The sequence below is a fragment of the Mesorhizobium sp. M0293 genome (assembly GCF_040321735.1).
Taxonomy (GTDB): Bacteria; Pseudomonadota; Alphaproteobacteria; order Rhizobiales; family Rhizobiaceae; genus Mesorhizobium.
Genome location: NZ_JAMYSA010000031.1, coordinates 1 through 55,133, shown reverse-complemented (window position 1 = coordinate 55,133; position 55,133 = coordinate 1). Strand labels below are relative to the sequence as shown.

Annotated in this window: 57 protein-coding genes, 1 tRNA gene and 1 pseudogene (1 of these 59 running past the window's edge); 26 read left to right on the top strand and 33 right to left on the bottom strand. The window is 62.4% G+C overall.

The window, feature by feature from the left end; all coding sequences use genetic code 11:
• Positions 1-17, top strand: partial view of a MerR family transcriptional regulator gene (locus NKJ06_RS14270; protein WP_352629341.1) — the final stretch only. 523 nt of this gene lie to the left of the window's left edge; the window shows 17 of its 540 coding nt (coding positions 524-540); its start codon lies off the left edge, out of view; it ends in the stop codon at positions 15-17.
• 85 nt (positions 18-102) lie between these two features.
• Positions 103-402 carry a hypothetical protein gene (locus tag NKJ06_RS14265; RefSeq protein ID WP_352809998.1) on the top strand — a complete coding sequence of 100 codons (300 nt, stop codon included), beginning with the start codon at positions 103-105 and terminating at the stop codon, positions 400-402.
• A gap of 153 nt (positions 403-555) precedes the next feature.
• Here NKJ06_RS14265 and NKJ06_RS14260 read toward each other — a convergent pair whose 3' ends face one another.
• Positions 556-738 (bottom strand): hypothetical protein, encoded by a 183-nt coding sequence (locus tag NKJ06_RS14260; protein WP_352809996.1) that lies wholly within the window; start codon positions 736-738, stop codon positions 556-558.
• 187 nt (positions 739-925) lie between these two features.
• A pseudogene (locus tag NKJ06_RS14255) lies at positions 926-1,540 on the bottom strand (hypothetical protein).
• A 283-nt stretch (positions 1,541-1,823) separates the two neighbouring features.
• Between NKJ06_RS14255 and NKJ06_RS14250 the strand changes: the two are divergent.
• Positions 1,824-2,108, top strand: a complete 285-nt coding sequence (locus NKJ06_RS14250) for a helix-turn-helix domain-containing protein (protein WP_352629339.1) — start codon at positions 1,824-1,826, stop codon at positions 2,106-2,108.
• A gap of 185 nt (positions 2,109-2,293) precedes the next feature.
• Positions 2,294-2,755, top strand: a complete 462-nt coding sequence (locus NKJ06_RS14245) for a YbaK/EbsC family protein (protein ID WP_352629337.1) — start codon at positions 2,294-2,296, stop codon at positions 2,753-2,755.
• A gap of 123 nt (positions 2,756-2,878) precedes the next feature.
• Here the strand turns inward: NKJ06_RS14245 and NKJ06_RS14240 are convergent.
• The 6 genes from NKJ06_RS14240 to NKJ06_RS14215 all read right to left on the bottom strand — a co-directional run bounded on the left by NKJ06_RS14240 (position 2,879) and on the right by NKJ06_RS14215 (position 8,684).
• A tRNA-Pro gene (locus tag NKJ06_RS14240) sits at positions 2,879-2,955 on the bottom strand.
• 252 nt (positions 2,956-3,207) lie between these two features.
• A complete protein-coding gene (locus tag NKJ06_RS14235) occupies positions 3,208-3,645 on the bottom strand; it encodes a CatB-related O-acetyltransferase (protein WP_352629335.1) in 438 nt (145 codons plus the stop codon).
• Between the two features lie 447 nt (positions 3,646-4,092).
• Entirely contained in the window at positions 4,093-5,352 is a 1,260-nt protein-coding gene (locus NKJ06_RS14230; RefSeq protein ID WP_352629333.1) for an O-antigen ligase family protein, read from the bottom strand.
• Positions 5,349-6,884, bottom strand: coding sequence for an undecaprenyl-phosphate glucose phosphotransferase (locus NKJ06_RS14225; protein WP_352629331.1), 1,536 nt, complete (start codon positions 6,882-6,884; stop codon positions 5,349-5,351). The genes NKJ06_RS14230 and NKJ06_RS14225 overlap by 4 nt, the downstream gene beginning before the upstream one ends.
• Before the next feature lie 95 nt (positions 6,885-6,979).
• Positions 6,980-8,110: a glycosyltransferase family 4 protein gene (locus tag NKJ06_RS14220; protein ID WP_352629330.1), complete on the bottom strand. Its 1,131-nt coding sequence runs from the start codon at positions 8,108-8,110 to the stop codon at positions 6,980-6,982.
• Between the two features lie 10 nt (positions 8,111-8,120).
• On the bottom strand, positions 8,121-8,684 hold the full coding sequence (locus tag NKJ06_RS14215) for a polysaccharide biosynthesis/export family protein (protein WP_352629329.1): 564 nt from the start codon (positions 8,682-8,684) through the stop codon (positions 8,121-8,123).
• Between the two features lie 257 nt (positions 8,685-8,941).
• Here NKJ06_RS14215 and NKJ06_RS14210 point away from each other — a divergent pair, with 257 nt between their 5' ends.
• Positions 8,942-11,218, top strand: a complete 2,277-nt coding sequence (locus tag NKJ06_RS14210) for a GumC family protein (RefSeq protein ID WP_352629327.1) — start codon at positions 8,942-8,944, stop codon at positions 11,216-11,218.
• Between the two features lie 50 nt (positions 11,219-11,268).
• Here NKJ06_RS14210 and NKJ06_RS14205 read toward each other — a convergent pair whose 3' ends face one another.
• From NKJ06_RS14205 to NKJ06_RS14180, 6 genes are all read right to left on the bottom strand, one after another.
• Positions 11,269-12,105: a GNAT family N-acetyltransferase gene (locus NKJ06_RS14205; protein ID WP_352629324.1), complete on the bottom strand. Its 837-nt coding sequence runs from the start codon at positions 12,103-12,105 to the stop codon at positions 11,269-11,271.
• A 5-nt stretch (positions 12,106-12,110) separates the two neighbouring features.
• Positions 12,111-12,857, bottom strand: a complete 747-nt coding sequence (locus tag NKJ06_RS14200) for an aspartate/glutamate racemase family protein (protein ID WP_352629360.1) — start codon at positions 12,855-12,857, stop codon at positions 12,111-12,113.
• 2 nt (positions 12,858-12,859) lie between these two features.
• On the bottom strand, positions 12,860-13,678 hold the full coding sequence (locus NKJ06_RS14195) for an ABC transporter permease (protein WP_352629322.1): 819 nt from the start codon (positions 13,676-13,678) through the stop codon (positions 12,860-12,862).
• A 1-nt stretch (position 13,679) separates the two neighbouring features.
• A complete protein-coding gene (locus NKJ06_RS14190; protein WP_352629320.1) occupies positions 13,680-14,591 on the bottom strand; it encodes an ABC transporter permease in 912 nt (303 codons plus the stop codon).
• A gap of 85 nt (positions 14,592-14,676) precedes the next feature.
• The gene (locus NKJ06_RS14185) at positions 14,677-15,966 is read right to left on the bottom strand and encodes an ABC transporter substrate-binding protein (RefSeq protein WP_352629318.1); all 1,290 of its coding nucleotides are present in this window, start codon (positions 15,964-15,966) and stop codon (positions 14,677-14,679) included.
• 34 nt (positions 15,967-16,000) lie between these two features.
• Complete coding sequence (locus NKJ06_RS14180; RefSeq protein WP_352809995.1) at positions 16,001-17,089, bottom strand: ABC transporter ATP-binding protein; 1,089 nt, start codon at positions 17,087-17,089, stop codon at positions 16,001-16,003.
• A 263-nt stretch (positions 17,090-17,352) separates the two neighbouring features.
• Here NKJ06_RS14180 and NKJ06_RS14175 point away from each other — a divergent pair, with 263 nt between their 5' ends.
• Positions 17,353-18,072 carry a GntR family transcriptional regulator gene (locus tag NKJ06_RS14175; protein ID WP_352629316.1) on the top strand — a complete coding sequence of 240 codons (720 nt, stop codon included), beginning with the start codon at positions 17,353-17,355 and terminating at the stop codon, positions 18,070-18,072.
• Here the strand turns inward: NKJ06_RS14175 and NKJ06_RS14170 are convergent.
• Positions 18,069-19,298, bottom strand: coding sequence for a GNAT family N-acetyltransferase (locus tag NKJ06_RS14170; protein ID WP_352809994.1), 1,230 nt, complete (start codon positions 19,296-19,298; stop codon positions 18,069-18,071). The two genes, NKJ06_RS14175 and NKJ06_RS14170, sit on opposite strands and share 4 nt — an antisense overlap.
• Before the next feature lie 91 nt (positions 19,299-19,389).
• On the opposite strand from NKJ06_RS14170, the gene NKJ06_RS14165 reads away from it, so the two are divergent.
• Complete coding sequence (locus tag NKJ06_RS14165; RefSeq protein ID WP_352629313.1) at positions 19,390-20,448, top strand: polysaccharide deacetylase family protein; 1,059 nt, start codon at positions 19,390-19,392, stop codon at positions 20,446-20,448.
• Between the two features lie 22 nt (positions 20,449-20,470).
• Here the strand turns inward: NKJ06_RS14165 and NKJ06_RS14160 are convergent, their stop codons facing one another.
• Entirely contained in the window at positions 20,471-20,686 is a 216-nt protein-coding gene (locus NKJ06_RS14160) for a DUF2842 domain-containing protein (protein WP_352629311.1), read from the bottom strand.
• Positions 20,687-20,883: 197 nt separating this feature from the next.
• On the opposite strand from NKJ06_RS14160, the gene NKJ06_RS14155 reads away from it, so the two are divergent.
• Complete coding sequence (locus NKJ06_RS14155) at positions 20,884-21,975, top strand: COX15/CtaA family protein (RefSeq protein WP_352629309.1); 1,092 nt, start codon at positions 20,884-20,886, stop codon at positions 21,973-21,975.
• Between the two features lie 104 nt (positions 21,976-22,079).
• On the opposite strand, the gene NKJ06_RS14150 is transcribed toward NKJ06_RS14155, so the two are convergent.
• From NKJ06_RS14150 to speB, 4 genes are all read right to left on the bottom strand, one after another.
• Entirely contained in the window at positions 22,080-22,397 is a 318-nt protein-coding gene (locus NKJ06_RS14150; RefSeq protein WP_352629307.1) for a hypothetical protein, read from the bottom strand.
• A gap of 84 nt (positions 22,398-22,481) precedes the next feature.
• On the bottom strand, positions 22,482-23,324 hold the full coding sequence (locus NKJ06_RS14145) for an aminoglycoside phosphotransferase family protein (protein WP_352629304.1): 843 nt from the start codon (positions 23,322-23,324) through the stop codon (positions 22,482-22,484).
• The gene (gene argC / locus NKJ06_RS14140) at positions 23,321-24,247 is read right to left on the bottom strand and encodes an N-acetyl-gamma-glutamyl-phosphate reductase (protein WP_352809993.1); all 927 of its coding nucleotides are present in this window, start codon (positions 24,245-24,247) and stop codon (positions 23,321-23,323) included. The genes NKJ06_RS14145 and argC overlap by 4 nt, the downstream gene beginning before the upstream one ends.
• A gap of 30 nt (positions 24,248-24,277) precedes the next feature.
• Positions 24,278-25,288 (bottom strand): agmatinase, encoded by a 1,011-nt coding sequence (speB, locus tag NKJ06_RS14135; protein WP_352629301.1) that lies wholly within the window; start codon positions 25,286-25,288, stop codon positions 24,278-24,280.
• Positions 25,289-25,412: 124 nt separating this feature from the next.
• Here speB and NKJ06_RS14130 point away from each other — a divergent pair, with 124 nt between their 5' ends.
• Both NKJ06_RS14130 and NKJ06_RS14125 read left to right on the top strand, forming a co-directional pair.
• Positions 25,413-26,621, top strand: a complete 1,209-nt coding sequence (locus NKJ06_RS14130) for an acyltransferase family protein (protein ID WP_352629299.1) — start codon at positions 25,413-25,415, stop codon at positions 26,619-26,621.
• An 83-nt stretch (positions 26,622-26,704) separates the two neighbouring features.
• A complete protein-coding gene (locus tag NKJ06_RS14125; RefSeq protein WP_352809992.1) occupies positions 26,705-27,763 on the top strand; it encodes a glycerophosphodiester phosphodiesterase family protein in 1,059 nt (352 codons plus the stop codon).
• 183 nt (positions 27,764-27,946) lie between these two features.
• Here NKJ06_RS14125 and NKJ06_RS14120 read toward each other — a convergent pair whose 3' ends face one another.
• On the bottom strand, positions 27,947-28,819 hold the full coding sequence (locus tag NKJ06_RS14120; protein WP_352629295.1) for an aldo/keto reductase family oxidoreductase: 873 nt from the start codon (positions 28,817-28,819) through the stop codon (positions 27,947-27,949).
• A 92-nt stretch (positions 28,820-28,911) separates the two neighbouring features.
• On the opposite strand from NKJ06_RS14120, the gene NKJ06_RS14115 reads away from it, so the two are divergent.
• Entirely contained in the window at positions 28,912-29,811 is a 900-nt protein-coding gene (locus NKJ06_RS14115) for a LysR family transcriptional regulator (RefSeq protein WP_352629294.1), read from the top strand.
• 256 nt (positions 29,812-30,067) lie between these two features.
• Here NKJ06_RS14115 and rpsI read toward each other — a convergent pair whose 3' ends face one another.
• From rpsI to NKJ06_RS14090, 5 genes are all read right to left on the bottom strand, one after another.
• Positions 30,068-30,550 (bottom strand): 30S ribosomal protein S9, encoded by a 483-nt coding sequence (rpsI, locus tag NKJ06_RS14110; RefSeq protein WP_352629292.1) that lies wholly within the window; start codon positions 30,548-30,550, stop codon positions 30,068-30,070.
• Position 30,551: 1 nt separating this feature from the next.
• Positions 30,552-31,016 (bottom strand): 50S ribosomal protein L13, encoded by a 465-nt coding sequence (gene rplM / locus NKJ06_RS14105; protein WP_023759853.1) that lies wholly within the window; start codon positions 31,014-31,016, stop codon positions 30,552-30,554.
• Positions 31,017-31,275: 259 nt separating this feature from the next.
• A complete protein-coding gene (locus tag NKJ06_RS14100; RefSeq protein ID WP_352629290.1) occupies positions 31,276-31,674 on the bottom strand; it encodes a type II toxin-antitoxin system HicB family antitoxin in 399 nt (132 codons plus the stop codon).
• Between the two features lie 18 nt (positions 31,675-31,692).
• Complete coding sequence (locus NKJ06_RS14095; RefSeq protein ID WP_352629288.1) at positions 31,693-31,887, bottom strand: type II toxin-antitoxin system HicA family toxin; 195 nt, start codon at positions 31,885-31,887, stop codon at positions 31,693-31,695.
• A 47-nt stretch (positions 31,888-31,934) separates the two neighbouring features.
• Positions 31,935-32,384 (bottom strand): PaaI family thioesterase, encoded by a 450-nt coding sequence (locus tag NKJ06_RS14090; protein ID WP_352809990.1) that lies wholly within the window; start codon positions 32,382-32,384, stop codon positions 31,935-31,937.
• 151 nt (positions 32,385-32,535) lie between these two features.
• On the opposite strand from NKJ06_RS14090, the gene NKJ06_RS14085 reads away from it, so the two are divergent.
• From NKJ06_RS14085 to NKJ06_RS14055, 7 genes are all read left to right on the top strand, one after another.
• Entirely contained in the window at positions 32,536-33,357 is an 822-nt protein-coding gene (locus tag NKJ06_RS14085; protein ID WP_352629286.1) for an enoyl-CoA hydratase, read from the top strand.
• 10 nt (positions 33,358-33,367) lie between these two features.
• Positions 33,368-33,790: a VOC family protein gene (locus NKJ06_RS14080; RefSeq protein ID WP_352629284.1), complete on the top strand. Its 423-nt coding sequence runs from the start codon at positions 33,368-33,370 to the stop codon at positions 33,788-33,790.
• Positions 33,790-34,575 carry an AAA family ATPase gene (locus NKJ06_RS14075; RefSeq protein ID WP_352629282.1) on the top strand — a complete coding sequence of 262 codons (786 nt, stop codon included), beginning with the start codon at positions 33,790-33,792 and terminating at the stop codon, positions 34,573-34,575. Before NKJ06_RS14080 ends, NKJ06_RS14075 begins: the two co-directional genes overlap by 1 nt.
• Positions 34,562-35,083: a CoA-binding protein gene (locus NKJ06_RS14070; RefSeq protein ID WP_352629280.1), complete on the top strand. Its 522-nt coding sequence runs from the start codon at positions 34,562-34,564 to the stop codon at positions 35,081-35,083. The genes NKJ06_RS14075 and NKJ06_RS14070 overlap by 14 nt, the downstream gene beginning before the upstream one ends.
• Positions 35,084-35,242: 159 nt before the next feature.
• Positions 35,243-36,523 carry an O-acetylhomoserine aminocarboxypropyltransferase gene (locus tag NKJ06_RS14065; protein ID WP_352629278.1) on the top strand — a complete coding sequence of 427 codons (1,281 nt, stop codon included), beginning with the start codon at positions 35,243-35,245 and terminating at the stop codon, positions 36,521-36,523.
• Between the two features lie 351 nt (positions 36,524-36,874).
• Positions 36,875-38,080 carry an NAD-dependent formate dehydrogenase gene (locus tag NKJ06_RS14060; protein WP_352629276.1) on the top strand — a complete coding sequence of 402 codons (1,206 nt, stop codon included), beginning with the start codon at positions 36,875-36,877 and terminating at the stop codon, positions 38,078-38,080.
• 144 nt (positions 38,081-38,224) lie between these two features.
• A complete protein-coding gene (locus NKJ06_RS14055) occupies positions 38,225-38,575 on the top strand; it encodes a cupin domain-containing protein (RefSeq protein WP_352629273.1) in 351 nt (116 codons plus the stop codon).
• A 14-nt stretch (positions 38,576-38,589) separates the two neighbouring features.
• On the opposite strand, the gene NKJ06_RS14050 is transcribed toward NKJ06_RS14055, so the two are convergent.
• A complete protein-coding gene (locus tag NKJ06_RS14050; RefSeq protein WP_352629358.1) occupies positions 38,590-39,306 on the bottom strand; it encodes a transporter substrate-binding domain-containing protein in 717 nt (238 codons plus the stop codon).
• Positions 39,307-39,372: 66 nt separating this feature from the next.
• Complete coding sequence (locus tag NKJ06_RS14045) at positions 39,373-40,623, bottom strand: cytochrome P450 (RefSeq protein WP_352629271.1); 1,251 nt, start codon at positions 40,621-40,623, stop codon at positions 39,373-39,375.
• A 104-nt stretch (positions 40,624-40,727) separates the two neighbouring features.
• On the opposite strand from NKJ06_RS14045, the gene NKJ06_RS14040 reads away from it, so the two are divergent.
• Positions 40,728-41,831, top strand: a complete 1,104-nt coding sequence (locus tag NKJ06_RS14040; RefSeq protein ID WP_352629269.1) for an NAD(P)/FAD-dependent oxidoreductase — start codon at positions 40,728-40,730, stop codon at positions 41,829-41,831.
• Positions 41,832-42,008: 177 nt separating this feature from the next.
• On the opposite strand, the gene NKJ06_RS14035 is transcribed toward NKJ06_RS14040, so the two are convergent.
• Positions 42,009-42,959, bottom strand: coding sequence for a LysR family transcriptional regulator (locus NKJ06_RS14035; protein WP_352629267.1), 951 nt, complete (start codon positions 42,957-42,959; stop codon positions 42,009-42,011).
• Between the two features lie 143 nt (positions 42,960-43,102).
• Between NKJ06_RS14035 and NKJ06_RS14030 the strand changes: the two genes are divergently transcribed.
• Positions 43,103-43,750 (top strand): FMN-dependent NADH-azoreductase, encoded by a 648-nt coding sequence (locus NKJ06_RS14030; protein ID WP_352629266.1) that lies wholly within the window; start codon positions 43,103-43,105, stop codon positions 43,748-43,750.
• Positions 43,751-43,836: 86 nt separating this feature from the next.
• Here the strand turns inward: NKJ06_RS14030 and NKJ06_RS14025 are convergent, their stop codons facing one another.
• Positions 43,837-44,424 carry a hypothetical protein gene (locus tag NKJ06_RS14025; RefSeq protein ID WP_352809989.1) on the bottom strand — a complete coding sequence of 196 codons (588 nt, stop codon included), beginning with the start codon at positions 44,422-44,424 and terminating at the stop codon, positions 43,837-43,839.
• A 330-nt stretch (positions 44,425-44,754) separates the two neighbouring features.
• Here NKJ06_RS14025 and NKJ06_RS14020 point away from each other — a divergent pair, with 330 nt between their 5' ends.
• The 4 genes from NKJ06_RS14020 (at position 44,755) to NKJ06_RS14005 (ending at position 50,245) form a co-directional block, all read left to right on the top strand.
• A complete protein-coding gene (locus NKJ06_RS14020) occupies positions 44,755-45,384 on the top strand; it encodes an ATP-dependent Clp protease proteolytic subunit (RefSeq protein ID WP_352629263.1) in 630 nt (209 codons plus the stop codon).
• Between the two features lie 297 nt (positions 45,385-45,681).
• Positions 45,682-46,956: an ATP-dependent Clp protease ATP-binding subunit ClpX gene (gene clpX / locus NKJ06_RS14015; protein ID WP_013532190.1), complete on the top strand. Its 1,275-nt coding sequence runs from the start codon at positions 45,682-45,684 to the stop codon at positions 46,954-46,956.
• Positions 46,957-47,262: 306 nt separating this feature from the next.
• Entirely contained in the window at positions 47,263-49,674 is a 2,412-nt protein-coding gene (gene lon, locus NKJ06_RS14010; RefSeq protein ID WP_352629261.1) for an endopeptidase La, read from the top strand.
• 298 nt (positions 49,675-49,972) lie between these two features.
• Positions 49,973-50,245: an HU family DNA-binding protein gene (locus NKJ06_RS14005; protein ID WP_027143628.1), complete on the top strand. Its 273-nt coding sequence runs from the start codon at positions 49,973-49,975 to the stop codon at positions 50,243-50,245.
• Between the two features lie 85 nt (positions 50,246-50,330).
• On the opposite strand, the gene NKJ06_RS14000 is transcribed toward NKJ06_RS14005, so the two are convergent.
• Positions 50,331-51,353 carry an aldo/keto reductase gene (locus NKJ06_RS14000; RefSeq protein ID WP_352774762.1) on the bottom strand — a complete coding sequence of 341 codons (1,023 nt, stop codon included), beginning with the start codon at positions 51,351-51,353 and terminating at the stop codon, positions 50,331-50,333.
• Between the two features lie 176 nt (positions 51,354-51,529).
• On the opposite strand from NKJ06_RS14000, the gene NKJ06_RS13995 reads away from it, so the two are divergent.
• Together NKJ06_RS13995 and NKJ06_RS13990 are read left to right on the top strand one after the other, a co-directional pair.
• A complete protein-coding gene (locus NKJ06_RS13995; RefSeq protein ID WP_352809988.1) occupies positions 51,530-52,096 on the top strand; it encodes an SIS domain-containing protein in 567 nt (188 codons plus the stop codon).
• 3 nt (positions 52,097-52,099) lie between these two features.
• Entirely contained in the window at positions 52,100-52,843 is a 744-nt protein-coding gene (locus NKJ06_RS13990) for a creatininase family protein (protein ID WP_352809987.1), read from the top strand.
• Between the two features lie 81 nt (positions 52,844-52,924).
• On the opposite strand, the gene NKJ06_RS13985 is transcribed toward NKJ06_RS13990, so the two are convergent.
• Both NKJ06_RS13985 and NKJ06_RS13980 read right to left on the bottom strand, forming a co-directional pair.
• A complete protein-coding gene (locus NKJ06_RS13985) occupies positions 52,925-53,842 on the bottom strand; it encodes a carbohydrate ABC transporter permease (RefSeq protein ID WP_056594228.1) in 918 nt (305 codons plus the stop codon).
• A 6-nt stretch (positions 53,843-53,848) separates the two neighbouring features.
• Positions 53,849-54,970 (bottom strand): carbohydrate ABC transporter permease, encoded by a 1,122-nt coding sequence (locus NKJ06_RS13980; protein WP_352809986.1) that lies wholly within the window; start codon positions 54,968-54,970, stop codon positions 53,849-53,851.
• Positions 54,971-55,133 lie beyond the last annotated feature (163 nt).

Genomic DNA, 55,133 nt, shown 5'->3' with positions numbered 1-55,133 from the left:
TCGACCAGGTGCGCTGACCGAAGCGACATCGATATTTCGAAAACCGGAACCCGTCTTCCGGTGAGGCGTTACGCTTCCTTCTGCAAATGAAGGAAACGCATCATGGCATTTTCGACCCTCTCGGATACCGATCTCGACAGGCAGGTCGCGGCTCTTACCAAGGAATTGGCCAGCTTGAAGAGGGCCGTGGCCAGGCGAGGCGGCGCCTACTACGAAGACAGTCGCGATGCCGCGCTCGACACCTATTCCGACCTTGCCGAGCGTCTGCGCGATGCCATGCCGGCAATCCGCAGACAGGGCAGGGTGATCGAGAAGTCGGCCCGCGACCATCCGGCGGCGGCCGCCGCGGTCGGCCTCGGGGTGCTCGGTCTCGTTGTCAGTCTGCTGTTCAGCCGGCGCTGAGGAAAAAGCTTTCGTCGGTTGCGTCGAATCCTGACGCTGTCATTCGACGAACTTGGCGCACCCCGATTGTGTCGAGCCTCACCGCAGTACCAAAAGGAGACCAGCCTTGAACAAGAAGCCAAGGCCGGTCTTCTTGTTGGCAGTTCGCTATGCCTAGATATTCTTCACGTGGTGGTGATGGTGATGATGGCGGTGATGAATGGGGTGGTAATGGCGATGATGGTGACGATGATGTCTTGCCATCGGGGCCGCATCCGTGCTCGTCGCGCCGATCACCGGCACCGTGAAAGCAAGTACAACTGCAAGCCCGAGGGCCGAGAGGAGGGACTTCTTCATGGATCGTTTCCTTTTTAGCAGGTCATCGGGTCGGTGATCCGATCGCCGCGAATGGGATTACGCTCCTGAATTTTTTCGTCAGTATTTCCCGATTGTAGAATTTTGTTTCGGGACTGTTTCTGCGGAATCCGGGCAGTCGCCATCATCATCGCCAGGGCCGAAACGCCGCGCCTTTCCGGCTGTTTGCCTACATCGGCGGGACCACGCCATTGTTTCCCACCACGACGCGGCTGGTGCTCAACTTACCGTCCGCCTCGCGCTGGGCGGTCACGAAGACCGTAGCGCCCGGCTTGAGGTCGGTCGGTGTGGCGGGCGCGAAGGTCACGACAGGCGTGGTGTCGGGGATCGAAATCTTCTTCGTCTGCCCATTGTCATAGGTCAGCGTGACGGCTCGACCGCTTATGTCGGTGACGTCGGCGACGGTGCCGTTGGTCATCCGGCTGTTTGGCTGCAGGTCCTAGGGACGATCACCCTCGCCAGTGCCTTTCAAGGCGGCCGGGAAGACCACCACCTCCAAGGCGCCACTGCCGCCATCCGACTTCGAGACCGAGGCGATGCCGAGGAAATCGCCCTGCTTGATGTCCTTCACGGATGCGCTGGCGACGCCTGATATCTTCCAGTCGGCATTAAGCTTGATCGCATCGGTGTCACCCCGACGGGTTTTCACGGTGAGCAACGTGGGCTCGAAGCTGACCACGGTGCCGCGCACGCGCAGCGTGTCGGCCGCCTGAGCGCCGCCCACAGTGGCAATGGAAAGGCTGAAAATCGTGCCGAGCACGAGCATGAGTGTCTTCAAGTTCATCGCAGAGATCCTTCCGTGAACCGGCTGGCTGGAACCGGATGGTTTCACGCCAGCACATCAGAACAACGAACAGGTGGGCCGAAACCACCGGGCAAAAAGGTGCTCGGGTGTTCAAAAGAACTTGATGCGGCCGATGTGTGCGAGACGGCCGCACGCGCCTGTGGTTCACGATCCCGTGACGGTCAGATTGGCACTTGGCAAATCGCCGGCGAGCGGGCATCTTCCCGATCGTCTCAGGCAACACTCCACATTTGATCAAACTCTTTCAGTCATGGAGTTGCCAATGCCCCATAATGCAAAAAACGAAGCCCCCTCCGAACCGGCAGCCAACGGAAGCGGGCCTGATTACAGCACCCTCAGAGCGATGCGGGAGACCCGCGGCTACAGTCTGGAAAAGCTTTCGTTGACATGCGGTCTGGCGGTCGACGAGATTGAGGATATCGAGAACGGCCGGATAACGGACCCGTCGAAAGTGCGTCGTATTGTGTCCGCGCTTCGACTTCCCCAGGAGGCCCTGATCACCCCGGCTGGGCCGACGCCGGCGGCGCAAGGTCGATCCCTCGCATAAATCCGCACCAGGCATGCCCGACAACCCGCCAAGACACCCTTGGCGGGTTTGTCTTTAGTGGTGCCGCAGCCTCTCTGCCTCGGCCTGGGGCTTGCCGATTTGTGTGTCGCGCGTGTTTATACGCGCGGCGGCCAGAATCTGCTGAAATATTTGCCGTCCATCAAGTTTGAATCATGGGTTTGACGATGAGCCTGGAATCCGTTCATGCCTTCTTCGCCGCTCACGCACCCGACATCGACGTCATCGTCACGGAAGCGAGCTCGGCGACGGTGGCGCTGGCGGCTGAGGCGCATGGCGTTCTGCCGGCACAGATCGCCAAGACGATCTGCCTGCGCGTCGGCGACCGCACCATGCTGGTGGTGACCAGCGGTATCGCCCGGCTGGACAACCGCAAGTTCAAGGACCAGTTCGGCGGCAAGCCGCGAATGCTCGACGCCGCGGAGGTGGTCGAGGCGACCAGCCACCCGGTCGGCGGTGTCTGCCCGTTCGGCCTGCCGGCGCCGCTGCCGGTCTATTGCGACAAGTCGCTGCGCGATTTCGATGAGGTCGTGCCCGCGGCTGGCGCCACCAACGCCGCGGTGCGGATCGCGCCACAGCGCTTGGTTGAGATCACCGACGCTGAGTGGGTCGATGTCTGCCAAGGGTAGGCTCAGGACCCGATCCCGAGTTCAAGCAGGACGGTAGAGGACGCATTCTGAGATTTTGCCCCGATCCGAGATCTGGCCGGGTATCTGGAGAGGCGGACTTCGGGGGCAAGTCCTGCTTTGAAATGGTCGGAGTGGCCGGATTCGAACCGACGACCCCTTGACCCCCAGTCAAGTGCGCTACCGGGCTGCGCTACACTCCGGACCGCGGAAAGCCCTATATTCTCAAGGGTTCCGGCGCAAGAGCAAAAAGGCATGCTAAGAACATAACGGAACCGAAGAGCAGCGAAACGCAGGCAACGGCACATTTTTCCCCACGGAAAGTCCCAAGGGTGTTCGTGAGTCGTTCTGTGGATAACTCAGCGGAGCAAATCCGCTCCGACAATGTGCCGGACGGTAGCGTTGGGAGTTAATGCTAGTGTCTCCGCGCTGTAATGCACATAGCCTGCTGGCCGTTAGCGGAAACGGAGAACGAACTGCTCGGCGGGTAAATCGAAGGCGGCCTTTTCATGTTTGATGCGCTCGATGGGCCAGTCCCACCAACGAATTTTCAGCATGGCCGCGATAGTGTCCTCGGAGAAACGATATTTGATAACCCGCGCCGGGTTGCCGGCTACTATCGCGTAGGGTGGCACATCCTTCGTGACCACGCTGCATGCCGCAACAACGGCGCCATCGCCAATAGTGACGCCCGACATGATTGTCGCCCGCGCCCCCACCCAGACGTCGTTCCCGATGACAATCGGACCTTTAGTCCGAAGATACTCCATCGACGTCTTGGTTCCGAGGATCTGGTCCTGCAAACCGAAGTTTGACGCGGTCTCTGTTGGATGATTGGCCTGGCAGATGAATATAACTTCCCGCGCGAAGGCACAAAATGCGCCTATGGTCACCGGCGATTCGTCAGAGGGGAAGAGGAAAGACTTGCTAGGAAGGTCATGCGTGTATCGCCCCAGCTTTACACACGGAGGCACGGGTTTTGCCCAGAGGAGACCTCTCTCCCGTAGCCATTCGGTTAACTTCGACATGCATGCCCCCGTTTAGTGGTCCGTCCGGCAAGTGAATAGCGTTTGAAGAAGCACCTGGATAGACCACGTTGCCAGAGGCGAGCGGACAAGCGGCATCCGGAAGAACACCTGTGGCGAAACGACTTCGATCGGCTGATCAGGGCAGACCGCTACCTTCTGACAGAGGCAGGACTGAAGATCGCAATGCGGCGCGCCGTGCCGAAGGCCAGCGTGAAGAACTTCACTTCCGCGATACCTAGCCTACCGCCGCCACTCACGTGCTGCGTAAGAGCAACCTGAAGGTCATCCAGCAGCTCCTCGGTTGCGAGGACATCAAGACGAGGGTGCGGATGAGCGGTGCAAGGCAGGCCGCAACAGCCGCTGGTGCCTATATTCCAGCGCGATGGCGCCCCAGATCAGGCCGAGCAGCAGGTAGACGTGGCGCCAGTGGTCGATGTCGATGAAGGTGCCGAGCCCGATATTGCCGATGAAGGCGACATAGGCGCACAATAGATAGGGCTGCCACGGCCGGTCGCGCAGCAGGATGCGGAAGCCGGCTGCTATCGTCCAGGCGACGAGCGTGAGGAACGACACGAAGCCGAGCCAGCCATAGTCCATCAGCATCTTCAGCCAGATGTCGTGGGTGTCTTCGCCAAAAATCGTGCCGAAGACCAGCGGGCCGATGCCGAATGGATGCTCCATCGCCATCTGGAAGCCGATCGCATAGCGGGCGAAGCGTCCCAGGCGGGCGGTGTCGTAGCTCTGCTCGAGATGGGCGCGGTTGGAAAACATCTCCGACACGCCGGGCAGCTGCAGGATGACGATCATGGCGACGACCAGCAGCGCCAGCGCGGCGATCGTCATCACCACCACGCGCAGCCGGAACATGCCGCTGGCGCTCTGCAGGAACAGGCAGCCGGTGAGCAGGACAGCCGAGACGGCGAACATGCCCCAGGCGCCGCGCGAGAAGGAAAAGAAGATACCGGCCGTGATGATCAGCAGCGGCATCGCCAGCAGCGGCATGCGCGAGACAGGTCCGGTCAGGAGCAGGTAAAGCAGATAGATGCCGGGCAGCACCAGGAACGGGCCGAACACGTTCGGGTCCTGGAAGGCGCCGGCGGCGCGGTCGTATTTGGTGAACATCTCGGCGCCCGGAAAGGCGTGGAAATAGCCGGCTATGCCGAGCAGCGAGGTTATCACCGCCGACACAACATAGGCGACGAAGATCAGCCTGTAGAGGCTCGGTTGCACCGCGGTCACCGAGGCGAAGAACACCGCGGTGAAGGCCAGAAACAGCGAGACGGCGAGATAGAGCGGCGTGTTGGCGAGATCCGACATCTGCGTCATCGCCATCATGCCGCCGATGTTCATCGTCACCAGCAGCACCAGGAGCGGCATTGCGGCACGCGACACCCTGAGGCCGAAGAGAGCCCAGATGGCGATCAGCCCCGCCATGTAGAGTTCGTAAGGCGCCGGTTCGCTGATGACGAAGCCGGACAGGAATATGCCGAGGAAAACCGCGCATGAGGAAATCAACGCGATCAGCTTGGCGTTGACCGCCGCGCGCGGCACATCATGGCTGATCGCGCTCAATAGGCGTTTTCCGTGTTGAGCAGCCTGATCGGCGTCAGGAACAGGATCCGCAGGTCGAACAGCAGCGACCAGTTCTCGATGTAATAGAGGTCGTATTCCGTCCGCATGCGGATCTTCTCGTTGGTGTCCATCTCGCCGCGCCAGCCATTGATCTGCGCCCAGCCGGTGACGCCGGGCTTCACCTTGTGGCGCGCGAAATAGCCGTCGACCACTTCGTTGTAGAGCAGGTTGTGCGACTGCGCGGCGATGGCATGCGGGCGCGGGCCGACCAGCGACAGCGAACCCAGCAGCGAGTTGAAGAACTGCGGCAGCTCGTCGATCGAGGTCTTGCGGATGAAGCGGCCGACGCGGGTGACACGCGGGTCGTTCTTGGTCACCGTCTGCTTGGCGGTTGGGTCGGCCTTGTCCGTATACATCGAACGGAACTTGTAGACCTCGATGATTTCGTTGTTGAAACCGTGCCGCTTCTGGTGAAACAGCACCGGGCCCTTGCTGTCGAGCTTGATGGCGATGGCTGTCGCCAGCATCACCGGCGAGAACACGACGATGCCGATGAGGCTGAAGATGATATCGAAGGCGCGCTTGGCGACCGAATCCCAGTCGTTGATCGGCTTGTCGAAGATGTCGAGCATCGGCACCGAGCCGATGTAGGAATAGGCGCGCGGGCGAAATTGCAGCGCGTTGGAATGCGCCGACAGCCGGATGTCGACCGGCAGCACCCACAGCTTCTTCAGCAACTGCAACACGCGCGATTCGGCGGTCAGCGGTAGCGACACGATCAGCATGTCGATGCGGGCGATGCGGGCGAACTCGATCAGTTCCGAAATGGTGCCGAGTTTCGGATAGCCGGCGACGATGGGCGGCGAGCGCTTGTCGCCGCGATCGTCGAAGATGCCGCAGATGCGGATGTCGTTGTAAGGCTGCTTTTCGACCGAGCGGATCAGGATTTCCGCCGCCTTGCCGCCGCCGACGATGACAGCGCGCCGCTCCATGCGGCCGTCGCGCGCCCAGCGCCGGATCAGCTTCGACATCACCAGCCTGAGGCCGAAGATGAGAACGAAACCGATGACGAACCAGCTGCCGAACAGAAGGCGCGAATAGTCTTGCGACATCTTCATGACGAACGCGGTCAACGCCATCAGCGCGAAGGCACCAGCCCAGGCCAGCAGCACGCGGCCGAAATTGGCGATGGGCCGCATCAGGGCGACGATCTGGTAGCAGTCGGTGACGTCGAGCAGCACCACGGCAAGAAACGACGCGGCGGCGATCGTCAGCGGATATTGCCAGGCGAGATAGTTGAAGAACCCGACATAGTGGAAATAGACGGCGAGCCCGGACAGCAACAGCAAGCCGAATTCGACCATGCGCAGGACGCCGCTGACCATGATCGGCGACATTGTATCGCGCCGGTACTGCGTGGCGACCTGGCGGGCGACATCGTTCATGCCGCTTGGCGTGTCGCCATCGGCCGGGCCGTCGAATTTACGCACCGCCTCCGGTGAAAAGCGGCGCGCGGGGTCGATCTCGTTCATGGGGCTTTCCGCAAGCTTCCCTACGGTGAATAGCAAAAGAGAGCTAAGAAACCCTTGAAACAACTAGTGGCTTTGAAACGGCTTGGCCCTGCGCCCTATTTGTCGAGCGCGGCGAAGTAGGCCTTCTCGATGTCGGCGGCCATCACATCGGCGCCGAAGCGCGCTTTGAGGTTGGCGCCATCGGGCATCAGGTCGCTATAGGCAGCGGGGTCGGCCAGCGCCTGGCTCATCTTGTCGGCAAGCTCGACCGGGTTGGGCCGGATCAGGGCAGGGGAACCGGTGCCGAAGATCTCCGGAATGCCGCCTACGGCGGTGGCGATCATCTGCTTTCCCGCGGCTAGCGTTTCCAGGACGATATAGGGCATGGCTTCGGCGCGCGAGGGAACGATGACGAGCGCCGCCAGCGCAAACGCCTCCCTGGCCGGCATCGGCGGCAGGAAGCGAACATGGCGCTCAAGCCCGAGGCGTTTCACTTGAGCGTGGTAACGCGGCAGGTCGTCGCCGTCGCCGACCATCACCGCCGTCAGCGCGCGGCCGAACTGGGAGCCGGCCAGCGCCAGTGCATCGATAAAGATGTCCGGACCCTTCAGGTCGCGCATCATGCCGATATAGAGCAGATCGGCTGCGTCGGGCTCGGCGATCACCGGCTCGAATTCGGTGGCGCGCAGGCCGTTATAGACCAGGGTGTTGGGAATGGGCGGTTCGCCGACCTTCCTGCGATAGGTTTGCCGTTCATAGTCGGAGACAAACAGCAGATAGTCGGTGAAGCGGGCCATGAAGCGCTCGAGCGCGAAGAACAGCTTTCCGGTGGTCGTGTTCTCGTCATAGTGGAGAGAGCCACCATGCGGCGAATAAAGGCGGGCTACGCGAGACCTTGATACCCGCAACAATGAGCCGAACAGACGGGCATAGGCGCCACCCTTGGCGCCGTGCCCGTGCAACACGTCCGGCCGCAATTCCTTGATGATCCTGTAAGTGCGCTTGGCCGAGGCAAGATCGCCCGGCCCGACATGACGCTGCATCGGCGTGCGGTGGATGCCGAGCGCCAGCATGTCCTTCATCTGCTCGAACAGACGTTCCTCGAACTCGCCGCCCGTCGTCGAATCGCAAACGATACCGACGGAATGCCCGGCGGCGACCTGCGCCTCGGTCAGGTCGCGCACATGCCGGAAAATTCCTCCGACGGGTGAGCGAAAGCAGTGGACGATCCTGAGTGTGTCCGCCACGTGGTGTCTGTCAGAACAGGCGTTCGCGGACGTAGACGGTATCGCCGGGCAGCAGCGGGTCGGAGGTGACCACGCGGCCGGTCATTACCTTGCCGTTGATGTCGCGGGTGATGTCGACGCTTTCCTGGTTGGCGCGCGGCGTGAAACCGCCGGCAATGGCGATTGCCTTCTGCACCGTCAGGCCGGGGACATAGGAATATTGGCCGGCGGCACCCACTTCGCCCATGACGAAGATCGGCCGGTAGCGGTCGATCTCGACCGAAACGTCGGGATCGCGCAGATAGCCTTGCCGCAATTTGTCGGCGATTTGCTTTTCCATCTGCTGTGCGGTGTGGCCGCGTGCCGGTATGGCGCCGACAAGCGGGAAGGAGAGGTAGCCGGATTGGTCGACGCTGTAGGTGTTGGTCAGCCCGTCCTGCTCGAACACGGTGACGCGGACGCGATCGCCGGCGCCAAGACGATAGGGCTGGTCGAGCACCTCATGGAAGGCTGCCGGCGTCGGCCGATAGCTGGAACAGCCGGCGAGCATCGATACGGCAAGCAGCGCGCGAAACAGGGAAGCAGTGCTTTTCATGACCGGACAGGTACCTTCGACTGGTCGCTACAACGTCGCAGCAACTCTAGGGATCGAGGTCCGTTATCATCCTGTTAGGGTTAATGGCCGGTAAAGGGAGCGGCCGACACATGGCGCATCGGCAAGAGTTTTACGATTTTTGACGGTTTTGTTTATCGCTCGCCAGTAAACCCTAATGGAAACTTACCGCGATCTTAACGGCTGAGTTACCATAGTTGTTTACGGTGTGTCCTGACCCAGTATCGGAGTAGGGATGCATGTCCGTTCAGTCCGCGGCCGCAGATGTCGACGTCGATCTCAGGCAGCTCTTCGCCAGCCTGGCGAGGAATTGGCTGCGCATTCTCCTCGTCGCGCTGTTGGTGACCGGCACGGCTTTCGCCTTTGCCTCGCTGGCAACGCGACACTACAAGGCTGAGACGCAGGTGGAGATCGCTCCGCGTGAATCCGTTTATACGCGGCCGGCCAGCAATAACAATGATACCGACAAGCCTATTCTCGACGAACAAGGCGTCGCCACTCAGGTCCAGATAATTTCCTCCAACGAAATCCTCAAGCAGGTCGCGCAAAAGCTTGGTCTGGAAAAACTGCCGGAGTTCGACGACGCGCTCGACATGTCGCCGTTGAGCCGCGCTTTGGTCCTCGTCGGCTTGAAAAGCGATCCGATGGAGATTCCGGCGGAAGAGCGCGTGCTCAAGAAAATGCACGAGAAGCTCAACGTCTATGGTGTCGAGAAGACCCGCATCATTGCCATTGAGTTCTCATCGGAAGATCCCAAGCTCGCGGCCGCCATACCAGACGCCATTGCTGCCGCCTATATAGCGGGGCAAGGGGCGGCCAAGCTCGAATCGAACAACGCCGCCGCCGACTTTCTGGCGCCGGAGATCGCCGACCTGTCGAAGCAGGTCAAGGATGCCGAGGCCAAGGTCGCCGCCTACCGCTCACACTCCGATCTTCTGATGGGTGGCAACAATTCGGTGCTGGCCACCCAGCAGCTCTCGGAACTGTCCAGCGAACTGTCGAAGGTGCGCGCTAGCCGCGCCGCCGCGGAGGCGACAGCTGACGGTGTGCGCAGGGCGCTGCAGAATGGCGGTTCGCTGGATGCCGTGCCGGAGGTTTTGTCATCGGACCTGATCCAGCGCTTGCGCGAGCGACAAGTCGAATTGCGCTCCAACATCGCCGATCTGTCGACGACATTGCTTGGCAATCATCCGCGTATTCGAGCGCTGAAATCGCAACTGACCGATCTCGACGCGCAGATCCGCAGCGAGGCCCAGAAGATCATGAAAGGCCTGTTGATGCAGGCCGAGACGGCAAAGGCCCGCGAGAACCAGCTTGTTGCCGACGTCAACACGTTGAAGGCTGCGTCGGCGCAGGCCGGTGAGCAGCAGGTCGATCTCGACGCGCTGCAGCGCGACGCCACTGCCAAACGGCAGCAGCTCGAACTCTATCTGACCAATTACCGCGAAGCGGCTTCGCGCCAGGATCGCAATTATCTGCCGGTCGACGCCCGGATCGCCTCGAAGGCTTCGGTTCCCTCCGAGGCCTATTTCCCGAAGGTCGGGCCGATCGTTGGCGCCGCATTTGCCGCTTCGCTGCTGATCATGGCCATCGTGACGCTTCTGCGGGAGCTGTTTTCCGGCCGTGCGATGCGGCCGGCCACTGGTTCCCGCTTCGAGCGGATCGATGAGGTCGCGATGCCTGATGTGGCGCAGGCCCCTGATTTTGTCGCGAAGCCGGCTGTCCGCCGGGAGCCTGCCATTCTCCAGGATCCCTTCGCTCATCAGGAGATGGCGGAACGTTCGGCTGAAGCGGAGGCCGAGCCCTACACGGCCGCGATGCCCCATAGGGCCGAGGCGCCTGATATGGTCGCAATGGCCGAGGCAGCGGCAGCCGAGCAGACGGCTGTCGCGCCCGAACCGGCGCGTCCGAGCCTGGGCGAGATCGACATCGAGAAGGCTGCCGAGAAGTTGATCGCCGGCGGTGCGGCGCGCGCCATATTCGTCTCGCCGGAGGGCGACGACGCAGCCGCATCCGCGGTCCTGGTGGCACGCGAGGTCGCCGACGCCGGCCTGCGCGTCCTGTTGCTGGACCTCACTGCTTCGGGAGCGGCCTCGCGGCCGATGCTGGACAGCGGCCTTTTCTCCGGCATCACCAACCTGCTCGCTTCGGAAGCGCAGTTCAGCGACGTCATCCACGCCGATCTCTACTCGGACTGTCACGTTATCCCCGTCGGCACCGCCGATCCGGTCCGTGCCATGCGCGCCGCCGACCGGCTGCCGATCATCATGCAGTCGCTGACAACAGCCTATGATCTGGTCGTGGTCGAATGCGGACCGGCCGACGCGCAAGGCATCAGCCGGCTGACCGGCGATGCCACCGAGGTCTTTCTCTCCATGCTGGAGCCGGACGACGAAGTAACACAGGCCGCGGTCAAGTTGATCGAAAGCGGCTATCCCGACCTGACGCTGGTGACGCCGCTCGGCCACGAACCGCCCGGCAATCCGGTGCCGGGACGGCGCACTGCCGCCGCCTGAGAGAGCCGTAGATCGCTTGGCGCGGACCTGTACGGAGGTCCGTCTGATTTCTATCCCAGTTCCAGGGTCGTTATGCCGAACAACCGCTGCAGCCCAAGCTTCGGGGGCGGGCCCTTGTACATGCGCGTGGTGGTGAAGGTCGGCGCAAAGCCGGCCGCCTCAAGCGCCGCAATGAACTCCAGTTTGGTGGCTGGAACGTCGATGCTGAGGTCGCCGCCCTTGCAGGCAGCCGCCAGTCCGTCCAGCAATTGCAGAGCGATTTCCACGTCGTCGGCAAACAGCGGGCCGATCTTGAAGCCGGAGCGGCACTGCCGCGCCACGGCGTAGCCGCGGGTGCCGCGTGAACTGATCGCCGCCAGCCCGTGATGCGGCGTCTGCAGCCAGCGCTGCAGGAAGGCCCGCCGGGGTGCTGGAAAACAATGTGAGTCATAGGCGATGATGTCGGGCACGAGTTGCGTTGTTATCATGCGCAACCCATCGGCCCTTACCGCCGGGCCTGCCATGTGGCCGGTGTAGCGGATGGTCTCGTAGGCCGGGCTGAAGCCCTTGCGCCGGTAATTCGCCTGCTGCTCGGCGACGCCGTCGAGGCCAACGGTCCTGCCTGCAAGCCTTTTCATGCCGGCGTTCCACACCGCCTTGCCGTAGCCTTTGCCGCGCATGTCCGGCCGGCAGATGTAGAGGCCGATGAAGCCGAACTCGCTTCCATAGGCCACTGCCGAGACCGCCGCGACCATTTGCTTGCCGGCAAACGCGCCGATGAAGCCTTCGGCGTCCGCAGCCTGGAACATTGCCGCGTCTTCAAGGCCAGGATTCCAGCCTTCCGCAGCGGCCCAGTCGATAAGAACCGTCAACTCCTGCAGAGACAGCGTGCGGATGATCGGCTTCATTGTGCTCACTCCGCGGCGACTGCTTCGGGCGAGAAGGATTTCAGCATGCCACGATAGTGCTTGGCCAGTGGGCTTGCGTAGGCACCGCGCTTCGATGTCGACAGGCCGAGCGAGATCAGCGCCTCGGCCTGCTTAAGTGCTGCGCCGACGCCGTCGATGACCGGCAGTTGGAACTCTGCTTGCAGCCGGTGTGCAAGGTCGGCCATACCAGCGCAGCCGAGCACGATGGCCTCGGCGCGATCCTCCTCGATGGCTCGGGCGATTTCGTCGCGCAGTTTTCCGACCGCGCCGGATGCCGGGTCCTCCAGGGCGAGCACGGGGATGTCCGCAGCGCGCACGCGGACGCGTCCCGCCATGCCGTAGCGATGCACCAGCCCCTCGACAGGTACAAGCGAGCGTTCGGTGGTTGTCACCACGGTGAAGCGCTGGGCAATGAAAGCAGCGATGGAAAGCGCCGCCTCGCAAATGCCGATGACGGGGATACCGGCCATGGCGCGTGCTGCATCAAGGCCGGTGTCGTCGAAACAGGCGATGATGGCCGCCTGCGCGCCGCTACGCTCGCCGGCGGCGATCTCCATCAGCAGGCCCGGCACGGCCAGGGCCTCGTCATAATAGCCTTCGATCGATACCGGTCCCATGGACGAGGTGACGGCAACCACTTCCGTCCAGGCGCCGGCGACGGCGCGTGCGGCGGCCGCGATCGTCTCGGTCATGCTCGCCGTCGTGTTTGGGTTCACCACCAGTATCTGCACGGTCACGCTCTCGCTCGGCGGCGGCCGACATAGAGGATGGCGCCCAACGTTGCCAGGATCACCAGGAACGAGAACACCGTGGTCACCGTGCCCAGCGCATAGAGGACAGGCGTCGTGACATTGGTGGTCATGCCGTAGATCTCTAGCGGCAGCGTGTTGAAGGTGCCTGAGGTCATCAGCGTGCGCGCGAACTCGTCGTAGGACAGCGTGAAGCCGAACAGGCCGACGCCGATCAGGCTCGGCGCGATCATCGGCAGCACGACATGGGCGAAGGTCTGCCAGGAGGTGGCGCCGAGGTCGCGTGCGGCTTCCTCGTAGGCCGGCGAGAAGCGGTTGAAGACGGCAAACATGATCAGCACGCCGAACGGCAAGGTCCAGGTCAGATGCGCGCCAAAGGCGGACGTGTACCAGGCCGGACGAAAGCCGATCTGCTGGAAGACTACGCCGATGCCCAGTGAAATGATGATAGAGGGCACGACGAGGCTGGCGACAGCCAGGTAGAACAGCGCGGTGGCGCCGCGAAATTTCTGGCGGAAGGCGAGGCCGGCAAGCAGTGACACCACGACGGTGACGATCATCACCATGACGCCCAGCGCGAGCGAGCGCTTGAAGCTGCCGCCGAAATCGCCGACTGCCTGGCGCTCGAACAGATTGGCGAACCAGTGCAGCGACACGCCGTTGAGCGGGAAGGTGAGGCCGCCGGTCTCGCCCTGGAAGGAGAGGATCAGGACCGCCGACAGCGGGCCGTAGAGGAACAGCACGAACAGCGTGAAGAAGACCGCCAGCACGTAGAAACCGACAGTGCGTTTTTCGTGGCTCACGTCAGAGCTCCTTGCGGATGTCGACGATGCGCAGGATGCCGGCGACCATCAAAAGCACCAGCACGAGCAGCACCACCGCATTGGCGGCGGCGGCCGGATACTGCAGCAGCGACATCTGGTTCTTCATCATCAGCGCAACGGAAGCGCTCTGGCCGCCCGACATCACCTGCACGGTGGAGAAGTCGGCCATGACGAGCGTGACGACGAAGATGGTGCCGATCGCCATGCCCGGCTTGGCCAGCGGAATGATGACGTTCCACAGCACCTGCCAACCGGAGGCGCCGGCGTCGCGCGCGGCCTCGACCAGCGAGCGGTCAATGCGCATCAGCGTGTTGAAGATCGGCGTCACCATGAACAGCGTGTAGAGATGCACCATGGCGAGTACGACCGCGAATTCCGAATAGAGCAGCCATTCGATCGGCTTCGGCACCAGGCCCAGATGCACCAGCGTCGAGTTGATCAGCCCGTTGCGGCCGAGCACCGGAATCCACGAGATCATGCGGATGATGTTGGAGGTCAGGAAAGGCACGGTGCAGACCAGGAACAGCACCATCTGCATGGCCGTGGTGCGGATGTGGAAGGCGAGGAAATAGGCGACCCAGAAGCCGATGAACAAGGTCAGCGCCCAGACGATGGCGGCGAATTTGATGGTGTTGAGATAGGTCTTCCAGGTAACCCACGAGCCCAGAACATCGGAATAGTTGGTGGTCAGGAAATCCGGATACATGGCGGCGAAGTCGTAATCCCAGAAGGACACGACGACGATCATGATGATGGGCAGGAGCAGGAATGCGCCGAGGATGATGGCCAGCGGTGCTGACTGTAGGTAGGGCGTGACGGCACTGATGGAGAAGCGTCGTTGTCGGGCTTGTTTCGCGGCGGCGATTACTGGGCGTTCGAGCGCGACTGTCATTAATGCTCTCGGTTTTTCGCGATGCGGCTGAGCCGCGTTCCCTTCTCCCGCAAGGGGAGAAGGGTTGAGAAGGGGCGCTTGTTTCTTACGCCGCGATGAACTCGTTCCAGCGCTTCACCATGTAGCGGTCCTCGTCCATGACCGAGTTCCAGCAGGCGACCTTGCCCATGCGTTCCTCGAACGAGCCGCCGTCGCGCACGGCGCCGGCCTTCTCCATGACGGTGCCGTCCGGTGCCTTGATGTCGCCCTTGGCTGGCTTGCCTTCGATCCAGTAGCCCCACTCGTCCTCGGTCATGAACTTCTTGGCCGAGACCATGTTGGCCGAGTAGTAGCCCTGGCGGTTGAGATAGCCGCCGACCCAGCCCGACGTGTACCAGTTGATGTACTCGTAAGCAGCGTCGAGTTCGGCGCCCTTGAGGTGGGCGGCAAGACCAAGGCCGCCACCCCATGAGCGGTAGCCTTCCTTGAGCGGCTGGAAGCGGCAGGCGATGCCCTTGGAGCGCACTGCGGCGACGGCCGGCGACCACATCGACTGGATGACGACTTCGCCCGACGCCATCAAATTGACGCTCTCGTCGAAAGACTTCCAGAAGGCGCGGAACTGGCCGGCCTGCTTGGCCTTGATCAGGAAGTCGATCGTCTTGTCGATCTCGTCCTTGGTCATGTTGCCCTTGTCGGCATATTTGATGTTGCCCGTGGCTTCCATGATCATCGCCGCGTCCATGATGCCGATGGAGGGGATGTTGAGGATCGCGGTCTTGCCCTTGAAGGCCGGGTCCATGATGTCGGCCCAGGTGGTGATGTCGCGGCCGACGAGGTCGGGGCGGATGCCCAGCGTGTCGGCGTTGTAGATGGTCGGCACCATGGTGAACCAGTTGGTTGGCGCCTTGGCGAAGACCTTGCTGTCCTGCGCCTCGACGAAGCCGACCGTGTGCGGCGCGGTGCCTTGGGCGATGACGCTGTCGGGCGTCAGCTTGCCGGTTTTGAACAGCGGCACCAGCTCGTCGTAATATTTCAGCTTGCTGACATCCATCGGCTGCAGGACGCCGCTCGGGAACACCTTCTTGCAGATCCAGTATTCGATGTCGGCGATGTCGTAGCTGTCGGGCTGGGTCACGGCGCGCTGGGCGGCCGCGTCGGAATCGGTCGCGGTCATCTCCAGCGTGATGCCGAGGTCGGCCTTGCACTTGTCGGCGATGGCGTTGAGGTTCGACACGCCGGTACCGAACTGGCGCAGCGTGATGTTGGATTGCGCCCAGATGGTCGGGAACCCGGTGATGACGCCCGAGCCAGCGACAAGGCCGACGGCAGCGGCACCCGTCTTGAGCAGTGAGCGGCGCGAAATGCCCGCCTTGGTTTGCGTAGTGTTTGTCATGCCTATTCCCCTGTCTTGTTTTGCTTCGTTGAATTCATGAATGCAGGCGCCCGAGGACGATCGCATCCTCGGAATCCCAGGCGAGCGGTACGGCGTCGCCAATGGCGACGGGTTTGGCGAAGAAGTCGGAATCGTCGATGATGACGGTGAAATCGTCGATGCCGGCGCTGGTGATCGACAGCTTCACCGTCGCGCCGCGATACTCGATGTTGGAGACGATGCCGGTGAAGCCGAGGCCGGGCGAGGGCGGCTCGCCGATGCGCACATGGTCGGTGCGGATGGCGATGTCGATCGGCGCTCCCACATCCTGTGGCTGGCCGCTGGCGGCAAGCGAGGCGCCGCCATTGACGTCGAAGACGACCATGGCGTCGCGTTCGCCGGTGACCCGGCCGGAGATGACGTTGTGGTCGCCCATGAAGCGCGCGACGAAGGCGGTGGCCGGCCGCTCGAACACGGCGCGCGGCGGGGCCGCCTGTTCGATGCGGCCGTCATTCATCACCACGATCAGGTCGGCGAGCGCCATCGCCTCCTCCTGGCTGTGGGTGACGTGGACGAAGGTGATGCCAAGCGACGTCTGCAGCTTCTTCAGCTCGGCCCGCATGCGGATCTTCAGGAACGGGTCGAGCGCTGAAAGCGGCTCGTCGAGCAACAGCGCCTCGGGATCGGTGATCAGCGCACGGGCGAGTGCTACGCGCTGCTGCTGGCCGCCGGAAAGCTGTGCGGGCCGGCGCGTCGCATAGGCCTCCATCTGCATCAGCTTCAGCATGTCGAGCGCCTTGGCACGACGCTTTTCCTTGTCGACGCCCTTCATCTTCAGGCTGAAGGCGACATTGTCTATGAGGTCGAGATGCGGGAACAACGCATAGGACTGGAACATCATCGCCGTGCCGCGCTTGGCCGGCGGCAAGTCCGTCACCACCACATTGCCGAGGCGGACATCGCCGCTGGAAATGCTCTCATGGCCGGCGATCATGCGCAGCGTCGAGGTCTTGCCGCAGCCGGAGGGGCCAAGCAAGCAGCAATAGGTTCCCGCCGGGATCTTAAGGCTGATGCCCTCGACGGCGGTCGTCGTTCCATAGACTTTCGAAACGGACACAATGTCGATTTCGGCGGCTTTGGACATCAGGCATCCCCGTTTGCTCGCATTAACCAATGCATCATGCGTGCCAATCGCCATGCTGCCGATCAAGCATTTGAATCGTCGGGGAAATCAGGATTTTCGGGTGACGCCTATCAGATGAGCCGCTTTGTGCATTGCACAAATTATGGGCGATTGTTCGCGATATCCACACAAATCGTATGCAATCTTTTTTGCCTTCGTGTCCACTTTGCCTCTCGTGCTGGCGTCGAGAGTCGCGCTAGAAGGGAACGGAAAGAATTGCCGCCATGAACATTGCCGACCAGATCTATTCCGCCACCGACAGCGCCACGCAGGATCGTGCCCAGGCGATCCGCGACCAGCTGCGCGACGCCATCGTCGACCGCCGGCTCGCGCCGGGCACCAAGCTGTCGGAAGGCGAGGTCGGCACGCTGTTCGATGTCTCCCGTACCGTGGCACGCGCGGCGCTGCAGATGCTGTCCTTCGAAGGGCTGGTGCGAACCGAGCGCAACCGTGGCGCCTTCGTCGCCAACCCATCGCCAGAGGAAGCGCGCCAGGTGTTCGCCTCGCGCCGGCTGATCGAACCGGGCATTGCCATTGCCGCCTGCGGCCGCGTCACCGCTGCCGACATTGCTGCATTCAAGGCGCAGCTCGACGAGGAGGGCCGCTTCATCGCCGAGCGCGGACCCAATGCGCGGCGTTCCGAAATCAAGGCGTCGGGCGATTTCCACTTGCTGCTCGCCGCCGTCGCCGGCAATGCCATCCTGCAGCGCTTCATGGAGGAGCTGGTGGCGCGATCGTCATTGGTCATCGCGCTTTACGGGCGGTCTGGCATATCGGCCTGCGGGCACAGCGAACACACGGAAATTGTCGGCGCGCTGGGGAGCGGCGATTGCGGGTTGGCGAGCCGGCTGATGCTGCATCACATCGATCATATCGAGGCCGATCTCGATTTGCGCGTCAGGGCCGGCCCGGCGCTGAGGGAAGCCCTCAATTCTGAGAGCTAGCTGTCGTCTTCGCCGGCAGTGGATGCCGCCTGTCCCACCGCCTTGCGGCGCAGCATCTTGGTCAGCTTCCAGATCGTCGGGCTGTTCTTGATGAAGGCTTTCAGCCGCGCGCCTTGCCTGAGCGTCAGCGCCAGCACGCGGCCCTTCAGGGTCAGTGGTATCAGCACCTCGAAATGCCGGGTTTCGATATCGCACCACAGGCGCTTGTAAGGCTCGTCGCCGACGGAGAAATCGTAGACCTCGAAACCGCTCTCGCAGGCCTCCTGGATGTTGTCGAAGAACAGGAAGTCGCCGGGGCTGGCGTGGCAGAGATCGTCCTCGGCGATCGCGCCGAACTCGCAGATCAGTCGCTTGCCCGAGCGGCTCGAGCCGGTGATGGCGCGCAGCCTGCCGGCAACCTCAAGCCCGTGCAGCACGAAGGAAGGTTTGTCCTCGGCAAGCGCTTGCGCGAACAGCGCGCGGAAGAAGCTGCGCACCAGCTCGCCGCCGAAGACGTTGGTGATGCCCATCTTGCGGAAGCGGAATTCCTTCATCTCGAAAAAGGCATCGAGCAGCCTGGTGACCTCGTCCGCCGTGCGCGCCTCGATGCGCCGATGGCTGCCGACGGCCTCGAACTTCCGGATCTGAGAACGGTGCTTCTTGCGTTTGCGTTTGCCGCTGGCGCGAGAAAGCAGCGCATCGAAGCCGCCGGCAAGGTCGACGGCCAGCGACAGATTGGGGCTGGCAAAATGGTCGAGCGAGGCGAGCGGATTGGCGACGCCGTCGAGATCGGGCAGCAACCGTTCGAGCGCGACGAGATCGATGTCGGGACGTGCCTTTGCAATGGCCGCCAGCATCGTTTGGATGGCCGGGATATCCGCCCTGGCCAGCCAGTCCGCATCCCCGGCGACGAAGTTGCCATTGGCGTGGCGGCCTCCCATGAAGCGGGCGACACGGAACGGACCGCTGGCGGTGACCTCCAGCGCCAGCGAAAAAACCGGCCTGCCTTCGGCGCTCAGTGTCGCGACGAGCAAATCCGGTCCGACCTCAGCAGCCCAGTTCAGGACCCAGGCAGCACTCTGCGCCGGTGCAAACAGGGCCGAACGGCAGAACTCGGCATAGGCTGCGAGCCCGTCCGTGGACACAACCGCGATCGACAGGCTGGCGCGATCCCGTGGCACTGCGCGCGACGAGGTCTCGGTCGCCGCAAGCCGATTGCCGTCAAATGACGCAGTTGCGTCAACCATACCTCAATCCTTAGGGCGTATTGATCGCGATTTGGGGGTTCGCGTAGGCGCATTCCGTGCTTGGATCAGCCTAGGCGCAAAAGGTGAATGAATGATCGACGGCGGGGAGGCAATCCGGAAACTGGCGCTGAACGTCGCCCGCTATACCGGCCTTGCACCGCTGGCCAAGCCGTTCATCGGCGGCATTGGCGCCATCCTGATGCTGCACCGCGTTACCGCGACGCCGGAAAAGCCGCACAGCGTCAACCGGCATCTGAACATCGCGCCTGGGTTCCTCGATGCCGTGATCGCCGACATGAGGGCGAGCGGCTATGCCTTCGTCTCCATGGACGAAGCCGTCGAACGCATCAAGGCAGGCGGCAAGGGCGGCCAGTTTGCCACCATTACCGCTGACGACGCCTATCGCGACAACATGACCGAGGCGCTGCCGGTGCTGGAGAAGCACGGCGCGCCGATCACCATCTATGTCGCGCCCGGGCTGATCGACGGCACCGCCGATTTGTGGTGGGATGTGGTCGAGGACATCGTCAACGCGCGCGACAGCCTCACTCTGACGCGACCGAACGGTCCCCTGACGATCGATTGCTCGACCCCTGCGAAGAAACTGCCGGCCAATGCACGCCTGCACGCCTATCTCACCTCCGAAGTCCGCGAGGAGAATCTGCAAGCGGTGCTGCGCGACCTGGCTCGCTCAAATGGCGTTGACGCCGACGGCCCGCGCATGCGGACATTGATGAACTGGGACGAGATCCGCCGCATCGCCGCGCATCCGCTGGTGACGATGGGCGCCCATACGATCAACCACAGCAATCTGAAGCGGCTTTCCGAAGCCGATGCGCGGCACGAGACCGGCGCCGTGCGCGCCATGTTGCAAGCCGAACTGGGCGAAAAGCCCAGCCATTTCGCTTACCCCTATGGCTATGCAAGTGCTGTAGGCTGTCGCGAAGTGGGCTTTGCCCGCGACGCGGGCTATGCATCCGCCGTGACGACGCGCCACGGTGTGCTGCGCGCCGAGCATGCCGGGTTCCTGCATGCCTTGCCGCGCATTTCAGTCAACGGCCGCTACCAGAGCCTCGCCCACATCCGCACCATGCTGTCGGGCGTGACGACGCCGCTCGCCAATGCCGGCAAGATGCTCGTTACGATTTGATGGCGGCGGGGCTGGGCTCCGCTTAGCGCTTGGCCCGCGGCTCCAGCATCAGCCATTTGATGATGCCCATCGCCGGCAGCACCCAGAGCAGGCCGCTGAGCAGGAAGAACAGGAAATGGACCCAGGGGCCCGATTCCGAGAGCCGGGCGACCGCGAAGATCGATGCGACCAGGGCATAGATGATGACCAGCGCGATCAGCAGAAACATTCCGATCAGCTTTTTCAGGCGCAGGGGCATGGTTGGTCTCCTGGTCGAGGATGCCGGCAACTCGGACAGGGGACCGGGCAAACTCAGAGTGTTGGCCTCGCATAGGCCTTGGCGCGAAGCTGTGCAACCGGTGAGACGCGGCGCGACGGCGTGCCGCGCCGCATGGCCTTGCCAGCACGGGTGCGATGGTCCACCAATCCGCCAAACCAACCTGCCGGGACAAGATCATGGCTGCCATATCAGCTGCCGCGCCATACGTCGCCCGCACCCGCGACCTCCACAACCGGGCGCTGCTGCGCGGCTGGCTCTATGTGGTGCTGCTGGTGCTGTTTGCGCTGGTGCTGGTCGGCGGCGCCACCAGGCTCACCGATTCCGGTCTGTCGATCACGCAGTGGAAGCCGATTCACGGCGTCATCCCGCCGCTCAACGACGCCGAGTGGCAAGAGGAATTCCAGCTTTACCAGCAGATCCCGCAATATGCCGAACTCAACAAGGGCATGAGCATCGAGGCGTTCAAATCGATCTTCTGGTGGGAATGGGTGCACCGCATCCTGGCGCGCAGCGTCGGCCTGGTCTTTGCCTTGCCGATGCTGTTTTTCTGGGCGACGCGCCGCATCGAGCGCGGTCTGGGGCCGAAACTCATGGGCATTCTCCTCCTCGGCGGCCTGCAAGGCGCCATCGGCTGGTGGATGGTGGCATCAGGTCTGGTCGACCGCGTCTCCGTCAGCCAGTACCGGCTGGCCACCCACCTGACACTCGCCGCGCTGATCTTCACCGCGACCATGGTCGTGGCGCGTGGGCTGGCGCCGCATTCCGAGCCGGCCGCCGATCGTTCGACGCGGAGGCTGGCCGGCTTCATTGTGCTCTTGGCGCTGATCCAGATCTATCTCGGCGGCCTGGTCGCCGGGCTTGACGCCGGCCTGAGCTACAACACCTGGCCGCTGATGGACGGCAAGATCGTCCCGGGCGATCTGCTGATCCTCGAGCCGGTGTGGCGCAACTTCTTCGAAAGCCCGAAGACGGTGCAGTTTGTCCACCGGCTCGGCGCCTATACGGTGTTCATCGTGGCCTTGTGGCACATGATCGCCACGCGCAGGAGGCTGCCAGGCTCAACGCACGCTCGCCGTGCGACGCTGCTGTTTCTGCTGGTGCTGGTGCAGGCCTCGATCGGCATCGGCACGCTGCTGATGCACGTGCCGCTGCATATGGCGCTGACCCATCAGGGATTTGCGCTCATCGTGTTGGGCTTTGCATCAGCCCATTGGCGCGGCACCAAGGGCGCCTATCCCTTGCCGCACGAAATCGCGCTCAGGAGCTGATCCCTGGAGCAATTCCAGGAAAAGTGTGAAACGGTTTTCCCGGGAAAAGCGCATAGCGCTTTCCCTTAGGGAATTGCGTCAAAACAAAAGGATAGATCGGCCAGTCACATCCAGAATTCGTTGGAAGACGTCGTTTTCTCGCCGTCGAATTCCGCCTGGCGCAACGCGGCGGCGGATGGTGCGGACTGGCCCTGATCGGCCTTGGCTGCCTTGTCGGCGGCCTTGAGCGCATCAAGCTTGGCCTGGGCCACGGCGATATCCTGCCGCACTTGCGCGGCCTTAACCTGATCCGTGATCGCCTTGGCCTGGTCTTCCAGATCCTGGATCTGCTTTTCGAGCGCGGCCTCCTGGGCTGCATTGCTCGACGAGCTGGACGAGGAGTACTGAGTTGCCTGGGAGGAACCCGAAATCGCGCTGACCATGACAAATCCCGAAGTGGAGCCGAGGCCAGTCAGTAGCCCATCGTGGTGAACAGGCGGTTACCACCGCGCCGTTGCCCCGTGCGATCAGAAGCTTGCCCGCACCGACCGGATCGCCTCGGCGATCGACAATTCGCGATTCTCCTCGACCGCGTTGTCGTCCTCATGATGCCAGGACGCCGACAGGCAACCATACGCGATGGCATGATCCAGAATGGCTGGCGGTGTCTGGCCCAGTGTTCTGGCAAAGATCTCGGCCATATACGCTGTTCGCTCCGGATCGAGACAGAGATTGTCCCGGTCGAGCGGGTTGTAGAACATGTTGGCGGCGTCGAAGCCGGGATCGCCAAGAACGCCCTTCGGATCGATCGCCAGCCAGCCGCGCGGCCCGTGCAGGATGTTTTCGTGGTGCAGGTCGCCATGCAGTGGCCTGATATCGCGCGGATTGGCCAGCAACCGATCGGCAATGACGGCGGCCTCGACATAGAGGCTGTCATGGCTGGCGTCACGGTCGGTTGCGGCTTTCCTGAACAGGCTTGAAAAACGCTCCCTGAGCGGCTGAAGCTCGGACGGGAAGGGGTCTTTCCCAGGCGAAAACAGCTTTGCCATGACATCCGCCGCAATTGCGGTCGCGGCAAAATCGCCCTGTTCGTCGAGAACCTGCTGCAGCAGGGTTTCACCGGCATATTCGAGCAGCATGCTGTGGCTGTCGCGGCCAAGCAGGCGTACCGCGCCTTCGCCGCGCCGCCAGGCGAGATAATGTTCGCCGCGCAGTTCGTCGGCGACATCGTCGAAGGGTTTCAGCGCCTTGACGATTGCCGGCGAGCCGTCTTCGCGGAAAACCTTCCAGATGCGGCTCGAAAAGGTTTCGGCAATGAGTTCTGGCGTGCTGATCTTCCAGCGCGCCGGAAAGGCTGGCGTCTCCATCAAAGGCCGAGCATCAGGTCCATGTTCTGGACGGCGGCACCCGAGGCGCCCTTGCCGAGATTGTCATAGACAGCCAGCAACAGCGCCTGCGCGCGTTTGTCGTTGGCGAAGACGTAGACCTTCATCCGGTTGGTGCCGTTGTAGATCTCCGGATCGATCTCCGGCATGCGCTCCGAATGCGCATAGGGCGCCACCTCGACCACGCCGCCCTTGATGGCGGCGAAATGGTCGGCAATCGCCGCATGCAGCTCCGCACCCGTCGGCACATGGTCGAGACCGCCCAGCTGCAATGGCACGACCGTGATCATGCCTTGCGCGAAATTGCCGACCGCCGGCTGCATGATCGGATCATGCGACAGCTTGGCATAGGCCCTCAGTTCCGGCACGTGCTTGTGCTGCAAGGTGAGGCCGTAGGGCAGGAATTCCGAGGCGTCCTCGCCCTTGGCGACGTAGTCCTCGATCATCGGCCGTCCGCCGCCCGAATAGCCCGAAATGCCGTTGACGGTGATCGGGAAATCGGCGGGTAGCAGGCCAGCGGTGACCAGCGGCCGCAGCGTCGCGATCGGTCCCTGCGGCCAGCAGCCGGGGTTGGCAACGCGTTTTGCCGAAGCAATTGTCTTCGCCTGCGTCTTGTCCATCTCGGCGAAACCATACGCCCAGCCCTCCGCCACGCGATGCGCGGTCGACGCGTCGATAACCTTGGTGGTGTCGTTGGCGATCAGCGAAACACTCTCCTTCGCCGCATCGTCGGGCAGGCACAGGATCGCGACATCGGCGGCATTGAGGAACTCGGCGCGTGCAGCCGTTTCCTTGCGGCGCTCGGCGGGAACCGAGATGATTTCCAGGTCGCCGCGCTCGGCAAGCAGCGCCTGGATCTGCAGACCGGTGGTGCCGTGTTCGCCGTCGATGAAGATTTTCGGTTTCATGGATTGATTAATTTCCCTGATATTTCAAGATTATATGCCCTGACCTTGATTCACCGCGGCGCCGTTGTGGTTGCCGTTGTTGTTCAGCTCTTCAAGCCGTGCCTTTCGCTCCGCCAGCAGGCCGAGATATTGCATGGCGACCATCGAACCGGCGATCGCCGTTATATCGGCGTGATCATAGGCCGGCGCAACCTCTACGACATCGGCGCCGACAATATCGATCTGGTTGAGCTGGCGCAGCGTCGACAGGATTTTTGCCGAGGACGGTCCGCCGGCAACCGGCGTGCCGGTTCCCGGTGCATAGGCCGGATCGAGGCAGTCGATGTCGAAGGTGAGGTACGTCTTCTTGCCGCCGGTGCGGTCGACGATGGCGTAGGCGATATCGGACGCCCGCATCTCCTCGATTTCATGGCCGTAGAGGATCTTGATGCCGAACGTGTCGGGTGCATGGGTACGGATGCCGATCTGGATCGAACGGTCGGGATCGATGATGCCTTCCTTGACGGCGCGGCCGACGAAGGAGCCATGGTCGATGCGCTTGCCGTCGTCCGGCCAGGTATCCTGATGCGCGTCGAACTGCACCAGGGCGAGCGGGCCATGGATGGCGGCATGCGCCTTGAGCAGTGGCCAGGTGACGAAATGGTCGCCGCCCAGCGTCAGCAGGAAGGCGCCTGTTTTGAGGATCTTCGCGGCTTCGCGCTCGATCGTGCCGGGCGTCTTCTGGTGGTTGCCTGAGTCGAGCAGGCAATCGCCATAGTCGACGACCGCCAGATGCTCGAACAGATCGCGTGAAAACGGGTATTGCGGGTCGTTGTCGAGGATCGCCGAGGCGCGGCGAATCGCCTGCGGCCCGAAACGAGCGCCGGGCCGGTTGGTGACGGCGGCGTCGAAGGGAATGCCCCACACCACCGCATCCGCCCCCTTCACGTCCTTCGTGTATTTGCGCCGCATGAACGACAGCGCGCCGGAATAGGTCGGCTCGAACGCGGCGCCCGTTTTGGAACGGGCGGTGAAGGCGTTGTCGATGTTGTTGTTCGCCATTACGGATCCTCGTTTTTCGTCGGGGTGCAACAACTACAGAACCGGCACGGAAGATGCCAGTCACAGCTTGGGGAGACAAAACGGCGCCGCCCGAGTGCCACGGCAAGACAGGATTTGTATCATCATGACGCAGACCGCGTTTCTTAATCCTCCCCATCCCGCCGTGTCGACCCACACCGGTACGATCGCCGGAGAACGCTTCCTGGTCCTCGATTCGTGGCGTGGCATCTGCGCGCTTCTGGTCACGCTGTTTCACTTCCCGACCGGTTCGACGGTTTCGCAAAGCGCCTTCATCGGTTCGTCCTACCTCTTCGTCGATTTCTTCTTCGTTCTGTCCGGCTTCGTCATCGCCAGCAGCTACGGCAATCGGCTGAGCCGGCCTGAAGAGGCTGCTCGCTTCGCGCTGGTTCGTTTCGGCCGCATCTATCCGCTGCATCTGCTTATGCTGGCCGCCTTTGCCGGCTTCGAACTGCTGCGGCTGATGTTGCCGCAACTGCATGGCACCGGGGCTGCGCCTTTTACCGATGGTTTCGACCCTGGGAGTCTGCTTGCCAATCTTTTCCTGCTGCAGGGTGTCGGCTTCGAGGATCAATTGACCTGGAATGCGCCAAGCTGGAGCATTTCGGCGGAGTTCTTCGCCTATCTCTTGTTTGCCGGCGTGGTGTTCGTCGCCGGCGCGCGCGCCTGGATATGGTTCGTCGCCGCCGCCGTCACCGCGCCGCTGTTCCTGCTTGGCTTCTCGACCCATCATATGGATGTATCCTTCGATTTCGGCTTCATCCGCTGCCTGTACGGCTTCTCGCTGGGCGCCTTGCTGGCCTGGTTTCAGCATGATTCCATTGCAGAGGCGCGACAGGCCCTCGCCGGGAGTGGCCCGCGGATGGACTGGACCTTTGCCGAGATCGTCATGGTGGCCGTTATCGTGCTTTTCGTCTCGCTGGCGGGCGACAATGATTTCGGCATCGCGGCACCCCTGGTGTTCGCGCTCGCACTGTTTCTCTTCGCCCATGAAGGCGGCTGGATCAGCGCCTTGCTGAGGGCTCCGTTCATGCTGACGCTCGGCGCGCTGTCCTACTCCATCTACATGGTCCACATCTTCGTCCAGGCGCGCATGATCAATGTCGCGGGGCTCGTCGAGCGCAAGCTCGGCCTCGGCCTGATCGGTGACTTCATGCTGCGCGGCCAGCCTGCCACAGGCTTCGGCGCAGGATGGACAGGCGCTGCGGCGATCGTCGTCATGCTCGCCGCCACCATTGCCGCCTCCTGGATCACCTGGCGTTTCATCGAAATGCCGGCCATGGCGTGGTTCCGCCGGCTCTCGAAACGCATCTGACGCATTCCGCTAGCCGGCTTCGTTCACCTGGATGTCACGGGCATCGCCTATCCCGATTTCGATCCGGCAAGGAGCGATTCTCGATGCGGACCCTCTGGCTGAGCCTTCTGTTTTCCGCGGCACTAGCGGCGGCCTGTGGCCACACCTTGGCTGGCGAAACCCGCGCCAGACAGATCCTCGACCGCTTCGAGCATGCCAACCAGTGGCGCGACCACATCATGGTGGCCGCGCATCGCGCCGGCAGCATGCAGGCCGGCAAGACGCTCTATCCGGAAAACTCGATTGCCGCCGTCGAAGGCTCGATCGCCATGGGCGCCGAAATCGTCGAGGTCGACATCAGGCGCTCGAAGGACGGCGAATTCGTCGTCATGCATGACAGCTGGCTCGACCGCACCACGACCTGCAAGGGCGAGGTGGTCAAGCGCACGCTGGCCGAACTGAAGACCTGCCGGCTGGTGGTCGAGGGCACAGGCGTCGTCACCGATGAGACGGTGTCGACGCTGCGCGAGATGCTGCTGGCGACCAGGGACAGGATCCTCATCAACCTCGACAACAAGCTCGACGTCGGAGATCTCGCAGGCATGATTGCGGTCGCTCGCGATCTCGGCATGGCCGAGCAGGTCATCGTCAAGGAGAACCTGTGGAACCAGAGCAGGATCACCACGGTCAAGGCCGCCATGGATGCCATCGGCGGCGGCTTCCAGTTCATGCCGATTGTTGCAGACGACGCTGTGCGCGATGCCGGTTTTGCCGAGACGGTCGACCACGCCTTTTCGCCGCGCGCGATCGAGCTGATCAACTGGCGGGCAGGCGCCGAGACGCTGACCGAGACCGGCGGACCGCTGTTCAGCACGCGCATGCGCGCGGCCGCCGTGAGAGGCAACTGGCACATCTGGGCCGATACCTACGCCATCGTCAACAAGCCGGGCGGCTTCCTTGCCGGCGGCCGAGGCGATGAACTGGCGGTCCAGGCCAGCCTGCCGCGCGAAAGCTGGGGTTTTTGGGCCGATCGCGGCGCCACCATCCTCCAGACCGATGAGCCGAAAGCGGCAATCGACTGGCTGGCAGCGAACGGTTTTCGTGTTCCTTATGCCGACGAGACGCGGCCGGTTGAGCCGGCGAATACGGCGAGTATCAACTAGGAACGGGGCGTAGAAATTGCGAATCTCCCCCCTTGAGGGGGAGATGGCCGGCAGGCCAGAGGGGGTCACCGCGCACAGAGCGCCAACCTCCATCTGCCGCCGGAGGGCGCGCCCGGTCGTACCGACCCCCTCTGTCGCCTTTGGCGACATCTCCCCCTCGAGGGGGGAGATAGGTTCCGTGCTTTACGCCGCCAGCGCCACGCCATCCAGCTTGCTGAGCGCATCCTGCGGCAGTTCGAGCCCGGCAGCCGCTAGGTTCTCCCTGAGATGCCCGACCGACGATGTCCCGGGGATCAGCAGGATATTGGGCGCGCGGCGCAGCAGCCAGGCGAGCGCGACCTGCATCGGCGTGGCGCCGAGGCGCTTCGCCACATCGGACAGCGTCGAAGACTGCAGCGGGTTGAAGCCGCCGAGCGGAAAGAACGGCACATAGGCGATGCCCTCGCGGGCGAGGTCGTCGATCAGGGCGTCGTCGCCGCGATGCGCCAGATTGTACTGGTTCTGCACACAGACGATCTCGGCGATCCGGCGTCCTTGCGCAATCTGCGCAGCCGTCACGTTGCTCAGTCCGATATGCCTGACCAAGCCCTTTCGTTGAAGCTCGGCCAGCACGGTGAGCGGCGCTTCGATCGACCCTTCGGCGGGGCCATGGGTGTCGAACATGATGCGCAAATTAACCACATCGAGCACTTCGAGCCCGAGATTGCTTAGATTGTCGTGTACCGCCTGGGTCAGGGCTTCGGGAGAAAAGGCCGGCAGCCATGAACCATCCGCACCGCGGCGGGCGCCGATCTTGGTGACGATGATGAGATCGTCGGGGTAGGGTGCCAGCGCCTCGCGGATGAGCCGGTTGGTGACGTGCGGACCATAGAAGTCGCTGGTGTCGATGTGGTCGACGCCTTGTGCGACCGCTTCGCGCAGCACGGCCAATGCCGCGTCATGGTCTTTCGGCGGTCCGAACACGCCGGGTCCGGCGAGCTGCATGGCGCCGTAGCCGAGCCGCTTCACGGTATGGCTGCCAAGGGTGAAGGTGCCGGCCTGTTGAATATTGGACATGGATTGATCTCCTTTGAGGAGGCAGAGATAGTCGCTGCTCGATCCTGTGATAATCGGGTACAATCCACACAGGCTGTACGGAATTGCGAACAATGATGGACCTCAGTGATCTGAACGCTTTCGTGGCAGTGGCTCGCGCCGGCGGCTTCCGCAATGGCGCGCGTGCCAGCGGCGGCAGCGCGTCGGGCTTGAGCGAGGCGGTGCGTCGCCTCGAGACACAGCTCGGGGTCAGGCTGTTCAACCGAACGACGCGCAGCGTTGTCCCGACCGAGGCCGGCCTCAGCCTGCTGGAACGGCTCGGCCCGGCGCTGTCGGAGGTGGAGGCGGCGCTGGACGTGGTGAATGGCTTTCGCGACAGGCCGGCGGGCTCGTTGCGGCTCAACGTGCCGGTGAGTGCGGCGCGGCTGATATTGCCTGACATCGTCCCGGGTTTTCTCGCCGCTTATCCCGGTATCCGGCTGGAGGTGATCGCCGACGAGAACTTTGTCGACGTGCTGGCGGCCGGCTGCGACGCCGGCATCCGCTACGACGAGCGCCTGGAGCAGGACATGATCGCGGTGCCGATCGGACCGCGTGTGCAACATTTCGCCACCGCCGCCAGCCCTGCCTATCTGGATCGCCATGGACGGCCGGAACACCCGAGCGACCTGCTTGGACATTCCTGCGTGCGCGGCCGCTTTGCCAGCGGTGCGATGCTGCCATGGGAATTCGAGCGCGACGGCGAGGTGGTGCGGGTCGATCCGACGGGGCCATTGATCGTGCGGATCGGCGGGGCAACCGACCTTGCCGTCGATGCGGCCATCGCCGGCACCGGCATCATCGGCCTCTTCGAGGGCTGGCTTCGCCCTTATTTCGACAGCGGTGCCCTTGAGCCGGTGCTCGAGCCGTGGTGGCAGAGTTTTCCCGGACCGTTTCTCTACTATCCCGGCCGCCGCCTGGTGCCGGCCCCGCTGCGGGCGTTCATCGATTTCATCAGGGCCGGCAAGTCCTGAAGCCCATCGCGAGCATGAGTTGCGTCGGCGCCATCACCCAACCCGGCGCTCCGCGCCGACCTCTCCATCGAGGGGAGGTAGGGCGCCGCGCTCTTTTACCTCCCCTTGATGGGAAGGTCGCGCCGCAGGCGCGGGTGGGGTGACTGCCGAGACGTAAACAAGAGCCCCAAAAGCAGAAGGCCGCCCGGAGGCGGCCTTTTCGATTGTCTGAAGATCCGGAACGCGTAGCGCTTCGAGAACTGGCCCCAAGCGCTTCTTAACGCTTGGAAAACTGGAAGCTACGACGGGCTTTCGCCTTGCCGTACTTCTTGCGCTCGACGACGCGGCTGTCGCGGGTCAGGAAGCCGCCCTTCTTGAGCACGGCGCGCAGCGTCGGCTCATAGTAGGTCAGCGCCTTGGAGATGCCGTGGCGCACGGCGCCGGCCTGGCCGGAAAGGCCGCCGCCGACGACAGTGGCGACGATGTCGTACTGGCCCGAACGGTTGGAGGCGATGATCGGCTGGTTGAGGATCATCTGCAGGACCGGGCGCGCGAAATAGGTCGCGAATTCCTTGTCGTTGACGATGATCTTGCCCGAGCCGGGCTTCACCCAGACACGCGCAATGGCGTTCTTGCGCTTGCCGGTGGCATAGGCGCGGCCCGACTTGTCGAGCTTCTGGACGTGGACGGGGGCTGCCGGCTGCGTGTTGGTGTTGCCGGTGGCGGCGCCCAGTTCTGCGAGCGAGGAAAGCTCAGCCATCTTATGCGACCTTCTTGTTCTTGGAATTCAGCTTGGCCACGTCGAGAACCTGGGGCTGCTGGGCGACATGCGGATGCTCGGCGCCTGCATAGACGCGCAGGTTCTTCATCTGGCGACGGCCGAGCGGGCCACGCGGCACCATGCGCTCAACGGCCTTCTCGACGACACGCTCGGGGAAACGGCCCTCGAGCAGCTGGCGCGCGGTGCGCTCCTTGATGCCGCCGGGGTGGCCGGTGTGCCAGTAATAGACCTTGTCGGTGAACTTCTTGCCGGTGAACACCACCTTGTCGGCATTGATGACGATGACATTGTCGCCGTCGTCGACATGCGGGGTGAAGGTCGGCTTGTGCTTGCCGCGGAGATGATTGGCGATGACAGTGGCCAGACGACCGACGACGAGACCTTCGGCGTCGATCAGGATCCACTTCTTCACCACATCCGCAGGCTTCTGCGAAAAGGTTGTCATGTTTTCTGCTTTCGGTTCGGACCTTCATAAGGGAAGGCGTTTCTTGTTGCTTGGATTGGCGAAAAGCGCTTGCCCGCCGCCAATAACAAAACGGCGGCCTTTGCGGGCCGCTGCTTCGTGAGGGGCTTATAGGCGAGGGTGGTTGTGGCGTCAAGGCGCACGAGAAGGCTGAATGGCAGGTAAAGCAAAGTAAAAACAACGCCTTAAGTAAAAGGTATTATTTTACCACATCGACCACAGGCGCTTGCCTGGGGCGGCCTCAGTGCTTTGCCTCGATTTCCCTGCGCGCGGCGGTGGAAAGGAACGCTGATCGCGTAATGCCGCGCTCGCGGGCGGCGGCGTCGATCGCCCGCAAAACACCGCGCTCGAAAGTGACGTTCGCCCTGACGACGGCGCTGTCATTGTCGATGAGCGGCACCGAGACCAGATAGCCGCCTTCGGCAAGCGCGTTGCGTATGTCGGGAAGGGCCACAATTGCTTCGTGGCTGGACGGTTCGGGAACAGGCATGTCCTCCGCCCACAATTGCAAGGCCTCAACGGCGTTAGGCACGATGTCTTCCGCTGCGTCCGCGGCCGAAAAGCAGCCGGGAATGTCCGGAAAGCGGATGCCGAACGCGCTGTCGAGATCTTTGTCGACCAAGGCGAAATAGTTCTTCATCACGGCCTCCAGGACGCGTCAACCTATCTTGATCCAACCAGCTTGCTTGGCGATCGCGCGAGCAGTGCCGGTCGGCAGATCCTTCTCGGGATGCGGAACAATCAACACGATCTCGCCCTTCCGGAATTTGTGGTGCGAGCCGCGCACGGAAATCAGCTCGAACCCGTCCTCCCTGAGGCGCTTTACGATCCTGCGGCTGTCACGTTCGAGCAAAAATCACCTATGCGCATATATATACACATCAAAGGAAAATTCAATCGTCAGTTACGTTTCGGCGGGATCGAATAGGTGCCGGTGGCGTGCGCGATTGTGTGTCCGTCCGGGCCGGCGACGATGTCGATGTCGAACACCATCAGGCTCTTTCCGAGTTTCAGGATGCGGCAGTGGCCATCGATCGGTCCGGTCTCGGCCTTGCGGACGAAATTGATGTTGAGATTGGTAGTGACCGAGAGCGCATCCGGGCCGGCATGCGAAAGCACGCAGACATAACCGCCGATGTCGGCCAGCGTGAACAGCGAGGGACCGGACACCGTGCCGCCGGGACGCAGATGCCGCTCGCCGGCATTGAGCCGCACAATACAGCCGCCTGGGAACACGTCGATCGCCTCGTAATATCTAAACTGCTCGTTGAGTTGCGGATAGACGGTCTCCATCAGCGCGTTGATTTGTTGTGCGGTCAGCACCGGCTTGAGATTGGAATGGGCGGGCATGTCGGCCTCTCGTTTTGTGCATGCCGGTATGAGCGCAGCGCGGCATTTCTGGCAACCTTCGTCGCTTGGCGCAAGCGATCGGTGGTGGACGAAACCCGATCCGGTATTAGATACTCTGACAGCCCCGAGCGGAATCGCGGAGACCCTATCCATGGCCGAAATCCTTGCCATCAAGCCTGCTCCCGTTGACGGTCCGGTTGCCGCAAGGCTGGACAAGGGCGTGCTGCGCCTGACGCTCGCCAATCCACCCGCCAACGCGCTGTCGCTGGCAGTGATGGCGGCGCTGACGGCGGAACTCGAGCGCGCCAGGGCCGACAAGGCCGTTCGCGTCATCATTTTGTCGGCGTCCGGCAAGGTGTTCTGCGCCGGCCATGATCTCAAGGAAATGACCGCGCGGCGCGCCGATGCCGATCATGGCAAGGCCTTCTTCGAAGAGACGTTTGCTGCTTGTGCCGCGCTGATGCAGGCGATTGTGCGTCATCCACTGCCCGTGATTGCCGAAGTTGAGGGCCTCGCCACCGCCGCCGGGCTGCAACTGGTCGCCAGTTGCGATCTGGCGATTGCCTCGCATGAGGCGACCTTCTGCACGCCAGGCGTCAACATCGGCTTGTTCTGCTCGACGCCGATGGTGGCGCTGTCGCGCAACGTCTCGCGCAAGCATGCGATGGAGATGCTGTTGACCGGCGAGACGATCGATGCGGCGACCGCCAAGGAATTCGGCCTGGTCAACCGCGTCGTGCCGCGCGAATATCTGAATCAGATTGTCACCAAATACGCGCAAACCATTGCTTCCAAATCATCTTTGGTGGTCAAGACCGGCAAGGAAGCTTTTTACGCGCAGGCCGAAATGGGACTGGCGGACGCCTATGCCTACGCCGGCCGCGTCATGGTCGAGAACATGCTTGCGCGCGACGCCGAGGAAGGCATCGGCGCCTTCATCGGCAAGCGCAAGCCGGAGTGGGCGGACGAATAGGAGCAGCACCATGGAACCCCGCATCTCCATCATCACGATCGCCACCGACGATCTCGACGGCGCCGTGCGCTTCTACGAAGCGATGGGGCTGACCCGTCACACCGGCATCACCGAGGGTGTCGCCTTCTTCCAGATGGGCGGCGTCATTCTCGGCCTGTTTCCGCGCGCCAGCGCCGAGGAGGATTCGGGTGTTGCCTTTTCCGGCGCACCGTCCGCTGTCTATCTCGCCTACAACACCCGTTCCGACACGGAGGTCGATGAAGTCCTCGCCAGGGCCGAGAAAGCCGGCGGCCGCATCGTCAAGCCGGCCGGGCGCGCCTTCTGGGGCGGCTGGTATGGCTATTTCGCCGACGCCGACGGGCATGTCTGGGAAGTGGCGCACAATCCGGCCTTTCCTATCGCGGAAGACGGCACGATCTCGCTGCCCGATTGATGGCCTACCGCAAGCAGCTGACGCGGCTCAAGGCACCCTATCTCAAGCGTATTCTGCTCGACCCCGCGCGGGTCGAGGATTGGGAAAAATACCCCTGGAACCTGCCGCTGTTTCGCGGCCACGACTTCGAACTCGAATTCACCACGCCGATCACCATTATCGTCGGCGAGAACGGCACCGGCAAATCGACGCTGCTCGAGGCGATCGGCGCGCTGGCCGGCTATGACGAAGCAGGCGGCGGCAAGGGCTACCGGCCGGTCGACCATTCCAGCGCCATCGACAAGAGCGGTGCTGCGCTAGCAGACACGTTCCGTGGCCACTGGCTGCCGAAAGTCACCGCCGGCTGGTTCTTTCGCGCCGAGTCCTTTTACTCCATCGCCCGCTACCTCGATCAGGCGGCGCTGGAATCTGGCGGGGCGCCTCCCGATTTCCTGTCCTGGTCGCATGGCGAGGGGTTCATCCGCTTTTTCGAGGAGCGCTGCCGCAGGCAAGGCATCTACATCCTCGACGAGCCCGAGAGCGCGCTGTCTCCCTCGCGCCAGATCGAGCTGCTCAAGATGCTGCGGCGCATGGACCGGTCGGGCACCGCGCAGGTGATCATGGCGACGCATTCGCCATTGCTGATGGCCTGTCCCGGCGCACAACTGTTCCGCATCAGCCGGTTTGGGCTGGAACCCGCCGACTTTCGTGATACCGACCACTTCCGCATGCTGCGCGATTTCAGCAATGACCCCGATGGTTTTCTCGACGAGGCGTTGTATGAGGACGACCATGAACCACGATAGCTACGACAACACCTACATCGCCGGCATCCTCAACTCGGTGAAGACCATCGCCATGGTCGGCGCATCCGCCAATGATGTGCGGCCAAGCTATTTCGTGCTGAAATATCTGCTCGCCAAGGGCTTTTCGGTATTCCCGATCAATCCTGGTCAGGCCGGCAAGGAAATCCTCGGCCGGATGACTTATGCCAGGCTGGCCGATATTCCGGAGCCGATCGACATGGTCGACATTTTTCGCGCGCCGACGGCAGTGCCCGGCATAGTCGATGAGGCGTTGCGGCTCGATCCCTTGCCGAAAGTGATCTGGATGCAGCTTGGCGTGCGCCATGACGAGGCAGCCGCCCGCGCCGAGGCCGCCGGCGTCAAGGTGGTGATGAACCGCTGCCCCAAGATCGAATACGGTAAACTATCCGGCGAGATCGGCTGGACCGGCGTCAACTCCGGCGTACTGTCGTCGAAGAAGCCGCTGATGCGCTCCGGATTCCAGAGTTTCGGCGTGCGCCAGAAGTAGGCGAGGGGCAACAGCGCAAAATTATTCCGGCAAACGCCGTATTTTCCTGCCGCTTGATAGAAGGTCCTGCACGGAAGGGTATTTTCTTCTTTGCATTCGAGGCCGGGGTTCGCCAAGAATGCCCGGCGAATTTCAGAAGGTTTTTCAGGGAGGTTTTCAGTGACCCGCACGCCAGGTTTCAATACGCTCGCCGTTCACGCCGGCGCCAAGCCCGACCCGGCGACCGGCGCTCGTGCCACGCCGATCTACCAGACGACCTCCTTCGTCTTCGACGATGCCGACCATGCCGCCTCGCTGTTCGGGCTAAAAGCCTTCGGCAACATCTACACCCGCATCATGAATCCGACGCAGGCAGTTCTGGAAGAGCGTATGGCGGCACTCGAAGGCGGCACGGCGGCTCTTGCGGTCGCCTCCGGCCACGCCGCGCAGGTGATCGTGTTCCACAATCTGATGCAGCCGGGCGACAATTTCGTTGCCGCCAACAAGCTTTATGGCGGTTCGATCAACCAGTTCGGCCATGCCTTCAAGAATTATGGCTGGGAGGTACGCTGGGCCGATACCAACGACATCTCGACCTTCGAAAGCCAGATCGATGACAGGACCAAGGCGATCTTCATCGAGAGCCTCGCCAATCCGGGCGGCACCTTCGTCGATATCGAGAAGATCGGCGACATTGCGCGCAAGCATGGCCTGCCGCTCATCGTCGATAACACGCTGGCCTCGCCCTACCTGATCCGGCCGATCGAGCATGGCGCCGACATCGTCGTCCATTCGCTGACCAAGTTCATCGGCGGCCACGGCAATTCGATCGGCGGCGCCATCGTCGATGGCGGCACCTTCGACTGGTCGAAGTCGGGCAAGTACCCGATGCTGTCGGAGCCGCGCCCCGAATATGGTGGCCTCATCCTGCATGAAACCTTCGGCAATTTCGCTTTCGCCATTGCCGCGCGTGTGCTCGGCCTGCGCGACCTCGGCCCGGCGATCTCGCCGTTCAATGCCTTCCTCATCCTGACCGGCCTGGAAACCTTGCCGCTGCGCATGCAGCGCCACTGCGACAACGCCGTGACGGTCGCTGCCTGGCTGTCCAATCACCCCAAGGTCGCTTCGGTGAACTACCCCGGCCTTCCCAGCGACAAGAACAACGCGCTGCAGAAGAAGTACTCCCCACTTGGCGCCGGCGCCGTGTTCACCTTCGCTCTGAAGGGCGGCTATGACGCCGGCGTCAAATTCGTCGAGGCGCTCGAACTGTTCTCGCACCTCGCCAATGTCGGCGACACCAAGTCGCTGGTCATCCACCCGGCCTCGACCACGCACCGCCAGCTTTCCGACGAGCAGAAGGTCAAGGCCGGCGCGGGACCGGACACGGTGCGGCTGTCGATCGGCATCGAGAACGTCAACGACATCGTCGCCGACCTCGAACAGGCGCTTGCCAAGGTCTGAGCGCATTACCCTCCCCTGCGCGGGGAGGGCATAGTGATATCGGAAAGAGGCCATTCTTGTCGCGGTCGACGCCGGCATAAAATCAAGCATTTGGTGTCAGCAGACCGTGCGCGCGGTCTGAAATAAAGGAAATTGAACGCTGCACCAGTGCCGCCCGCAGCACTTGAAACCATGCCCGGGTCTTCCATGTAATACGCAATAGCGCACAACTTTCCGAATGAGGAAGCGCCGGCAGATGAGTCTGCTCCACACCAGCAATTCAACAGAGCATCGCCGTGCCGGCCATCGTTGGCCGGCAGCGTTAACAACAGAGCGTTTTCCTCTTCGTTGTCAGACGAAGGGAGATACACAATGGCAAAGGTCGTTTGCGTCCTCTATGACGATCCGGTCGACGGTTATCCGACAAAATATGCGCGGGACGGCCTGCCAAAGCTCGACCGCTATCCCGGCGGCCAGACACTTCCCACGCCGAAGGCCATCGACTTTGAACCGGGGGTCTTGCTCGGTAGCGTGTCGGGCGAACTCGGCTTGAGGAAATTTCTCGAAAGCGCGGGCCATAGCCTGGTGGTGACCTCAGACAAAGACGGCCCCGCCAGCATTTTTGAACGCGAACTCGTTGACGCCGAAATCGTGATCTCGCAGCCGTTCTGGCCGGCATATCTGACCGAAGAACGAATAGCCAAGGCAAGCAGACTGAAGCTTGCGATCACCGCCGGCATCGGATCCGACCATGTCGATCTTCAGGCCGCCATGGACCGCGGCATCACGGTCGCCGAGGTGACTTACTGCAATTCGATCAGCGTGTCCGAGCATGTGGTCATGATGATCCTGGGGCTCGTGCGCAACTACATCCCGTCCTACCAGTGGGTCGTGAAAGGCGGCTGGAATATCGCCGACTGCGTCGCACGCTCCTACGATATCGAGGGAATGCAGATCGGAACCGTCGGTGCCGGCCGGATCGGGAGCGCGGTGCTGCGCCGGCTGAAGCCGTTCGACGTCAAGTTGCACTACACCGATCGCCACCGCCTGCCTGAGGCGGTCGAGAAAGAGCTTGGCGTCACCTTCCACAAGGACCCCGCATCCATGGTCGGCGTCTGCGACGTGGTGACGATCAATGCGCCTCTGCATCCGGAGACGGAAAACCTCTTTGACGAGACGATGATCGCCAGGATGAAACGCGGCGCCTATCTGGTGAACACGGCGCGCGGCAAGATCTGCAATCGTGACGCTATCGCCCGCGCGCTGGAGAGTGGCCAACTCGCCGGCTATGCCGGTGACGTCTGGTTCCCGCAGCCGGCTCCCAAGGACCATCCGTGGCGATCGATGCCGCATCACGGCATGACGCCGCACATCTCAGGATCGTCGCTCTCCGCCCAGGCGCGCTACGCCGCGGGCACCCGCGAAATTCTGGAATGCTGGTTCGAAGGCCGGCCGATCCGTGAGGAATATCTGATCGTCGATGGCGGCAAGCTCGCCGGCGCTGGCGCTCATTCCTACAGCGCCGGCGACGCCACCCGCGGTTCGGAAGAGGCGGCACGCTTCACGCGGCGAATATGATCTACATACGACACAGTGAGGTGCGTTCCCAACGCCACAGATTTCTAGCTGGAGCCTCCGGAAATCGATCCGATTTTCGGGGTTGTGCGCTTGACGACCTTCCTCACAAAGGGAGAGGGTAAGCCCGCTACAGCGGAGCCTTTCATGAGCGCAGCGACTTTCCTTTCCCTCGACGCCAACAGCGTCGAGGCCGAGCCTGGCTCGCCTGCGCCGGATCGCCTGATTTCAGGTGATCCGAAATTCCTCACCTGGAACGTCGAGGAGCGGGAAGGCGGCCTCTACGCCGGCATCTGGGAATCGACCCCCGGCAAGTGGCGCATCGTCTACGACGAGTGGGAGTTCTGCCACATCCTGTCCGGCGTTTCGGTGATCGCGGAGGATGGCGGGCAGGCGCGCACCGTCAAGACCGGCGACAGTTTTGTCCTGAGGCCCGGCTTCAAGGGTAGCTGGGAAGTGCTTGAAACGACTCGCAAGGAGTATGTGATCAAGCTGTAGGCATCGGGAACGGATCAGACGACGCGATCGATATCGCTGTCCGAAAATCCGTATCGCGCCATCATCTGCCGGTGCCAGTCGCTGCCCAGCAACTCATCGAGGCAGGAATCGATACGCCGGAGCAGGGCGCTGTTGCCCTTGGCGATCGCGAAGGCACCGGCCGACGGCTGCTTTTCAATCGGGGGAACCTCTACAAGCCCAAGCGGCATATCGGGCCGCCGGATCAGATAGCCTCGATGCGCCATCGCAACGCTGGCATAGGCGTGCACCGTCCCGATGGCCACTGCGTCCGCCGCATCCGCCTGCGTTGCGAACATCCTGACTTGCTCAGGCGCGATTCCGTTGTGTAACGCCGTAAGATGCTGAACCTGGTCGGTTATGACGCCAATCAACGCCGTCCGGTCACTGGCAATGGATTGGTAGCTGCGAAAGCCGCGCGGATTGTCTTTCACGACCAGCAGTCCGTCCTGCAATGCCCAGATCGGCCGGGTGAAGTCGACAAGCCGCCTGCGCTCTTCGGAGACGAACAGTCCGGTCGTCATGGTCCATCGGCCGTCAACCAACCCTGGCAGCAAGTCGGCGAATTCGGTCTCGATCGGCTTGAAGCTCGCCAATCCGAGCATCTCACCGAGCCTGCGTGCAAGCTCGACGTCACAGCCTGAGACCTCGCCCAATGCATCGGCAAAGCAGAATGGCGGCTCTTCCAGGAAGGCGAATTTCAACTCGGTCATGTCAGGCAAACCGGCGCCATCCTATTTCCCCGGAAACTGACCGAGGCAGCCCTAGGCCCGCGATCGTCAGAAGCCGACGGCGAGCGTTTCCAGCCCATGGAAATGGTAAGTGTCGCGGGAGCGCGCCTCTTCAGCAAGATGGAGCTTTGGGTGCCGCTCGAACAGGGTTTTCAGTGATACCTGCAATTCGAGCCGGGCCAGAGGCGCACCGATGCAGAAATGGATGCCGGCGCCGAAGGATACGTTCTTCTGGTCCGCGCGGCCGGGCCGGAAGGCTTGCGGTTCGACGAAGGCGCGCGGATCATGATTGGCCATGCCGAGCAGCAGCCCGATCGTCTGGCCCGGCTGCACGACGATGCCGGGCGAGACTTCGATCTCCTGATAGGCGTAGCGCGTGAACATGTGCAGAGGCGCGTCGATGCGCAGGCATTCCTCGACCGTGGCAGCGGTCGCTTCGGGTGAGGTGAAGAAGCGGCTGACATCGCCGCCTTGCACCAGGATTGAGCGGACGGCATTGCCGGTCTGATGCACAGTCGCTTCATGGCCGGCATTGAGCAGCAGGATCGCCGAGGACACCATCTCGTCCTCCGACAGTTTTTGGCCGTCCTCTTGCGCCGAGATCAGCAGCGACAGCAGGTCGTCGCCGGGGTTCTTGCGTCGCTCGGTGACGTAACCGCGCAGGAAATCGGCAAATTCGCCTGCGGCGCGGTTGGCCGTCTCCTCGGTTTCGCGCGTGCGGCCATGCATGTACATGGCAACCATCTGGTGCGACCAGCCGAGCAGTTGCGGCCCCATCTCGACCGGCACGCCGAGCATTTCGGCAATGATGGTGATCGGCAGCGGCGCCGCAAAGGCCGGCAACAGGTCGACGGTCTTGCCCGGATCGAAACGGTCGATCAGGTCGTTGGCGAGCGCTTCGACACGCGGCCGCAGCCGTTCGACCTGGCGCGAGACGAAGGCACGGTTGACCAGCGTTCGAAGCCGCGCGTGCACCGGCGGCTCCAGCTCCAGCATCGAATTGGCTTCTATGCCGTCGAAAGCGCTGAGATGGCTGCGGTCTTGACCAATGCCGCGACTGTCCGGAATGCCGGCCGGGTTCTGGCGGCCGAAGCGCCGGTCGCGCAGCAGCCGGTTGACGTCGTCAAAGCCGCCAAAGCACCAGAAGCCGAATTCTTCCCAGAAGAATGCATTCGATGCGTCGTGCAGAAAGGCATAGGCCTCGTATGGGTTTTGAAAAAAGGCCGGCTCGTGCGGGTCAAGCCGCAGGTGGTGAGTGGCTGGATCAAAGGCCAAGGCGGTTGGTGTCAATTTGCTCATGCCAGACCAATAGCGCGGCTTGCCAGCCGGGTTCCAGACCGTATGTTGGCGCCCGCAACCCAATGCGTTGAGCCAGCCGGACCGGCTGCGGAAAGACTGAACTGATGAATGTCATTGTTGTCGGCGCGGGTATTGCCGGTCTCTCCACCGCGTGGTCGCTGGTCAAGGCGGGTCACAGCGTTTCGATCGTCGAGCAGGGACCGATCCCCAATCCGCTGGCCGCGTCGGGTGACCACCATCGCATCATCCGCCGCGCCTACCGGGCGGGAACCGGCTATGGCCGGCTGATCACCGAAGCCTATCAGGCCTGGGACGCGATGTGGGCCGATCTCGGCGAAAGCCATCTCGATGCGCGCGGATTTGTCTGCGTTTCGCGCGAGCCCGGCGATGAGGCCGAGGAATATCGCGAGGGCCTGGAAGAAGGCAATTTTCCTTTCGAATTGCTGGAGCCGGACGCGGCCGTGAAACGTTGGCCGTTCCTCGAAGCCGGTTCGTTCCGCTATGCCTATTTTTCGACCGAAGGCGGCGCGCTGCATTGCCGCAAGATCGCCTCCGGCCTGGCAAAGTGGCTGCGCGCCAACGGCGCCAATGTCTACGAACACAGCAAAGTCACCGCGGTTGACTCCGAGGCCGGCCATATCGTGCTCGAGAGCGGCGAGACCATGCAGGCCGACCGCATCGTCGTCACGGCAGGGGCCTGGGTATTGAAACTGTTCCCGGAGTTGGACGGCGAGCTGAAGACCTATCGAACCGCACTCGCCTATGTCGAACCGCCGGCCGACCTCGAGGCCGCCTGGCAGGCTTCACCCGTTGTCCTCGATGTCGGCGGCGCGGTCGACGGCTATGTGATCCCGCCCTCGGGCGGCGCCGGCATGAAATTCGGTTCCGGGCTGCACAGGGTGCCGACCAGCGATGCCGACTGGAATCGTCAGCCGGTGCCGGGCGAGGGCGAGGCGATCCGCAACCTGTTCTCGCCGCCGATCGCCCGGATCGAGGAATACAGGGTGACCGAGGTCGTCACCTGCGCCTACACCTTCACCGACGACGAGAAGTTCTTCGCCCATGCGCAAGGAAAATGCCTGATCGTCTCGGCTTGCTCCGGCCATGGCTACAAGTTCGGCGCAGCGGTCGGCCGGCGCGTTGCGGCGGCCGTTGGCAATGGCGATATCGCCGGCTTGACGGCATGGCTGCGAGCGGAGGTGGCCTAGTTTAAAACTGAAACCTGGGTCATGGGACCAATCTCCATAACGGGCGCCGGAATGGCAGATTGCGGGTCAACGCTGATCGGCTCCTACGACCAATATTGGTCGGTTCTTGCCATTGTGCTGATGGGAACTAAGCGTGTCGTTTTAACCGCTAGGCAAGGTTAAACCCAATCGAGAATGTCAGCGATGGGTGGAAATTGCTCTGTCCGGTTCTGAGCCATGATGCACTGAAATCGGATTGAACCGAGCCTGAAGATTGTCGAGAAGCCATGCGCCTGCGCGGCCGAGGGGACGGTCTCGCATATGCGCGGCGTAGATTGTCAGAGGGCCGTGAGCGCCGGCGGGATCGTCCTTGATCGGCAACGGGACGAGGCGGCCTTCGGCCAGAAGCGGCGTCACCAGATATTCGGGCATTCGGCACCAGCCAAACCCCGCGAGGAGGAAATCAAGTCGGCGCCCAAGCTCAACGAACCGCCACACCTTGGTTCCAACCACGCCGTAGCTTGGACTGTCCGGTGTAGACGGGTCGGACAGCACGAGTTGTACATGCTCATCCAGGTCCGGGTGGGTGAGGGGCCGGCCGAGCCGGGCAAGCGGATGGGTTGGCGCCACGACCGGGAGCAGCCGCACGCCGAGCAGCGGCAAAGCCACAATATCTTCAGGCGCGCTCGGCAGAAGGACGCAGAAGGCGAGCGCGGCATCACCCCGGCGCAATCGCCGCTCGGCGCCGCCCAGCCCCTCGGTCGAGAAGCTCACCGGCAGGTGAGGAAAGACCTCGCGGAGCGCATGCAGGCTATCGATGAAGGGCGCAGTGGGCACCAATGGATCGATCGCGACCGCAAGCTCGGGCTCAAGTCCATCCCGCGTGCCGGCAGCCATCGCCTCGAAACGCGCCGTGCCTGAGAGGACGATACGAGCCTGAGCGACCAGCGCGCGGCCCACATCAGTCAGGAGCGGGCGATAATTGCTGCGGTCGAAGAGGGTGACCCCCTGTACGTCTTCCAGCGTTGCGATGGTCTGACTGATCGCGGATTGGGCACGGTGGAGCTTACGGCCAGCAGCCGAGAAGCTGCCCGTTTCAACAATCGCCACCAGCACGCGTAGCTGGTCCAAGGTCAAACTGCCGAGCATCCATCATCCAAACTGATAGAGATGATCGGATCATTATCTCTTTTTACGACGGTGTCTACGGCGCAAGCTGCACTCACAGTCGCGCTCTCGGCAAGCCGATTTCCGGCTTCCGCTTCGGCTGATTCAATCCAAGGAGACCATTCATGCCACGCATTCTCGTTGTCGAGTCCAGCCCGCGCGGTGATTATTCGATCTCGCGCAATCTCACCCGCCGTTTTGTCGCTGAATGGCAGGCAGCCCACCCTGATGGGCAGGTGGTTACCCGCGATCTGATGGAAACGGGCCTGTCGTTCGTGAACGCGCCGTGGCTCAAGGCTTATTTCACGCCGCCTGATCAGCATTCGGCCGAAATGAAGGAAGTGCTCCGGCTGTCGGACAGCCTCGTCGCGGAGCTGCTGGCGACCGACCATCTCGTCATTGCCACGCCCGTGTACAACTACAACGTCCCGGCGGCGCTCAAGGCTTGGGTTGATCACATCGTCCGTAAGGGGCTGACGCTCGGGATGGACGGCAAGGGCCTTGTTAGCGGCAAGAAGGCGACTGTGCTTATGGCTTCCGGCGGCGTTTACACCGAGGGTTCCCCAATCCGCGATCGAGACATTGCGACCCAGTATTTGCGGCTGATCCTGAACGTCATCGGCATCACCGACATATCCTTCATTGCGGCAGGTGGAGCGAAAGCTGTTGATATGGGCGAGATCGGGCGAGAGGACTTCTTGGATAAGTTCCAGGGCGAAATCGAGATGGCGGCCGCTGCCTCAGCTTTCAAGGCTGCCTCTGCGGCTGCCTGATGACTGACTTGAGGGTCGAAAGCGGGGGCTTCTGATTGAGTTGGGCCCGCAAACCATTCGGAGAAATGAATCCTGCCGGCCCAAACTTAATCCTGGCAATGCCTGGGAATATGCACGCGCCGCCAGCCTGAAGACCCTTCACGGACCAGCACGCGGCGCGCGACGGTCCGGTAGGAGGCGGGGACATCGATGATGCGCCTTTGCTCCGGCTGCACCAGAACTTCCTCGGCGATGCTGTCGTACTGTGCCGGGATGACGACACGGCGCGTGCGTTCGGGCTGGATCACCACGGTTTCGGCAACGCGCTCATAGCGGGCCTTGTGCCAGATCTTGCACAGCACCTTGCGGCCATGGATGACGCGCCATTCCCAGGAATAGCCGCCATCGACCCGGACCGTATGGTAGACGGTGCGGGTGATCGCGGGCACGACCTCGTAGGTCACTTGTGCCGGAACCGTCATCACCACGCGTTCGCGCGTACCGTAAATGGGCGGAGTGTAGTCAACCTGCTGGCCGGGCGGACTGACCAGCACGTCTTCATAGACCGTGTCGTAGACGGCCGAGGTGCGGACAGGTTCATAGCATTCGACGGCCCGGCCGCCGGCCGCCGTCTGCGAAATCGTGCCGAGCATAGTCAGCCCGGCAATGGTGAAGCATGCGGTTTTCCCAGACATGACACTCCCCCTGTTGAACGGCACAATGACGGTTCAACGTTGGATTGTAGGGGAAGAGACGTCGGGGGGAAGTGGATTTGCCGTATTTCGTTAAGCGATGCGGTTAAGAAATTGCTACGGTGGTGACGCCGCCCCTGAACGATCACGGCACAGGTCGATGAATCCCATGAAATGTAACCTTGATTCGACTTACCCAGATGGCTAGGACGGGTCGGCCTTGCACAAGGATGAGCCGGCATCCTATTTACGGAATAACGATCCAGAACCGATTCTGCCCGATCTGCCAGCATTCCCGGCGCCGGAATCCCACCGCGAGATAAGAGATAGCGAATGAAGAACCCCGTCGAAACCTACATGAACCTCGTTCCGATGGTGGTCGAACAGACCAATCGCGGCGAGCGGGCCTATGACATTTTCTCGCGTCTCCTCAAGGAGCGCATCATTTTCATCACCGGTCCGGTCGAGGACGGCATGGCGACGCTGGTCTGCGCGCAGCTTTTGTTCCTGGAAGCCGAGAATCCGAAGAAGGAAATCAACCTCTACATCAATTCGCCGGGCGGCGTCGTCACCTCGGGCATGGCGATCTACGACACCATGCAGTTCATCAAGCCGGCCGTGTCGACGCTCTGCATCGGCCAGGCGGCCTCGATGGGCTCGCTGCTTCTGACCGCCGGCCACAAGGACATGCGCTTTGCCACGCCGAACGCCCGCATCATGGTTCACCAGCCTTCCGGCGGCTTCCAGGGCCAGGCATCCGACATCGAGCGCCATGCCCTGGATATCATCAAGCTGAAGCGTCGCCTCAACGAGGTCTACGTCAAGCACACCGGCAAGAGCTACGACGAGATCGAGAAGACGCTCGACCGCGACCATTTCATGACGGCCGACGAAGCCAAGGATTTCGGCCTCATCGACAAGGTCATTTCGTCGCGCGAAGCGGCAGAAAGCGCTGTGGCATAAAGGCCAGTTGGCAGTTGGATGGCACCATCACGCGCTTTTGGCGCGTCTTGCGGCATTTCGGCCACAATTGGCTGTTCCCTCGGGGGACAGGATTGCCTACGTTAAGGCTGTGTTGAGTTTCGGCGGCTTAGCTTTATGCGGGGTTGTCGCGAATCATTGCCACGTTTTCTGATTTGTGTTTCGTACGGAATGCGTTGCAGGAGCCGGGACACACTGGCGGCGGCGGATTCCCGCGATAGATAGAGTATGCGCCCTTTCAGCCAGACCATCGGCGGGCGGCCATGAAAGGACATGAAAATGAGCAAGGTCGGCAACAACAGCGGCGATTCCAAGAACACGCTTTACTGCTCGTTTTGCGGCAAAAGCCAGCACGAAGTGCGCAAGCTGATCGCCGGTCCGACGGTCTTCATCTGCGACGAGTGCGTCGAACTCTGCATGGACATCATCCGCGAGGAGAATAAGACCTCGATGGTGAAGTCGCGCGAAGGCGTGCCGACACCGCAGGAGATCCTCAAGGTTCTCGACGACTATGTCATCGGCCAGCCCTACGCCAAGCGCGTGCTGTCGGTGGCGGTCCACAACCACTACAAGCGCCTCGCGCATGCCGGCAAGAACAACGATGTCGAGTTGGCGAAGTCCAACATCCTGCTGATCGGCCCGACCGGTTGCGGCAAGACGCTGCTTGCGCAGACCCTGGCCCGCATCATCGACGTGCCCTTCACCATGGCTGACGCGACGACGCTGACCGAAGCCGGTTATGTCGGCGAGGACGTCGAAAACATCATCCTGAAGCTGTTGCAGTCGGCCGACTACAATGTCGAGCGTGCCCAGCGCGGCATCGTTTACATCGACGAAATCGACAAGATTTCGCGCAAGTCTGACAACCCCTCGATCACCCGCGACGTATCGGGCGAGGGCGTGCAGCAGGCACTCTTGAAGATCATGGAAGGCACCGTTGCTTCCGTGCCGCCGCAGGGTGGCCGCAAGCATCCACAGCAGGAGTTCCTGCAGGTCGACACCGCCAACATCCTGTTCATCTGCGGCGGCGCCTTTGCCGGGCTGGACAAGATCATCTCGGATCGCGGCCGCAAGACCTCGATCGGCTTCGGCGCGGTCGTCGCTTCGCCCGAGGATCGCCGCACCGGCGATGTCTTCCGCCTGGTCGAGCCCGAAGATCTGTTGAAGTTCGGTCTCATCCCTGAGTTTGTCGGTCGTCTGCCGGTTCTGGCGACGCTGGAGGACCTCGACGAGCCGGCGCTGATCCAGATCCTGACCGAGCCGAAGAACGCGCTGGTCAAGCAGTATCAGCGGCTGTTCGAGATGGAGAATGTCGACCTGACCTTCCACGAGAACGCGCTGTCGGCGATCGCCAAGCGCGCCATCGAGCGCAAGACCGGCGCCCGCGGCCTGCGTTCGATCATGGAAGCGATCCTGCTCGATACGATGTTCGAGCTTCCCGCACTCGAAGGCGTGCGCGAAGTGGTGATTTCGGAAGAAGTGGTGACCGGCAGCGCCCGGCCGCTCTACATCTACTCCGAGCAGAAGGAAAAGAAGGGCAATGTCAGCGCCTGACATGAGCCCGCAGCGAAATTCTGAAACGGCGCCGCAAGGCGCCGTTTTGCTGTCGCACAGCGGTTTTGCGCGGCGTACGGGCTGAGCGTCGCAAATGTGTCACTCGCAGACGGGTTGAAAGTGTGGATTTGGACTGCCCCTTGATCTTTGGGGGTCGTGCATCCAAGTAACTGGAGAAGGCCGAGGTGCCCGATTTCTGTGCTTGTAAAACTCCCGTCACAAACGGTGGTAGGCGGAACGATCCCCGGTCGTTAATATAAGATTCGCGGTTGGCTGATTGGCGGCCGCGACATGAAAGGTTGGACAATGGCCAAAATATCCAAGGCACCCAGCGACGGCGTCTTCGCAGTTCTCCCACTGCGCGACATCGTGGTGTTCCCGCATATGATCGTTCCGCTCTTCGTTGGGCGTGAGAAGTCGATCAAGGCGCTGGAAGAGGTGATGGGTCAGGAAAAGCAGATCCTGCTTGCCACCCAGATGAATGCCGCAGACGACGATCCCGAGCCCGATGCCATCTTCGACATCGGCACGCTCGCCAATGTGCTGCAATTGCTGAAGCTGCCCGACGGCACCGTCAAGGTTCTGGTCGAGGGCGCTTCGCGCGCGAAAATCGTTTCGTTCACCGACCGTCCCGACTTCCACGAGGCCCGCGCCGCGGCGCTTGTCGAGCCGGAGGAGGAAGAGGTCGAGGTCGAGGCGTTGGCACGGTCGGTCGTCACTGACTTCGAGAACTACGTCAAGCTGAACAAGAAGATCTCGCCCGAAGTGGTGGGTGCGGCCAGCCAGATCGACGACTATTCCAAGCTCGCCGACACGGTCGCTTCGCATCTCGCCATCAAGATTCCTGAAAAGCAGGAAATGCTGGCCACGCTTTCGGTCAAGGAGCGGCTGGAAAAGGCAATGGGCTTCATGGAAGCCGAAATCTCCGTCCTGCAGGTGGAGAAGCGCATCCGCTCGCGCGTCAAGCGCCAGATGGAGAAGACGCAGCGCGAATACTACCTCAACGAGCAGATGAAGGCGATCCAGAAGGAGCTCGGCGAAGGCGAGGACGGCCGCGACGAAGCCGCCGAGATCGAGGCGCGCATCAAGAAGACCAAGCTCTCCAAGGAGGCCCGCGAAAAGGCGGAAGCCGAGTTGAAGAAGCTCAGGACGATGTCGCCGATGTCGGCTGAATCGACCGTCGTGCGCAACTATCTCGACTGGATCCTGTCGATTCCGTGGGGCAAGAACTCCAAGGTCAAGCAGGACCTGGCCTTCGCGCAGAACGTGCTCGACACCGATCATTTCGGCCTCGACAAGGTCAAGGACCGCATCGTCGAGTACCTTGCCGTGCAAAGCCGCCAGAAGAAGCTGAAGGGGCCGATCCTGTGCCTTGTTGGCCCTCCCGGCGTCGGCAAGACATCACTCGGCAAGTCGATCGCCAAGGCGACCGGTCGCGAATTCATCCGCATGGCGCTTGGCGGCGTGCGTGACGAAGCCGAGATCCGTGGCCATCGCCGCACCTATATCGGCTCGATGCCCGGCAAGGTCATCCAGTCGATGAAGAAGGCGAAGAAGTCCAACCCGCTCTTCCTGCTCGACGAGATCGACAAGATGGGCCAGGACTTCCGTGGCGATCCGTCATCGGCGCTGCTCGAGGTGCTCGATCCCGAGCAGAACTCGACGTTCATGGACCATTACCTCGAGGTCGAATACGACCTGTCGAGCGTGATGTTCGTGACGACGGCGAACACGCTGAACATCCCTGCGCCCTTGATGGACCGCATGGAGATCATCCGTATCGCCGGCTACACCGAGGACGAGAAGATCGAAATCGCCAAGCGGCACCTGATGCCGAAGGTGATCCGCGATCACGCCCTGCAGCCGAAGGAGTTCTCCGTCGGCGAGGACGCGATCCGCGCCATCATCCAGACCTATACCCGTGAAGCGGGCGTCAGGAGCCTGGAGCGCGAGCTGATGAAGCTCGCTCGCAAGTCGGTGACCGAGATCCTGAAGACGAAGAAGAAGACGGTAAACATCACGGCGGAGAATCTCGCCGACTACCTCGGTGTTCCGCGCTTCCGCTTCGGTCAGGTCGAGGCCGACGATCAGGTCGGTGTCGTTACCGGGCTCGCCTGGACGGAAGTCGGCGGCGAGCTGCTGACGGTCGAAGGCGTCATGATGCCCGGCAAGGGCCGCATGACGGTGACGGGCAATCTGCGCGACGTGATGAAGGAATCGATCTCGGCGGCGGCCTCCTATGTCCGCTCGCGCGCTGTCGATTTCGGCATCGAGCCGCCGCTGTTCGACAAGCGCGACATCCACGTGCACGTGCCGGAAGGTGCGACGCCCAAGGACGGACCGTCGGCCGGCGTGGCGATGGCGACCGCGATCATCTCCGTTCTGACCGGCATTCCGATCAAGGCGGATGTCGCGATGACCGGCGAGATCACGCTGCGCGGCAGGGTTCTGCCGATCGGCGGCCTGAAGGAGAAGCTGCTTGCCGCTTTGCGCGGCGGCATCAAGAAGGTGCTGATCCCGGAAGACAACGCCAAGGACCTGGCGGAGATTCCGGACAACGTGAAGAACGGGATGGAGATCATTCCGGTCGCACGGGTCGGTGAGGTGTTGCGCCACGCGCTGGTGCGTATGCCGGAGCCGATCGAATGGGTCGAACCGGTCAATCCTCCGGCCACGACCGACACCACGGACGATGCCGGAAAGACGCTTGCGCATTAGAGCGTCGCGCGTCCACCTGGACGCGCAAACGACGCTCTAACACCTGGACTTGCGCATGGTCCCTTCCGGAAACCGACTGCGGTTTTCGGGGCCGTGCGTTGGTTTTCGCCAAGGTTGCAGTGCACAAACGGAGAGCCGGGCCTAGCGCCCGGCTTTTTCATGTGAAAAACCCAGCATTTCCGGGCTTTTTCCGCTTTTTTCCTGCCTTTTCGACTTGGTTGCGGCAACGCTTCTTTCTAAAGTCCGTTTCCTGCCGGATGAGTCGATAGTTCCGGTGTTCTCATGGAAGGGAATTTTTATGAACAAGAACGAACTGGTGTCCGCTGTCGCCGACGCCGCGAGCATTTCGAAGGGTGACGCGCAGTCGGCGGTCGATGCGGTATTTTCCGTGATCAGCGGCGAACTGAAGAAGGGCGGCGATGTCCGGCTTGTCGGCTTTGGCAATTTCACCGTGTCAAAGCGTGCGGCTTCGACCGGCCGCAACCCGCAGACCGGCGCCGAAGTCCAGATCCCGGCGCGCACCGTGCCGAAGTTCTCGGCCGGCAAGGGCCTCAAGGACGCAGTCAACTAGGCGCCTTTTTTCTTTTCAGAGACCAGAAAAGCCGGGCTTGCCCGGCTTTTCATTTTTGTGCCCGATGCCGATGCGAGCGGCCGGATTATGCGGTCGGTGCCTCGGGGCGCATGAGGCCTTCCTTCTTGAGATCGGCCCAAAGCGCCGCGGGCAGTTTCGCATCGAGCAGCGAGCGGTTGCTCTCGACTTCGCTCGGCCGCTGGCCACCGGGGATCACCGAGACGACCGACGGGTGCAGCAGCGGGAATTGCAGGGCGGCCTCGATCAGCCGCACGCCATGGCGCTTGCAGACGCTTTCGATGCCGGCGACCCGGTCGAGGATGTCCTTCGGCGCTTCGGAATAGTTGTAGTAAGCGCCCGGCTTCGGCCCCGTTGCGAGGATGCCGGAGTTGTAGGGCCCGCCGAGAACGATGCCGATGCCACGTGCCTGGCAGAGAGGCAGGAAGGACGTCAGCGCCTCCTGTTCCAGCAGCGTATAGCGCCCGGCAAGCAGGAACAGGTCGAAGTCGCCGCGCTCGGCCAGTGTCTGCGCAACCTGCCACTCATTGATGCCGCCACCGAACGCCTTGATAACGCCCTGGTCGCGGAGCGAGAGCAAGCCGTAGTAGCCCGAGCGCATGAACTCCTCGATGCGCCGGTCGGACGCCTCCTTGCTGCCATGGGTGAAGATGTCGACATCATGCACGAACAGGATGTCGATGCGGTCGACGCCGAGGCGCTCCAGCGAGGCTTCGAACGAGCGCATGACGCCGTCATAGCTGTAGTCGTACACCTCGCGGCGCGATGGCGTGTCGAAGAACTTGCCGATGCCGGTGCGCTCTTCCGGTGGGCAGGCGCGCATGATGCGGCCGACTTTGCTCGACAGCACATAGTCGTCGCGCTTCTTGCCGCGTAGGAAAGGGTTGAGCCGCGTTTCAGACAGACCAAGCCCGTAAAGCGGCGCGGTGTCGTAGTAGCGGCAGCCGGTCGCCCAGGCGGCCTCCAGCGTGGCATTGGCATCCTCGTCCGAGACGGCACGATAAAGATTGCCGAGCGGCGCCGTGCCGAAGCCGAGTTCGGTGAAACTGATGCCGCCATTGCCGATGCGGTCGAAATGCCGTGTCTTCATATCCTGCCGTTTGCCTCGCTTGATTTGTCTGACATGACACTATCATGCCTGCGGCTTGGCAAAAGCATAGCTGCGCGTTGGACACGCATTTTCGCGGTTGCTAGCATGAACGAAATCAAGCTGTTCGTGGCAGCAAGAGCGGCAAATCCCAGGGTGTTTTCGATGGCAGGTTTGCGGTGAGCGACAAGAGCAAAGGCCTGTTCGAGACCGCCCTTGACGAACTCGGCGGTGTGCTGGCGCGCGTTGACGAGCACCGGATCGATGCTGCCTGCAAGATGCTGGCCGGCGCCCGACAGATCGTCGTCTATGGCTGTGGCCGCGAGGCCTTGCAGGTCAAGGGCTTTGCCATGCGGCTCTACCATCTTGGCCTGCCGGTCGCCGTGGTCGGCGACATGACCACGCCGCCTCTGGGGTCGGGCGATGTCTTCCTGGTCAGTTCCGGGCCGGGAGAAACCTCGACCGTGCTGACCTTGATGCAGGTCGCGCAGCGTGCCGGCGCGACCAATCTGCTGCTGACCGCTCAGGCTGAAAGCAGTGCTGCAAAGCGCGCCGATTTCACGCTGCTCATTCCCGCGCAGACCATGGCCAACGATCAGGGGGCGCAGAAGACATCGGTCCTGCCGATGGGCTCGGTGTTCGAGGGCGTGCTGTTCCTGCTGTTCGAGGTGATGGTGCTGAAGCTCAAGGCCCTGACTGGCCAGTCGCCGGACGCGATGCGTGCCCGCCACACCAACATGGAATAGATCATGCGTTACGAACTGATGCTGCCACACCAGATCCGCAGGGCGATCGCCGAGAACTGGCCGGTCGCCCTGCCGCTCGGCGTGCTCGAATACCATGGCGAGCACATGGCCGTCGGCATGGACACGCTGGCCGTCATCAAGACGCTGGAGCTGTTCGAAAAGGAGAAGGATGTCGTTATCCTGCCGCCCTTCTACTACGGTGCTGCGAGCTACGCTGTGGCGCCGCCTGAGGGCAGCGGCTCAGTGCAGGTTGGCGGCAACGCGCTGGCGCCGTTTGCCGAAGAACTGTTCTACAGTCTGCTGCGCATCGGCTTTCGCAACATCCACGCCATCATCCATCACCAGACCGAGAACTTTGCTGCCGGCATGCCGACCGATCTGGCGTTCAAGACCGCCGGCCGCCAGGCGATCTTCCGCTTCTTCGAGAAGGAACGCGGCGAAGGCTGGTGGGGCTCCGAGGCGATGGCCGGCTACTATGCCGAGCACGCCGAGGGCGCCAATTTCTTCAACTGGGTGCAGGTGCATCCGCTGATGTCGGCTGACATGAACGGCAAGTACCCGTTCGATCATGCCGGCATTGGCGAGACGTCGCTGATGCTGGCGCTATGCCCGGAGGCTGTCGATACCAACCACTTCGAAGACAATACCGGCTGGTATACGGCGAGTGCCAAGGATGCTTCGGCGGAGCTCGGAGAAAAGGGCGTCGCAATGATCATGGATCACCTCAGGGCGATCCTGAGGAGCTAGCTACGAGATTGTCGGGCGGCTTTGGTATTTCGTCATCCTAGGGTCTGCGCTGCGTCGCTACGAGAGCCTCGCGCTGCCCTGCTACTTCACCGCTCCGGCGGTCATGCCCATGATCAGATAGCGCTCGAGCGCAATGCCTATGACGGCGAGCGGCGCGATGGCCGCCGTGGCAAGCGCTGCCATTGACCACCAGTTGATGCCTTGCGAGCCGGTCTGGCTCGCCACCATGACGGGAATGGTCTTGGCGTCGGTCGAGGTCAAAAGGGCGGCGAAGAAATACTCGTTCCAGCACAGCACCATCGCCAGGATGAAGGCAGCCACCATGCCGGGCAGCGCGATCGGCATGACGATGCGGAAGAAGGCGCCCCAAATCGACAGCCCGTCGACAAGCGCTGCTTCCTCGAGTTCGACCGGGATCGAGTTGAACTGGTCGCGCATGATCCAGATGACGATCGGCAGCACCATCAGCGTGTAGAGCAGGATCAGCCCGACGCGCGTGTCGAGCAGGCCGACCTCCCGGTAGAGCACCAGGAAGGGCAGCGCCAGCACCACCGGTGGCAGGATCAGCTGCGACAGGAAGAAGAACGAAATATCCTCGTTCTTGAACCAGGCGAAATGATAGCGGTAGCGGGTAAGCCCGTAGGCGGCGAGGCTGCCGATGACGATGGCGAGGCTCGATGCGCCGACCGAGGTGATCACCGAATTCATGAAGCGCTTGAGGAACTCCTCGCGCACCGTCGAGGTCTGGAAGATCGAGTCCGGCGACAGGCCGAGCGAACGCCAGCCTTTCCAGTCCGGCTGGAAGTCGACGAAGGGGATGAGATGGCCTTGGGTGACGTCCACCGCGGTTTTGAACGAGGTCGTAATCGTCCAGTAGATCGGGAACAGGCAGATGAACGCCCAGAAGGCCAGCGCCCCATAGATGAAAACGCGGCTGGCGAGGAAGCTCGCCGGCGAGCGGATCTCCGAGGCGACATATTCGGTGGTCTGAACGCTCATCTTGGCTCAATTCACATTACGGACAAAACGGTTGGCAAATTTCAACAGCCATGTGACGAACACGACGATGATCACCAGATAGGCCATCGCCAGCATGGTTCCGTAGCCGACATTCGAGCGGTCGCGGTATTCGCGATAGATGAAGCTCGACACGGAATCGGTAGCGCCGCCCGGGCCGCCCGATGTCACCGTAATAATGATGTCGGCAAGCTTCAGCTTGAAGATGATGCGCAGGATCACCGCCGTCACCGATACCGGCAGCATCAGTGGGAAGGTGACCTGCCAGAAGGTCTGCCACACATTGGCGCCGTCCACGCGGGCGGCCTCGAGCACCTCGCGCGACATCGCCTGCAGCCCGGCCAGCAGCATGATCATCATGAACGGAATGAAGGTCCAGGCATCCAGCACCATGATGGCGATGCGCGCGATGATCGGGTCGGAGAAGAAGGCCGGATTTTCCCAGCCGAGATGGCGCGCCAGCGTTGCGGCCGGTCCGAACCGGTATTCCATCAGCGACTTGCCGATCATCCATGACACCGCGACCGGCGACAGCATCAGCGGCATCAGGAAGACGACGCGGAAGAATTTTCGCGCCCGGATCTGCGCGTTGAGCAGCAGTGCCAGGCCGAAGGCAATGACATACTCGACCGCCACCGCCAGCACATAGAGCACCATGTTGAACAGCGCGTTGCGGTAGTAGGGATCGCCCAGCATCTGCCAGAAATTGTCGAGGCCGTTGAACCTGCGGCCGCTGAAGGAACTGAGATTCCAGTCGGTGAGCGCGATGTAGAAGCCAAATAGCGTCGGGAAGATCACCATGGCGATGGTGAACAAGAGCGCCGGCAGCAGGAACAGCGCACGCTGACCGTCCTCGCCACGCGTCAGCACCTGGCCGATGCCGATCGCCACGCCCCACAGCACATAGGCATAGACGACGGGGCGCCACGTCTCGAAGCCGATCGTATCGGCGCTGCCCTTGTAGAGGATTTCCAGCACGATCGTCGCCAGCAGGCCGAGCGTTGCAACGGCCATCAGCGCCCAGCCGAGCCGTTTGCGGCCGGGAGAAATCAGATCGGAAGGGCCGGCATCTGCCGGCCACTGGTTTGCGGTCGAAGTCTGGTCTGCCACAAATCTCGCCCGTTTGAAGGCTTTCAAGGAGCCGGAGCCGGTCTAAAGTGGTGGGGGGGGGGGGGCGGGGGCCCCGCGCGGGGCGCCGGCGCCCGCCGCCGCGCACCCGGGGGCGGCGCGGGGGGGTGGATGGGGGGCGCGCCGGCCCCACCGGCCGAGCACG

Bases quoted from the DNA above. Each gene is read 5' to 3' on its own strand.
- NKJ06_RS14265 (WP_352809998.1), top strand. From the start codon at position 103: ATGGCATTTTCGACCCTCTCGGATACCGATCTCGACAGGCAGGTCGCG.
- NKJ06_RS14260 (WP_352809996.1), bottom strand. From the start codon at position 738: ATGAAGAAGTCCCTCCTCTCGGCCCTCGGGCTTGCAGTTGTACTTGCT.
- NKJ06_RS14250 (WP_352629339.1), top strand. From the start codon at position 1,824: ATGCCCCATAATGCAAAAAACGAAGCCCCCTCCGAACCGGCAGCCAAC.
- NKJ06_RS14245 (WP_352629337.1), top strand. From the start codon at position 2,294: ATGAGCCTGGAATCCGTTCATGCCTTCTTCGCCGCTCACGCACCCGAC.
- NKJ06_RS14225 (WP_352629331.1), bottom strand. From the start codon at position 6,884: ATGAACGAGATCGACCCCGCGCGCCGCTTTTCACCGGAGGCGGTGCGT.
- NKJ06_RS14215 (WP_352629329.1), bottom strand. From the start codon at position 8,684: ATGAAAAGCACTGCTTCCCTGTTTCGCGCGCTGCTTGCCGTATCGATG.
- NKJ06_RS14210 (WP_352629327.1), top strand. From the start codon at position 8,942: ATGTCCGTTCAGTCCGCGGCCGCAGATGTCGACGTCGATCTCAGGCAG.
- NKJ06_RS14205 (WP_352629324.1), bottom strand. From the start codon at position 12,105: ATGAAGCCGATCATCCGCACGCTGTCTCTGCAGGAGTTGACGGTTCTT.
- NKJ06_RS14190 (WP_352629320.1), bottom strand. From the start codon at position 14,591: ATGACAGTCGCGCTCGAACGCCCAGTAATCGCCGCCGCGAAACAAGCC.
- NKJ06_RS14185 (WP_352629318.1), bottom strand. From the start codon at position 15,966: ATGACAAACACTACGCAAACCAAGGCGGGCATTTCGCGCCGCTCACTG.
- NKJ06_RS14180 (WP_352809995.1), bottom strand. From the start codon at position 17,089: ATGTCCAAAGCCGCCGAAATCGACATTGTGTCCGTTTCGAAAGTCTAT.
- NKJ06_RS14175 (WP_352629316.1), top strand. From the start codon at position 17,353: ATGAACATTGCCGACCAGATCTATTCCGCCACCGACAGCGCCACGCAG.
- NKJ06_RS14170 (WP_352809994.1), bottom strand. From the start codon at position 19,298: ATGGTTGACGCAACTGCGTCATTTGACGGCAATCGGCTTGCGGCGACC.
- NKJ06_RS14165 (WP_352629313.1), top strand. From the start codon at position 19,390: ATGATCGACGGCGGGGAGGCAATCCGGAAACTGGCGCTGAACGTCGCC.
- NKJ06_RS14160 (WP_352629311.1), bottom strand. From the start codon at position 20,686: ATGCCCCTGCGCCTGAAAAAGCTGATCGGAATGTTTCTGCTGATCGCG.
- NKJ06_RS14155 (WP_352629309.1), top strand. From the start codon at position 20,884: ATGGCTGCCATATCAGCTGCCGCGCCATACGTCGCCCGCACCCGCGAC.
- NKJ06_RS14150 (WP_352629307.1), bottom strand. From the start codon at position 22,397: ATGGTCAGCGCGATTTCGGGTTCCTCCCAGGCAACTCAGTACTCCTCG.
- argC (WP_352809993.1), bottom strand. From the start codon at position 24,247: ATGAAACCGAAAATCTTCATCGACGGCGAACACGGCACCACCGGTCTG.
- speB (WP_352629301.1), bottom strand. From the start codon at position 25,288: ATGGCGAACAACAACATCGACAACGCCTTCACCGCCCGTTCCAAAACG.
- NKJ06_RS14130 (WP_352629299.1), top strand. From the start codon at position 25,413: ATGACGCAGACCGCGTTTCTTAATCCTCCCCATCCCGCCGTGTCGACC.
- NKJ06_RS14125 (WP_352809992.1), top strand. From the start codon at position 26,705: ATGCGGACCCTCTGGCTGAGCCTTCTGTTTTCCGCGGCACTAGCGGCG.
- NKJ06_RS14120 (WP_352629295.1), bottom strand. From the start codon at position 28,819: ATGTCCAATATTCAACAGGCCGGCACCTTCACCCTTGGCAGCCATACC.
- NKJ06_RS14115 (WP_352629294.1), top strand. From the start codon at position 28,912: ATGATGGACCTCAGTGATCTGAACGCTTTCGTGGCAGTGGCTCGCGCC.
- rpsI (WP_352629292.1), bottom strand. From the start codon at position 30,550: ATGGCTGAGCTTTCCTCGCTCGCAGAACTGGGCGCCGCCACCGGCAAC.
- rplM (WP_023759853.1), bottom strand. From the start codon at position 31,016: ATGACAACCTTTTCGCAGAAGCCTGCGGATGTGGTGAAGAAGTGGATC.
- NKJ06_RS14100 (WP_352629290.1), bottom strand. From the start codon at position 31,674: ATGAAGAACTATTTCGCCTTGGTCGACAAAGATCTCGACAGCGCGTTC.
- NKJ06_RS14090 (WP_352809990.1), bottom strand. From the start codon at position 32,384: ATGCCCGCCCATTCCAATCTCAAGCCGGTGCTGACCGCACAACAAATC.
- NKJ06_RS14085 (WP_352629286.1), top strand. From the start codon at position 32,536: ATGGCCGAAATCCTTGCCATCAAGCCTGCTCCCGTTGACGGTCCGGTT.
- NKJ06_RS14080 (WP_352629284.1), top strand. From the start codon at position 33,368: ATGGAACCCCGCATCTCCATCATCACGATCGCCACCGACGATCTCGAC.
- NKJ06_RS14075 (WP_352629282.1), top strand. From the start codon at position 33,790: ATGGCCTACCGCAAGCAGCTGACGCGGCTCAAGGCACCCTATCTCAAG.
- NKJ06_RS14070 (WP_352629280.1), top strand. From the start codon at position 34,562: ATGAACCACGATAGCTACGACAACACCTACATCGCCGGCATCCTCAAC.
- NKJ06_RS14060 (WP_352629276.1), top strand. From the start codon at position 36,875: ATGGCAAAGGTCGTTTGCGTCCTCTATGACGATCCGGTCGACGGTTAT.
- NKJ06_RS14055 (WP_352629273.1), top strand. From the start codon at position 38,225: ATGAGCGCAGCGACTTTCCTTTCCCTCGACGCCAACAGCGTCGAGGCC.
- NKJ06_RS14050 (WP_352629358.1), bottom strand. From the start codon at position 39,306: ATGACCGAGTTGAAATTCGCCTTCCTGGAAGAGCCGCCATTCTGCTTT.
- NKJ06_RS14045 (WP_352629271.1), bottom strand. From the start codon at position 40,623: ATGAGCAAATTGACACCAACCGCCTTGGCCTTTGATCCAGCCACTCAC.
- NKJ06_RS14040 (WP_352629269.1), top strand. From the start codon at position 40,728: ATGAATGTCATTGTTGTCGGCGCGGGTATTGCCGGTCTCTCCACCGCG.
- NKJ06_RS14035 (WP_352629267.1), bottom strand. From the start codon at position 42,959: ATGCTCGGCAGTTTGACCTTGGACCAGCTACGCGTGCTGGTGGCGATT.
- NKJ06_RS14030 (WP_352629266.1), top strand. From the start codon at position 43,103: ATGCCACGCATTCTCGTTGTCGAGTCCAGCCCGCGCGGTGATTATTCG.
- NKJ06_RS14025 (WP_352809989.1), bottom strand. From the start codon at position 44,424: ATGTCTGGGAAAACCGCATGCTTCACCATTGCCGGGCTGACTATGCTC.
- NKJ06_RS14020 (WP_352629263.1), top strand. From the start codon at position 44,755: ATGAAGAACCCCGTCGAAACCTACATGAACCTCGTTCCGATGGTGGTC.
- clpX (WP_013532190.1), top strand. From the start codon at position 45,682: ATGAGCAAGGTCGGCAACAACAGCGGCGATTCCAAGAACACGCTTTAC.
- lon (WP_352629261.1), top strand. From the start codon at position 47,263: ATGGCCAAAATATCCAAGGCACCCAGCGACGGCGTCTTCGCAGTTCTC.
- NKJ06_RS14005 (WP_027143628.1), top strand. From the start codon at position 49,973: ATGAACAAGAACGAACTGGTGTCCGCTGTCGCCGACGCCGCGAGCATT.
- NKJ06_RS14000 (WP_352774762.1), bottom strand. From the start codon at position 51,353: ATGAAGACACGGCATTTCGACCGCATCGGCAATGGCGGCATCAGTTTC.
- NKJ06_RS13990 (WP_352809987.1), top strand. From the start codon at position 52,100: ATGCGTTACGAACTGATGCTGCCACACCAGATCCGCAGGGCGATCGCC.
- NKJ06_RS13985 (WP_056594228.1), bottom strand. From the start codon at position 53,842: ATGAGCGTTCAGACCACCGAATATGTCGCCTCGGAGATCCGCTCGCCG.